The sequence below is a fragment of the Microcoleus sp. AT8-B5 genome, assembly GCF_036705565.1.
Lineage (GTDB): Bacteria > Cyanobacteriota > Cyanobacteriia > Cyanobacteriales > Microcoleaceae > Microcoleus.
The window spans coordinates 1-52,221 of record NZ_JAUBUY010000044.1; the positions used below are offsets into that span (position 1 = coordinate 1).

Consider the following 52,221-nt stretch of genomic DNA (forward strand, 5'->3'; position numbering starts at 1 on the left):
TAGAAGTGCAAGCCGATCGCGTTAGATGAAGGAACAACAGCACCTGTGATGATGTTGTTACCGTACATCAAGGAACCTGCTACTGGTTCGCGGATGCCGTCGATGTCCACTGGAGGGGCAGCGATGAAGGCGATGATGTAGCAAATGGTGGCGCTTAAGAGGGTAGGAATCATCAAGACTCCGAACCAACCTACATAAATGCGGTTGTCGGTGCTTGTGACCCACTCACAAAAGCGTTCCCAGACGTTGGCGCTTTCGCGCTGCTGTAAGGTTGTTGTCATGGTTTTATGATTGCTGTATTTGGTTGTCAATGTTCGGATGATGTTTATATTATTACGCCTATCGTTAAGGTTTGTAAAGGGGTTTAGCGACAGTTAAACTGATGAGGGTCATCAGGAAAGCTGATGAAAGGAGAGACAGGGGCGAAAAAAGTCGATCGCTAGACCGATCGAGATGACAGCTTAATTATGCGCGCACCAACTCCAACCGATATCGGTACAAAGCCACAGGATGCCCCCCAGCAGCAAAATAATCCGGGTCTTGCGGCGACAAATAAATCGCTGTCACCTGATCGGCCTCAATTCTTTTACTCGCAGAATCGCCATTTTTCCCGCCTCCAACAACTCGATAAGCCGTTGTTGTTTCCACCTCGTTTAAATAAATATCAGACTCTCCCCGAAAAATCTGCTGAGAAATCTCTGTAGACACAAACTCGCGAGGATTCGGCGTCTCAGTTCCCCGACTGGTAACAATCGAAATTAATTGGCGTTCCCCTTTCAAAACAGTAATTTGGCGGTTGGGATTGGTCGGATCGACTTTCACCGAAAGTACGCCACCATCGCCTAAATAAGCCTTAGCAATATTCAAACCGTTAAAAGTGCGATCGGCTACAATCTTTTGAGCCTTTTTCAATGTATAATTAGAAATTAACCCAAGATTTTTTTCAGGTTGAAATCGCACTTTAAATAATACCGGCTGCTGCAAATACTGGCGGTTGCTTTCAAACCCTGGCGTGACAATATTTGGCGCTAAAGGAGCGGCTAAATCTACCAAAGTGCTAGAAACATTCCAATTCCCCGCCATCCAGTCGGAATATACCAAATCTCCCTTAGCTACAGCGATAGAAGGCTTGCTTTCCCAATTGGGAAAACTTGATATGCGATCGCCCAAAACCCCTGCCCTCGCACCACCACCCCACAGCAACACCAGCAAAACCAAACAAAAACTCCAAAATACCTTCATACCTAATTACATTCAAAAAACTAACCTTCTGTCTCTCTTTCTCTTCTTTATCTCTTCTCTGCGTTCTCTGCGCCCTCTGCGGTTCATTAATTCACAAATTAGACAACAAACGACTTAAACATCATATTTTCTACCATTCTTAGAAACACGCATCCTGCCTGTTGCACAAAAATAAATGTTCGGCTTGTGGGAGTAGAGGGTGGGCATCCTACCCGCCCCCAATATGCAATTCAAAGGTGGAAAAGCCGATTTTTTAAAGCGCCTCAACAGGTGCAGGTTCCCAAACCTCCCCGTATTTTTCCTTCAACTCGTGCCAATTTTCCACCTGTCCTGGTTCGTATTCCCCCGGCTTTCCCCACTGCAAAAACGCGCTCAAAGCAGCCTCATTTTGTTCGTCCAGAAAACGGATTGCATAAGTAGTGAAATTGCCTCTTTTTGCCTCACCAGTTTCAAACTTCACCTGTTTTATTTTGTCCATATTTAGGTGAAACTCAAATATTTCGGCGTGCATATTGGCATACTTTCCCTTCGGCAACTCCGCATAAAACAGCTTGTGAATTGAACCGCGCACTTCCAGCACAGCCGCGCTGCTAGTCACGATTAAACGCAGCGTGCCCAATTGTTCGCAAGCTTCCAAGAATTCTTTCAGATTAGGCATAATTTAATTGGGGAATTGGGTATTGGGAATTGGGCATTGGGCCGAAGAGCCTTGGGCATTGATTATTGGTAATTAAAAACAACAATAACTAACAACCAACAACTACTGACTAATGACTAATGACTATGTTTCGTGCAGTTCGTAAGCAGCGACAATCCGCTGCACTAGAGGATGTCGCACCACATCCGCCTGAGAGAATTCGCAGAAAGCAATGCCCTCAACGTTGCGTAGAATGTTTTGGGCGACTGACAATCCCGACTGTTGGTTTGGCGGCAAATCTGTTTGAGTGATATCCCCCGTTACTACCATTCTCGATCGAAAGCCCAGACGAGTCAACACCATTTTCATCTGAGCCGGCGTCGTATTTTGAGCTTCGTCCAAAATTACGAAAGCATTGCTGAGAGTGCGCCCCCGCATATAAGCTAAAGGAGCTACTTCGATCAAGCCTCTTTCCATTAAATCGGCCATTTTTTCAGGGTCGATCATTTCTTGCAGGGCGTCGTAAAGCGGGCGCAAATATGGATCGACTTTTTGCTGCAAATCTCCGGGCAAAAACCCTAATTTTTCGCCAGCTTCCACCGCTGGCCTGGTTAAAATCAGCCGTTCGTACTGCTTGCTCAACAGCGCTTGCACGGCGAAAATAGCAGCTAGAAATGTTTTGCCAGTACCAGCGGGGCCAATGCAAAATGTCAGGTCGTGCGTGCGTACTGCTTGGACGTATTGCCGCTGCTTGAAGGTTTTGGCTCTAATTTCTTCGCCGCGACGGGTTCTGGCGAGAACGTCTCGCTGCAAGTCTTGTAAATCGCCTTGGCGGTTGCTATCCAAAGCTTGGCGCGCCGTCTGGATTTCAACTCCGGTAATATTTTTGCCGGATTTCCAATAGTCGGAGAGCGATCGCACTAATTTATGACACAATTCTACTTGACTTTTTGTGCCAGAAATCAGCAGTTCTTGCCCTCGCATTACCAGGGTAGCACCGGTTTGCTTAGAGATCATTTTCAGGTTTTCTTCTTGATTACCGGCCAGCGACATTGCACTTTGGGTGCTCGGTAACTCTATTGTTAGTTTTTCATTCATGCCAACATAATCTCCTCCAAATAAGCAATTAAAAGTTAACAACTAAACGTTCAACCAGTCACTATTTGCGAACAAAAAGACGCCCCTTACTAGATTTTACCTAGTATCTAAGGCGTCTTTTAGATTTAGCTCCCAAATGAGTTTGGTGCTTGAGGCACAAATCAAATCTCCCTTCTATTAAGTCAGGCAATTTTAGATTTTAGATTTGAAATTTTAGATTTTAGATTAACCTGATGCCGCTGACATTTGAAATTTAAAATTTTACATTTGTTTCCGATCGCAAAACCGGCAATTTCCAACCAAACGGGGCTTGTAATACAAACTCTACAACAGGCAATCTAAAATCTAAAATTCTTTCTGGGTTCTGCAGTTAGTTAATAACCGGGAGTATTTCTGCTCGTTCTAAACGTAGGTGTGTTAGTACGGCGAGGTTGTTCTCTCGGAGTTCTGCTAGCCAAGGGACTCGGCGACGGAGGTGGCGTCCGGGGTCGGAAGTCGCCTCGCGGCTCCCGCGAGCCACGATCTGGGCGGTCGCGATCTGGGCGATCGCGATCCGGGCGATCCCGATCGCCCCTAGGCGGGCCAGATCCACGATCGCCCGCTTCGCCATCGTATATATCTAAGTAGAGGGACTGACCAGCCGTCTGCGCCACCGCTTCGAGCGTAGTTCTAATCGCCTGAATATTGCGTCCGCCCCTACCGTAAACCCGGCCTTTGTCGGGATCTTCAAAAGCCAGCCTAACCCAGACCCGCGATTGGCGCGGGTGCAGTTCGCAATCAACCCGCAAAGAGCCGGGGGTCTCTAAAAAAGGCCCAATTAAAAACTTAACCAGTCCAGCATAGTTGGGACTAGCTGACTGTTGCTGTGCTGGATTCAACGTTAGCTCCGGCTCCGACTTGTTCAAATACATGGGCTTTTCTCAGGATGTCACGCACGGTGTCAGTTGGCTGAGCGCCTTCTTGCAGGCGCTTGACAATCGCTGGAACATCCAGCCTGGTTTCGTTATTTCTGGGGTTGTAATAGCCGAGCTCTTCTAGGGGACGGCCGTCGCGGCGAGTAGAACTGTTCATCGCTACAATTCGGTAGCTGGTCTCGCGTTTTTTCCCGTATCTCTTCAATCGCAGTTTGATCATCTTCTTGCACAATAGTCTTGTTCCAATTCTAAGCTATTTTGTCAGTGCTCCTTCCCCGAACCCCAACTCAACCCCTATTTCTTAACCTCCGACCAAAATATCGCTACGATTTGCTGCCCCCAAGGCAGGTCTGGCGCCGTCAATGTGCGGTGTAATTGCTACTGGCAAAATCGATGCAGTTCCCCACTGCTGCACCAATTTTTGCAAAAATATATCTTGCTGTGCTCTCAAAGAGTCCCAATCGGTGCCGCGATTAATAATTGCAAACCAAACTAAACCTCGATCGCGCGTGGGTATGGCTCCCGCCAAAGCAATCACCGTGTCCAAAGTACCAGTTTTCACCACAGCCGATCGCGGAATGTGTCGGTATTCCAAAGTTCCTTTATCGCGCCCGGACACCGGAAACAAGTCAGCAACTGTCAGCCCAGTCGTCTGAAGGTTGCGCGCGATCGCCTGCATCATCCCACAAGCCGCCCTCGGAGACATCTGATTTTCCACTCCCAATCCCGAACCGTTAACTAATTGAAGTTCCTCCTCCGGCACCCCCGCGGCCCAAGTCGCTTGCTGCTGCACTATTTTTGCCCCGCCCAAATCGTCGGCCAGCATCTGAGCTATTTCATTATCGCTGTGGACGTTCATCTGCTTGAGAATTTCGGCTAAAGGAAGCGATCGGCGCTTCAGCAGCAAACGCCCCGAAGTCACAAATTTCTCAGCAATGACGCTGCCGGCAACCGTTACTTGCGGCTTTCTAGTTCCCGGAGCCATCTTAGAATACATTGCCACCACGTCCGCAGGCCAATTACTACCCTCAAGAGCTTGCCGCAGTATCTCCCCCGCCACCAAAGGATCGGACTGATAATTCATGCGGAAATTGCCTGTCACCACCAAATTCCCCGCCACACGATTGATACCCATTTGATTGAGAGCATTGCCCACGGCGATCGCCTCCTCCCACACAAACAGCGGATCGCCCCCGCCGCTGACCACCAAATCCCCCTGCAACACCCCATTCCTAATCGGCCCCGTTCCCCGGAACCGCGTTTCAAACTGATAATCCGGGCCCCAAGTCTCCAGCGACGCTAGAGAAGTCGCAATCTTAGTCAGCGAAGCCCCAGGCATCAGCGTCTTGCCCTGCTGACTTACCAGCGGCATCATTCCCGCTTGCACCCAAATTCCCTGATTGCCCTCAATCAAGTTCTTGTCTTTCAACTCTTTCAAATATTCCCGCACCGTCGCTTCTGCTGGCAAGTCGGGATTTGCCGCATTTATTCGCCCAAAAGCCAAATCTTCGGCCACCACTAACCCGGGTATCCCTCCCCGCCAAGCCAGCACTGACGCAGCATTAGGCGCGGCACTGCCTACTCCAGCCATGTCCAGCCACAGAGACATCATCCCTGAGCTAAATAAATCCAGCATTTTTTACTCCTAAAGTCAATCGATATTAGATTTTAGATTTGAGATTAAAGAATTGAAGAAAGCGCTCCCACTGATAAATCCGGGGGCAAGTGATGAGGATGGGGAGCTTTTTTTTCGCTCCACGGATGAATCCGGGGTTTCCGGACTAAAGTGCTTGCGGTCATGTAAACTATTTCATTGATTTTTTCAATTTGCAGTCAAAAATAGTAAAGTAGTGACAAAACAAGTTCTATCAGAGTCGGACTTAAGTGCCAAATAGTTTGCTAAACTTATCTACAGTTGATTGCCGAGAAGAAGTTCCATGTTTGCCGTCAAGCGAGCGCTCAAATTGAATAACAGCGAAGCGACCTTGATGGCAAAACACGCAGGATTTAGGCGAGTTGTTTTCAATTTAGGATTGAGCCTGCGAGTCCAAATGTACGGTGAGGGCAATTTTTCTGACTCAAAGGTTATCGGCGAAGTCAAGAAAGTTCTTACCAACCACGTCAAGAAACAACCTGAATGCGCTTGGATGAACCAGTTGTCTTCTCGTGTTTACCAAAACGCTTTGATTGACTTGAAAGAAGCGTTCAGTCGGTATCGTTTGGGGAAAGCCGGCCATCCGAAATTTGCCAGCCGCCGAGACGGGCAATCATTCACGGTTGATTCTTCTAATGGCAAAGTTTTGCTAAGTGCTGGTAACACCATCAAGATTCCTACTTTGGGGACTTTTCGGCCGCGCGTGCCACTCCCGTGTGGATTTGCATCTCAAACTTTTACCATTTCAAAAGAAGGAAATCGCTGGTTCGTCTCTTTCTGTGTTGATGCCCAACGCCTGCCAATTCAACAGCCTGATAGTTCTGTAGGAATTGATGTAGGTGTCAAATATGCGGCCACCCTGTCAAACAGTCAAGTGTTTGATGCGCCAAAACCGCTCAAGCAAGCGAAAACCAAGCTTGCTACTTTACAGCGCAAGGCGTCAAGACAAATAAAAGGTTCTCGCAACCAACGCAAAACTTACAACAAGATCGGCAGACTCCACGCACGGATAGCCTGCATTCGTAAAGACTTCCTTCACAAGTTGACGACTTATTTAGCGAAAACTTTCAAGTTAATTAAGATAGAAGACTTGAATGTTAAAGGATTGCTGGCAAATCACAAGTTGGCAGGGGCAATATCCGACTTAGGGTTTTACGAATTCAGGCGACAGCTAGAGTATAAGTGCAAAATGTATGGAGCAAGCTTAGTGCTGGTAGATCGATGGTTCCCCAGTTCTAAGATTTGTGCCAATTGCGGGCATAAAAAAGATATGCCTTTGCAAGTGAGGACTTATGATTGTCCTGCTTGCGGCGTGTCAATAGATCGCGATTTGAATGCTAGCTTGAATATTTTGAATTGGGAACCCAAGGCTATTGGGGGATAGCCTGCTTATCTTGGGATGGCCGACCACCCAACAGCGCAGGAAGTGAGTTCTGAATTGCGACTAAAGATGGCTTTAGTCAAGTTTGGGTAAGTTTTACGAAGCAGCGCATTGAAGTACCCTAGTATGGAGCAATCCCAGCAACGGACAGATCCAACTTGATTTGGAATAGTTAAAGGGCAAATAATGGCAGGGTATGGAGCGTTCAAACTTAAACATAGGAAGGACTCAGAAAGTATACGCAATCTCAGCTTTAAGCTGTTTGAGTGAGTAGAGGGATACTTGAATGTCCCGTTGTCGCCTTGATTGGTGGGCAAGAATCCCCCGGCTTTAGACGTGGGGAGGTTCAATTCCTGGTAGAATTTTTAGTGTTTCTCAAACATTGGTCAATGGGATCGACACGCGCAAGAATTGCAATAGACGCTATGGGTGGGGATCATGCCCCCGCCGAAGTTGTAGCTGGAGCGCTTAAGGCACAAGAAGAATTAGGCGTAGAGATTTTGCTTGTGGGCGACCCACAGCAAATAGAAGACTCGCTCCGGCAACAAGACGCGATCGGCCGCGTCTGTACAGGTCAGCTAGAAATCGTTCCTTCTGAAGGAGCGGTGGAAATGCACGAAGAACCTTTGAGTGCCCTCAAACGCAAGCCCAACGCTTCGATTAACGTAGCGATGAACTTGGTAAAGCAGCAGCAAGCTGATGCTGTGGTGTCCGCCGGTCACTCCGGCGCGGCAATGGCTGCTGCCCTGCTCAGATTGGGCCGGCTCCCCGGAATCGATCGCCCTGCGATCGGTGCGGTTTTGCCGACAATGATACCGGGCAGCTCTGTACTTATTCTCGATGTTGGCGCTAATGTGGACTGCCGCCCCAAATTTTTGGAGCAGTTCGCTCTTATGGGAACTATTTACAGCCAGTGCGTTCTCGGCGTCGCCGAACCTAAAATCGGCCTGCTCAACATTGGCGAAGAACCTTCTAAAGGCAACGACGCCGCAGTGCGAACTCACCAGTTATTGGTGGACAACCCGAACATTCCTTTTGTGGGCAATGCCGAAGGCCGCGACGTGCTGTCGGGGAAATTCGACGTGATTGTCTGCGACGGGTTTGTCGGCAACGTGTTGTTGAAGTTTGCGGAAGCAGTGGGCGAAGTCGTAGTCCAGGTGCTTAAGGAAGAGTTGGTCAAAGGACTCCAACATCAAATTAACGACCCTATGCTGCAAAAAAGCTTGCAAGGATTCAAGCAGCGGGTAGACCACGTTGAACACGGCGGCGGTTTGCTGTTGGGCGTTGCTGGAGTTTGCATTATCAGCCACGGTTCGTCTCAAGCTGCTTCAATTTTCAATGCCATTCGTTTGGCGAAGGAGGCTGTTGACAACCAAGTGCTGGAGCGAATTCGATCGTCCAATAACCAAAGCGCTCTGGAACAAGAAGCTGTGAACTAGAGGCAGTAAGTAGGAATTAAAAATTAAAAATGTAAAATTAAAAATGTCAGCTTAAACCAACTGTTTTGCTTAAAAAAAAGTAATTTCAGCAGTTTAAAAAATAATTTTAATTGGTAGTTTTTAATTTTTAATTTCTCTATCGAACAGCGAGTAAATGGAGAGGAATGTTGCAGCAATCAGGGTTCGGAATTGCCGTCACGGGTAGCGGTTCTTGTACACCGCAGGTTTCGCTGGATAATAACGGTTTGAGTCAGATAGTAGAAACGAATGACGAGTGGATTGGCGCGCGGACGGGTATTCGCTCCCGCAGGCTGGCGGACGATCGCACTTCTTTGTGCGATTTAGCCACAGAGGCATCTCAAAAGGCGATCGCCATGGCAGAAATTTCGCCGACAGATATCGATTTAATTATTTTGGCAACTTCCAGTCCTGACGATTTGTTTGGCACTGCCAGTAAAATTCAATATCAGTTGGGCGCGACAAAAGCTGTGGCTTTTGATTTGACAGCAGCTTGTTCGGGCTTTGTTTTTGGTTTAGTGACAGCCTCGCAGTTCATTCGCACAGGGGTGTATCAAAATGTTTTGCTAATCGGAGCAGATATTTTGTCTCGCTGGGTGAATTGGTCGGATCGGGGTACTTGCATTCTATTTGGAGACGGTGCAGGTGCGGTGGTATTACAAGCTTCAGAAGTCGATCGCTTTTTGGGATTTGAAATTCGCAGCGACGGCACACAAAATTCGTCTCTCAATTTGGCTTACAAAGCCGAGTCAAAAGAATTAATTGAGGGCGTCAGCGTCGGAGTTGGCGGATTTGAACCCATCACAATGAATGGTCAAGAAATCTATCGCTTTGCCGTGAGAAAAGTGCCGGAAGTCATAGAAAAAGCTATGTTTCGGGCAAATGTCAACGTCGCCGAAATTGACTGGCTGTTGTTGCACCAAGCCAATCAGCGGATTCTTGATGCAGTTGCCCAAAGGCTAAAGATTCCCCCCGAAAAAGTAATCAGCAATTTGGCGAATTACGGCAATACCTCAGCGGCTTCAATTCCCCTTGCCTTAGACGAAGCCGTGCGTATGGGTAAAGTTAAAGCGGGCGATACTATTGCTGCTGCTGGTTTCGGTGCAGGTTTGACTTGGGGGGCTGCGATTTTTCAATGGGGAAGGTAAAGCGATTTTCGATTTTCGATTGGCGATTTTCGATTGGGGAATCATGGTAATACCATTTTTGATTTTCGATTGGCGATTTTCGATTTTAGATGGGGAATTACTGAGGAACTATGGGTTTGGAGCTGGTAAAGCAGTTTCATTCTTTTTGGGAACTGGTATAATGTTTGGCGGCTTTAAACTTTGGCTAATGATTGTGGGGAGTGCGACCGTTGCATAATACAAATCCTTTAACAAGCCATACATAGGGCAAGGGGCGCAGCCGTACTCCCTCGGGACAGGAGTTCTTGACAAGCCCGCCCTGAGATTGAAAATCCTCTATTCTTCGATCGACTTTCCCCGGCTTGAAGGTTAAAAATTTTGTTACGGCTATTAATTAAATTAAAGTAGCAAAAAAAATATAAACCTGGTTAAAATCGCAATTATATGTTATAGTTGTGAGTCGCGAGTAGATAGTTCGTTAACCGAAAGATAGCGGATACCAGCGAGCGAAGTTAGAAGCGGGAAAGAAATAATTTTTGCAATCACCAATTAGCAACCACCAATTAGCAGATTACCGGAAAAATGACTAAAACAGCATGGGTATTTCCCGGACAAGGTTCCCAGGCGATCGGGATGGGTGCAGACTTATTAAACTTGCCAACAGCCAAAGCCAAATTTGAGCTCGCTAAAGAAATTTTAGGCTGGTCTGTCCCGGAAGTTTGCCAAAAAGAAGAAGCAAAACTATCTCGGACGCTCTACACTCAGCCTTGCTTGTTCGTAGTAGAAAGTATTTTGGCCGACTTAGTGCGAGAAAAAAGCGATCGACCAGCGGTAGTTGCCGGTCACAGTTTAGGAGAATACGTTGCCCTCTACGCAGCAGGCGTCTTTGACTTTGAAACCGGATTGCGCTTAGTCAAACGCCGCGCCGAACTCATGGACACTGCCTCCGGCGGTCAAATGGTGGCTTTGATCGGGTTCGACAGGCAGGAACTAGAACTGCAAATTCAATACAGCCGAGACGTAGTGCTGGCAAACGACAACAGCGAAGCACAAGTCGTGATTTCTGGAACGCCCGCAGCAGTAGAAGATTTGCTTGCCAAAATCAAAGTCAAACGCGCCGTTAAATTGAATGTTTCCGGTGCATTTCACTCTCCCCTGATGGCCGGAGTGGCAGCAGAGTTTCAACTAGCCTTAAAGTCTGCAAGGTTTTCCGATGCTAAAATGCTGGTGCTCTCGAACTCAGAACCGTCAGCCACTACCAGCGCAGCCACTTTAAAGCAGCGGTTGACTCAGCAGATGACCAAAGGCGTGCGCTGGCGAGAAATTTCCATGCAATTGCCCCAACAAGGAATCGATCGCGTAGTAGAAATTGGCCCCGGCAAAGTTCTCACAGGTTTGATCAAACGGACTTGTCCCGATTTAGCGCTGGTAAATGTGAGCAGTTTTGCAGATTTGCCCGCTTAATCTATTTTTAGCTAAACAGACGGGAATCCCCACACTATACCGAGCGAAGGTTAGTGTGGGATGAAAGGCGCGCAAGACTCCTGATTGCACCCGTTCATAACCTCAAAGCTATGCTTGCGATCTCATTTCCGGTAACACTCATACATGATGTTGACGGTTGACGGTTGACGGTTGACAGTCAACGCTGTCAACCGTCAACCGTCAAAGCCGTGAACTCGAATTTACTATTCCGATGCTAACGGATTTGATATGAGGTTATGAACGGGTGGATGACGACATCAAAGCACAAGAAGTCTCTTTATTCAGCAGGTCTATCTTGCTCATTAATGTATTTTTTCAATTGTTCAACAGTCACGCCACCACATGATATAATTTCCCGTAACACTCATACATGATATTGACTGTTGACCACGAATTTCAAAGGTGGTATCCGCCACGTGATTTATCCGTGGAATCAATCCCAAATCGCAAATCGAAAATCCTCAAGCCCCCCGCATTTATCTCGCGCAAGTCAATTCTTTAATCTAAAATCTAAAATCTAAAATCGATTGACGGTTGACAGTCAACGCCGTGAACAGTGAACTCGAATTTACTATTCCGATGCTAAAGGATTTGATATGAAGCGATGAAATAGCCATTTGTCCATAACACATCCTTCCAATAAAATTGGTTGATTTCAGGAGCGAAATATGTTCTCAAGTACCGACTAGACAAGGTTTTTAAATTGTTAATCAATTTACTTGGTTCGGTCTGTGCAGTGTACTGTAACAACAAATGAACACGATCGCTTTCCCCATTGAATTCTACCAGCCTTCCCTGTCATTTTTCCATCAAATCCCTAAATATCGCCTCAAGTCTTGTCAGCATTGGGTCTGGAAGCTTACAAAACCGATATGCAAAATATGAAAGATATGGCCGAGATTAACGAAGCCCTCTGAGCCATATCCAAAGTCAACAACGACCTCAGTATCGATTCAGCTCGATCGCAATTTGAGCAAGCCAAAAACGCCGTCCACGGCCGCAACCTCAAACAGCAAGCTTTAGCAGAAATATCTGAGAACCCCCAAGAAAGACTTCAGGCAGAATTAGAAAATATGACCTTAGACGATGAAGTTAATCGCAGGCTACAAATGTTAGACGACTCCAACAACAAAGAACTTCCCAGCTAAGGACAATTTTATGGCTAAGAGCGGGCCTCCCCCCATAGTTTTTATCCTGTTATTTCTCTTGCTAGCCGGTGGCGGCTGGTTCTTTTTTCTCAACAAACCAGCGTCGCAAGATGTTAGTAACAATCCCCCCACTCCCACACCCGCAGGCGATGTCGTCCCACTTCCCGTCGCGCCAGTAGTCGGCGGTGCTTCTTCGCCTGTTGCAGCTAGTTCCTTTGCACTTCCAGCTTCTGTTCCTGCGGGTACGACTGTCAGGATTCAAGGTTCTACCAGTATGGTGACAATCAACCTCAATCTTAAGAATGGCTTTCAAGCCAAGTTTCCTGGCACTAGAGTTGATTCCAAAGCTAACGGTTCTGCAAAGGGAATTCAAGATTTGGTGGCAGGAACAGCCGATATTGCTGCGGTATCGCAGCCTTTGACGGCTCAACAACAAGGTCAGGGTTTGGCAGCGGTGCCTGTTGCCCTAGATACGATCGCCCTTGTAGTCGGCATTAACAACCCCTTCAAAGGAGGTTTAACCTCGGCTCAAGTTCAAGATATTTTTAAGGGAAATACTCAAGACTGGTCGAAAGTCGGCGGCCCGGCGGGCCCGATGAAAGTAATTAACAGACCCGCAGTTAGTGGCACTCACCAAACGTTTAAAGAACAAGTGCTCGGAGGTGGCGAGTTTGGCACGACGGCAAATATTACCACGCTCGATCGAGATGCGACAACTCCTCTGCTGCAAGCTTTAGGCAATAACGGTATTGGCTATGCGACTTTCGCTCAAGTAGCCAATCAGAGAACAGTGCGCGTTGTTCCCGTCAACGGTGCGACGCCGGATGCGGGTAACTATCCTTACAAGCGGCAGTTATACTACGCCTACAAAAATCCTCCTAGCCAAACAGTTAAGGATTTCTTGGGCTACGCGACTGCTTCGGAAGGACAAAAAGCTATGCTGGCCGGAAATTGAGCCTTTGCAAAGAATTCGCCAGAATAAATTCGGGCGCTACAGAAGCTTGCAAAGCGGTTTCAACCGCCAAACCATCTAACAGCACGACACGCATAAACACGGATACAGTGATGATAGTCAACTTAGCCAATTAGCTAAACAGTCCGATCGCTCGACCTATCCGTGTATCCGTGTCAAAATCCGTGTAGTGCTACTTTTTTGATTGCTGAACTGATAGGCTAATATTCGATGTAATTTAAAATTTAAGGTTTTTCTGTGAGCAAAAGTCGCGAACCAGTCGAAAGTTTACTTCTCTACTATTTATTCAAATGGTCAATTGTCAGCCCGATGCTGCACCTTTACTTTCGGGGCCGCATCTACGGTGCAGAAAATGTTCCGACAGAAGGGCCTGTGGTAGTAGTCAGCAATCACGCCAGCGATTTTGACCCGCCGATTTTGTCTAATTGCATGAGGCGACCGGTCGCATTTATGGCAAAGGAAGAGTTATTTAAAGTTCCTATTTTGAAGCAGGCAATTACGCTTTACGGTGCTTATCCAGTCAAGCGGGAAAGTGCCGATCGCAGTGCAATTCGCTCGGCGATCAACTCTTTGGAAAATGGCTGGGCGACGGGTGTATTTTTGCAGGGAACTCGCACGCCAGACGGCAGAATTACTGAACCGAAATTAGGTGCGGCGCTGATAGCTGCTAAGGCAAAAGCGCCGCTCTTACCTGTTAGTTTGTGGGGAACTCACGCGATTTCGTCGAAAGGTTCGGCAGTGCCGCGTCCGGTGCCGCTGACGGTGCGAATTGGCAAGCTAATTGAAGCGCCCGGTTCCTCGGATCGCGAGGAGTTGCAAGCGCTGACTCAAAGATGTGCGATCGAGATCAATGCGATGCACGATTTGGGGCGCTGATTTGCTTGGAGGATGTTTTGTATAACTTACGAAGAAAGCTGGTTTGATAGATAAAAAACATCGTTACAGGTTTGTAGTGAGAACGAAGACTCCTCGTTACAAACCTATTTTATTGCGATTGTACGATGCCTCTGACATAAGCAACAGCTAAGGGGGAAATTTTTTCTGTAACCGCTGCGATAACTTGGCGATCGAAGTCAGTCCAAACTCTGGGGCGATCGAACATACAAGGCTGCAAAACCCCCCACAATAAGCCGTCAGCACAAAGGTGAGCGTGGATCAAAGCTCGATGTCCGAACTCTTTGGCTTCAAAATCTTTGTTGACAACTTCAGGATTCGCTGTTTCAACATCCTCAACAAAAATCGACGGTTCAGTTCGCAAAGCTGCTGCAAACAAAGGGTCTTCTTCCCCTAAAGATTCGGGTTCTTTTTTCCATTCCGCGTCGCCAATCTCAGGAAAGTTCGAGTTACGACGCCAGCAGTAAGGTACTCTGCCTCTTTGCGTTTCAGGATTGCGGAGGTAGAGAAAGACCCGATCGCAATTTAACACCTCGCCTAAAGCCGGCACCAAAGCCGAAAAAACAGCATCCGGCGTTTTGCTGTCACTCAAAATTTGCTCCAGAACTTGCGGCAGAATTTGGTCGGTCATTAACTTTAGCTTTTGAATTTCATCTATTAATTTTAAACTACTCCTTCTCTTCTCTTCTCTTCTTTTACGCATTTGTCATCAGTGTCTTCGCGTTTCGTTAAATCGCTAGAGGAGACAAGTTTTAAAACCAGAGGGAATGGAAAAAATTTAAAACTTGCTCAATGCTTTCCTTTGTTTATTCCATTCTGGCTGGGCTGAAGTTAGCACCCGTATAACCGGTTGTCAGCCAAAGAATAGCCCTAGCGCCGTCGCGAACAGCTTTTTGCATCGGTTCGGGGGTTCGCCCAGACGGAACTGCCACAGGCTTAAAGGTAATGCCTCGACTACCGAGTACGATTTCGCCGATAATCTGAGCTCGCCGCATATGATCGTCAGAAGTGATCAGATACACGCTCTCAATCCCTCTAGCTTTCAATTCATCTACCAGGGTGGTAAAATTTGTTACCGTATCCACCGCTCTGTAGTCTAAGTGCAGGCGATCGGACTCAATTCCCGCTTCTGAAAATACCCATTCCGCGAACTCAGGATTGCTCCCAGACGACACCCAAATCGGCAATTCAGGGTGATCCTGAGCAAATTTGGCGGCAAACACCTCTCGCTCAGTAGCCCCACCTAGAACTAACAAAGCTTGGGGTCTCTGAAATTCGCTCTTAACCTGCTGATAGCCCAACCAACACGCCATCAAAAGTCCTACTAGGAACCAAAAACTGCGTGAAGTGTTCAAACGCTTGTAACGCTGCGTGTTTGAATTGATTCTTAACCACATCTAAACCTATAAAAATTTTATGTAACTGACAAAGGAACCATAACAAAAAATACCGCACCTATAGCCCACTAACAGGAATTAAAAATTAAAAATTAAAAAAGGGTCGGCGGATCATAGGATTTTAGATTTTAGATTTTAGATTTTAGATTTTAGATTTTAGATTTTAGATTTTAGATTGACTCTACGCTTGTGGTGCGGCTTCAATGGGGGATTTTAGATTTTAGCTTTCAGATTTTATACCAATCGCCTTGGCGGTTGGTATAAAATCTGGGAGCCAATTCCTTAGCGGATATGCAAAAAAGAGGGGCAAAACTTAAGCTTTCCCCTCCTGCTGTTAATTTTTCTTGATTTTTAACGGGACTGGCCGGGTTCGAACCGGCGACCTAGCGCTTCAGATTTGTGTGAGTTTCCCCACTCTCTGGACTATACCTTCACCATATGCTTGCAGCTTTTAGGTGGTGACCGTCTAGTCTCTAAACCTTCCTGATTTCCATATAGGCGATTGTTTAATCGCCCTGAACTCAGGCTTGGCTTGGTATTGCCTTAGAGTCATAGGAACCCATAAACTCTTTAGGTTTCACCAAATTTGACCACATTCACTCCTAGAGTTTCCTCGCAGGGTGCCCGATTCTTCAGGAGGCGCTTGCTCTATCCATCTGAGCCACAGCCCCAGTTGCTAAACCGTTTTGATTATAGCAGTTAATGTCGATTTTGATTTTTTTTTTCATGATTGCCGATCGCCAGTTGCGAGTTTCGCAGCGATGCGGGCCAAGTTTTCTGCTGCGGTGAGTTTACCAGCACCGTAACAGGCGCGCTGTCTCCATGCGGTGACAGGGAGATGTCCGGGGGGAGCATCTTCGTTGAAGGAGAGCTCGCTGTAATATTTCCAATTTTCCTTGACTCGCCAGCCGACTCGATCGCAAAATTCAGTATAGTTAGCCCCGGTACTTTCCCAAATCTGCTGCTGCACGCTCAACCCGAACCGCCCGCTGCTGTATTGTTGCCAAAGTCGGTCGATCGTGCGAAGGTCTGTAGGAGGAAAACTGTCAATATCGGCTGCACTCAGCCAACCTTCGTCTTCCCTGACAGCGATTTGCAGCAAGATTTCCCAAGTGTGTTCATCAGCTTTGCGCCATTTTCCAGTTTCTAATAGCTTTGTCAGTTGGCGGTAGTCCATCCCCACTTCCGAGATAGCCGCAGTTGACTCAGGTATGGCGCCGATTTTGTCTTCTAGTCGCAGTAGAGTGCTGACAATCAATTCGGGGTTTAGTTGTTCTAGGCGGTACAGAACCCATTCTAACTGAGATTGAATGTGTGTGCGGGCGATCGCACCTTGCTGCACTTCCCCCTGCAACTCATCAAATTTAGCTAACCAATTTTGTTGATTGCGGGCCAATTCCCACATTTGTTTGGCCCACTGCAATCTAACTTGTTCTTTTTTTAAATAAGTTTTGGAAGGCTTAGCACGTTGCGGGTAGGGAGTCAAATCCCAGCCGCAAATCGAGCAAAACTCTGCTTTTTCTTCTATGTATTCAGCACCGCACACTGGACAGTTAGACATATTGCCATCAATTCGGTTGCCAAGTCATTATATGACATCTGGTAAATTAACCATAATTCGATTAGGTACGCACTTCGCACCCTACAATTACAGTTTATCTGTACTAATGTTCGCTTTTCACACCCCAAAGTTAGACTTACAGCATATTCCATGTATATGCGGTACACACAATCTTGTCGTAAGCATCGGTGCGTCGCCACCAGTCAATCTGCAAGTTTCATTAAACATGAGCAGATCCGCACCCTACATAAAAATGTACCAACAATTAAGGCGGATACTGTACTTCATGAATCACCGAATCTGCTGTATTTATAAGCTGTTGCGGCCTTTAAATTGTATGTCAAAAAAAATCAAAGTCTTGTGGGGAGTAGGGGCCCTAGCGTCCCGCCCGCCCTGAATATACAATTTAAATGCGCGACAGCTTACCGCTCTAACAAGGCAAGCGAATAGTAAACAAACTGCCTTTGCCCAACTCGGATTTTACCTCGATCGTGCCGCGGTGAGCTTCGACTATTTGGCGGCAGAGGTGTAGTCCCAAACCTGTACTGGACTTCTTATGAGTTCCCGAGCTAAACCTTTCAAATAACTTTGCTTGTTCGGTGGGAGAAATGCCGGCACCGGTGTCTTTGATGTCTATAATTACCCATGCCAGCGGTTGGTTTTTGAAGCTAGTATAAGCAGGGGAATTAGCAGCTTTTAAGCTGACATCTATTGAGCCGTTGTCGGTGAATTTAATTGCATTTCCGATTAAATTTGTCAGCAAACGGTGTAGCTCCAGACGATCGCCCGGATACTTCGCAATCGGTGCACTTTCTGCACTTTCTGTCAAGTCTAAATTTACCGACAAACCTTTAGCATCCGCTAGGGGAGCTAGTTCTTCAGCTACCTCAGTAATAAGCTGGCGCAAGTCCACGGCCGCGAAACTTAGGGATTTGCGGCCTGCTTCGTACCGATATACTTCCAGCAACATATTTACCATCGCGATCAGGTTTTTGTTGCTGCGAACCATCGTCCCGAAAGCGTCGCGCATGGGAAGGGAAATTTCTCCCAAAGCTCCCTGCTGCATTAAAGTTAGCATTCGATCGGCTGCTACCAGGGGTGTTCGCAAGTCGTGAGCCAGTCGGGAGACAAAATCTTCGCGCTGGAGGGCGATCGAATTGCGCTCGTCTACGCTGTGTTTTAGCCGCAGGAGCGATCGAACCCTCGCCAGCAGTTCGTCCATTTCGACTGGTTTGCGGATGAAATCGTCTGCTCCCATGTCCAATCCCTGCACTACGCTGGCACTGTCGTGAGCAGTGATCAGCAAAATCGGCATAAAGGGCAATTCCTTATTTTCTCGGATTCGTTTAGTGACTTCGTAACCATCCATTCCCGGCATCATCACGTCTAGCAGTACCAAATCCGGGGGTGACTTGTCAATTTGACTCAAGGCCGAAAAGCCGTTTTCTGCCGTGCTAATTTCGTAACCTTCTTCTTCCAGGATTGTCTGCACCAACAAAACATTATCTGGTGCGTCATCTACAACCAGAATCCGATCGGCTTTTGTGGCATTGGGAACAGATAAATAACTCATTTAATTGCTAGCCTGGAAATATTTTTTCAACTTTAATATGGTATCCAACCTATGATTTCACATTTTTACACTTGTTAACTCTGTCATAAGGAATATCTCACAACTTTATCAAATCTTTTTACTTTTTATCAGTCGGATGTAATATAATCTACTACTTAGTTGTCATCGTATGCACACCGTCCCAATCATCGGGCGGGGGTACTTCCAAATAGCTCAGGGATCGGTCGAGGTGAACTTCCACAGGTCGATCGCTGGGTCGCATTGCTAAAGCCGCTTCAAAATAACTAATAGCTTTCTGAAAATTTCTAGCAATATAAGCATCCCTACCGTTACTATAAAGTTCCAAAAACCGAACGGTTTCCCCATCAATGGGTTCAGAACTATTTTGCAGCAACTCGTAAATACCAACTGGTTGATTTTTGCCCTTAACCCGCACCTTGTCTAACTCTCGCACCCAAATTCCTTCGCGACACAAACTGTATGTAAATTCGCTCAAAATTATATCGCATCCGTACTCCTTTGTAAGCTGTTCCAATCGCGAACTCAAATTCACCGCATCCCCAATTACCGTGTAATCCATGCGCTTTTGGGAACCAATATTTCCCGAAACCACCTCTCCGGAACTAATTCCAATTCCGAAGCGAAATGGATCTTCGCCGGGGCGAGAATCATTAAACTCTTTCAAACGCCGGCGCATATCTAAAGCCGACTGCACCGCCATCCAACCGTGGCTTTCCGGGGGATTCAGCGGCAGGGGCGCGCCGAACACGGCCATTAAAGCATCGCCGATAAACTTGTCTAAAGTGCCTTCGTAGTGGAAAACGGCCTCCACCATCGTCTCAAAATATTCGTTCAGCAGGGATACCACATCGGAGGCTCCCAAATTTTCGGTCAGCGTGGTGTAGCCGCGAATGTCGGAAAATAAAATAGTCACTTCTTTGCGTTCGCCCACCATCAGGGCGCCTTCACCCAAGGCCATCACTTTATCTACGACTCCAGGAGTCAGATAGCGGTACATCGTATTTTTCATCCGCTTTTCGCGGCTGATGTCTTCGAGTACCACTAAACCGCCGCGCACGCCGCCCTCTGGATTGATCAGCGGGTTGACAGTCAAATTCAAACTACGTTCAATTAGTTTAATTCGAGAGGCGGGGATGGGTAGCGGACAATAAGGGTGATACAGGGCAGAATTTCGCAGCGCAAATAGAGATTGGGCATTAGCTAATTCTGCCAGCGCTACTTCCTCAGTCCACGCGCGGTTTTCTCCCCAAGCGTAATATAAATTAGGGTCAGTGCGATCGGGTACGGCCAGAATATAACTTTCTTCTTGTTCTTCTTCTTGTTCTTCTTCTTGTTCTTCTTCTTGTTCTTTTTGGGAATTTAACGTTTTTTCCACCAACAGTCCCACCGTTAAACTTTGTTCGGGAACGTAATGTCTGGCAGCATGGTTGAGACTGTCTTCGAGTCGAAATTGCAAATTTTCGATCGGCACAACTTCCCAAACATAGCGATTCACCAGTTTATCTTCCCAAATCTGGGGATTGTGTTTGCTTTTAGCTTGATTTACCGGACAGCCCAACAATTCTAGGGCTGCTTCGTTGATAGTTACAACTCGCCCCTGTAAATCGGTGGAAATTACTGCATCTGAAAGACTTTGCAGCATATCTTTTTGATACTGCTTTTCCACCATCACGTTTTGAAACAGTTGAGAATTTTGCAGCGCCATTCCCGCTTGGGAATTAAACGCTCGCAAAAACTCTTCGTCGGAAGGGGTGAAACTACCTTGGTTCTTATTAATTAGCTGAGTCACCCCGATCAGCTCACCTTTAGCGTTATGCACCGGCATACACAAGACAGTCCGAGTGCGGTATCCCGTTTGCCCGTCTGTAGAGGGGTCAAAGCGGGGATCGTCGTAAGCATCTGTAATATTTAGAGGTTGACCGGTCGAAGCCACGTAGCCAGCAATTCCCTTATTAGCAGGAATGCGGAGATCTACCATCGTTTTGCCGTCAGCCTTGGCGACTTTTGTCCAAAGTTCGTTGGTTTCCCGATTTAACAAAAATAGCGTGCTGCGATCGGCCTGCATCAAGTCGCGAGCTTGATCCATGACAGAGCGCAAAGTTGTTTCCAAGTCAAGACTTTGACCCAAAGTAGTGGTGGCTCTCAACAGTGCGGCAACCCCTCGCTGGTTGCGGGCGACGACGTAGAAAGACTGACAGCTTTCGAGAATAATCCCGATCGAATCTGCAAAAGCCTGGAACTGCTGTTCGTCTTCCTCGCTAAAGGGGGCATCTCCAGCTTTATTTAACAGTCTGACCACCGCCACGGGTTCCTGTTGGCTCTTGCTGCTAAAAATCGGCATACAGAGGATGGTCTCGATGTGGTAGCCCGGTGGTTCGTCTACTTCGGTATTAAAATACTCGTGGGATCGAGCTTCGGCGACATTGATCGATTTTCCGGTTGTTGCTACGTAGCCTAAAATGCCTGCATCCATCGGCAATCGCACTTCTACATCTTCGCCCGTAAGTGGATCGACTGTTTTGTGCCACAGTTGATTTTTGTTCGAGTCCACCAAAAAAATTGTTGTCCGGTCTGCTTGCAAAATTTGACCAATTTTCACAGTGAAGGCATCTAAAAGTTGCTCTAAGAGACTTTCGAGTGCTTCATTGTTAATCAGGTCCATCGCCCGGATAAATTGCTGAAATTCAGCCGTGATAAAGTCCAGCAGGCACACTAATTCAGGAACTGGCAAGCTCTTAACACGGGAGGTCAATGCCCCCATAAAATTGACTTGAGTCAGTGTAGCCAGAACGCTACCAGTATTGGAGAATGTCATGATTAACTGCTTGCTCAGAGGGGTAGACTGACCGCAGGTCGATCTGCGCGAGATTCGGCGGCGGTGCAAACTCTTGAATTTGTTTGCAAGCGCATCGGCACTCGCTTGTCGCTTTGATGAATCGTGAGTTCAAAAGTGGCGCACGCAACTTCAGTTTGCTTGTTATGTATGCTCGATCGATCTTTTTTCCAACCTCGATACTGATGAGGGTTCGTCAATTCAAGCTGAACTTGAGTTCGCAAAACAGAAGGCCTGAAAATTAGGTTACAGGCTTTAGTTCGATCGACAGTGCAATGTAGATTTGACGTTCTGTGCTCGGCCCCAGCGCGCGGTGTTACTGTTTTAGCGCACTCGGCGACCGTATCCGGTCAGGTAAAGGGCGCTATGAAAGCAGCGCGCAAGGCATTCCTACAGAGCTTACTCATAGTTTAATGGTAAACGCAACAGCAGGATAGCGACGGTAATTTATGCAGCAAAAAAGTTCGATCGGTCTTTGAAAACATCCCTATTCAATACCAACTGACGATCGAACAGGGAAGCTAAGCTGGCGGTGATGTTTAAAGGTGCTACAGATCCTGACATTTAGGCCGCTCTGGGCACAGACTGGGCAAACACCACTGATTGATAGTAGCGCTGCAGTTGTGCGGCAGCAGCGGCCCAACCCCAGCGTTCAGCTTCTCGGCGAGCGTTGTGGCGCAAGGTTTCCCGTTCTTCGGGATTCGCCAACAGACGCTTGGTGGCGGCGAGTGCTCCTTCTTCGTCGGCGGGGTCAAATAAATATCCGTTAACACCGTCGGTGACGATATCGGGAATTCCGCCGCTGCGCGCCGCCACTACGGGCGTCCCCGCAGCCATTGCTTCTAGGAGCACTAAGCCCAGGGTTTCGGTGCGGGAGGGAAAAATGAAGGCGTCGGCAGATGCGTAAGCTCTTGCGAGTTCTTGCCCCTTGAGGTAGCCGACAAAATTGGTGGGTGTACCGGCAAAATATTGTTCGAGGGTTTGCCGATGCGGGCCGTCTCCCACTAAGGCGAGGCGGGCATCGGGAATCGCTGCGAGGACTGGTTTGATGCGTTCGATTTCTTTTTCTGCACCGAGGCGGCCGACGTACAGCAGCAGGGGACTGTCTGGGTTATTTGCAGAAAGGCGCGATCGCATTTCTCGACTTGCCAATTCCGGGACAAACATTTCAGTATCTACGCCCCGCTGCCACAAATCTACTCGCTCAATGCCGTGGGTTCTCAATTCTTCCACCATTGCTGTAGAAGTACACAGATTCAATTCTGCTTGGTTGTGGGCACCTTTGAGCAATTCCCACAATAAAGGTTCGAGGACTCCAAAACCGTAATGGTGCAAATATTTCGGCAAATGCGTGTGGTAAGAAGCCAAAATCGGAATGTTGAACTTTTTCCCGTAATATATACCCCCCAATCCCAAAATAGCGGGATTGACAACGTGAATAATATCCGGTTTAAACTGCTCTAATTGGCGACCGACAGCCGGAGAAGGAAGTGCCATTTTCAGTTCCGGGTACATCGGCAAAGGCAAGCCCTCCACACCGTAAACTCGTGCGCCTTTGTATTCTTTAATCCCGTAATCTGGAGAAAATATCAGAACTTGTTCGCCCGATCGCTGCAAGTGATCTACAGTGTGAATCAGGCGCGTCACAATGCCGTCTATTTTCGGCAAAAATGTTTCAGTGAACAGAGCAATTTTCATAAAAATAAGTTACTTAGGGAGCCGATAATCATAGCCAGAGGCCAAGGTCATCGGTAACAGGATACACTGTGTCGGGGGGCGTAAGTCATGGCGTGCGATCGGCTGCTTTTCTACACTTCTTCTGTCAGTTGCACTACCGCTAATTCCGAGCGAGAGGTTTTTGGGGTAAGATCCAAATTCCCTGAATGCGAATAGATAAAATTATCCCACCTAAAAGCAATCCCACACCTTTGGCAAAGCAATTAATTCTGTGAATTTCCTGTGCAGTTTTAGCAATTAACATTTCTTTTTCCGCAGCATAAGGCGCTTCGCTAACAGGCGCGGTAATTTTGATAACTCGCGGTTAGTGCAGCCCATTCCGGTATTAAATAATAATAACGAACTGCACTGGCTGAAAATCTCGGCAGAACAACGAAAAGCAACAGAATAATATTGCGAATTTCTACGACATTTTTTTCCAAAAAGCCAGCATTAAAAACCTTATGGATTTTTTTTAATTAACCGCAGAGGACACAGAGGACACAGAGAAAGAGATAAAAAAGATAGATTATCGTAATATACAGCAAACTCCATTCAGAACTTGCGAACCCTTCTCCTCTCTTCCCTTCTTTTCTCTTACTTCGCGCCCTTCGCGCCTTCGCGGTTCGTTAAAAAGCTCTTTCCCCGCAGGTAGAGGTCTGAACTTACTTCCAAGAAACCTTCGGCAAAATCTGGTTTTTATCGACACGGTGCTGATATTTTGTAGCAAAATTCAGCAGAGAATCGAGCAGGGAATCTGAGAGATAGTGCGGTTGCAAACCGAGGTCTAGCAAATTGGTGTTTTTGGCATTGAAATAATGTTCTTCTTTCTCGACTCTGGGATTTTCGATGTTGTTGATTTCTACTTTTAATCCCATTGCCATGCCTGCTTTTTGCACCAAGGAGGCTAAGTCGCCGACGCTGAATTGTTCGGTGAATTGGTTGAAGACGCGGAATTGTCCGGCTTCGGCGGGGTTGGCTAGAGCCAATTCCACGCACCGCACGGTATCCCGAATGTCTAAGAAGCTGCGGGTTTGTCCGCCACTGCCATAAACTGTCAGAGGATGACCGATCGCAGCTTGGATGCAAAATCTGTTCAATGCTGTCCCGAATACTCCGTCGTAGTCCAAACGGTTGATCAACAGTTCGTCCATGCCGGTTTCATCTGTGAGCACGCCGTAGACTACGCCCTGATTTAAGTCGGTGGCTCTTAAACCCCAGATTTTGCAAGCAAAATGGATGTTGTGGGAGTCGTGGACTTTTGACAGGTGGTAGAAACTGCCTGGTTGTTTGGGATAGGGTAGTGTATCCTTGCGACCGTTGTGTTCGATCGTGATGTAGCCTTCTTCAATGTCAATATTCGGCGTGCCGTATTCGCCCATTGTCCCTAATTTCACTAGGTGACAATCGGGGAAGTCTTCGCGGATGGCGTACAGCAGGTTGAGTGTCCCGACGACGTTATTGACTTGGGTGAGGACTGCGTGTTCGCGATCAATCATTGAGAAAGGTGCCGAACGCTGTTCGCCGAAATGGACGATCGCCTCTGGTGCAAATTTTCTCATGCTTTTGCTGAGAAAATCGTAGTTGGTGATGTCACCGACGAACAAGTCGATCGACTTGCCCGTTAAATCTTGCCATCGCTGGAGTCGTTGCTGAATCGGTGCGATGGGAGTGAGGGTGTCGCTGCACAGTTCCAGATCCCAGTGCCGCCTCACGAAGCTGTCGAGGATGCCAACTTCGTAACCTTTGTTAGAAAGGTAGAGTGCGGTTGCCCAACCGCAATAGCCATCGCCACCAATAACCAGGACTTTCATAAATCAACGGTGAATCTTGCTTGCCAATACTGGGTTAATGTACCAGGTATTGGTGCATTCTGAACCTTTAATAAGCGCGTGTTCGCCCAGGAAGGACTCTGTTTTTTTGGATTAACCCGGAATTTCGTCGGCGAAACTGGCCCGGCGGGTGAATTCAAAGGGGCCAGCCTGGGCTCCCCAGACGTGGGCGTCGGTTTCTGGGTCGCGCCCGCGATCGTGGCTAATAAATTTGTCTTGGTCAATCTCGAATTCGCTGTCTAGATAGGTTTTTTTGCCCTTTCTGACCACCATGCAGCCTTTTCCGGGTTCGACAGACCCTTTGAAGCTGTTGCCCGTCCACTGCGTAATAAAGGTGCAGCCAGGAAGTAGAGTCAGTTGTTCTTTTTTGATTTCTTGCAGCCGTTGCGGGTCGCGGGCCGCGCCGTAGAATTGTTCTTCGTTTTCTATGGCATAATTTTCGATGTCGATTCGATCGCCCACTGGGACTAATTTCAAAACTCGGACTCGGTACGGTACGTGCAGTTCAATATCGTAGGCTTGTTCTAGGTACAAGCTGATCCCATCCAGAACTTCGATCGGCAAAGGCCTCATGCAGACGCGGATGTGGGCGAAGAATGGCGGGTTTTCAAAGGCTTGGGCTTGGTTGCTGAAGTCGGCGGCCATCCAGCGGGCGAGGGTGACGATATCGGTGGAATGAGACATATCGATTTTCGATTTTAGATTTTAGATTTTGGATTGAGGGAGTAGAAGTTATTTTAGGGGATAGCGGGCGATCGGCTATTACTCTCAAGATATTGTTGATAAGCTGCCCTCACTCCTCCAAACAACTTGATCGAAATAAGTCTTGGAGCGTCCAACCCCTCTTCTGGGCTAGTTCTCGAATCCGCAGTCTCACGTATCTGATCGCCCTTATCGAAAAACTGGGTCTAAAGCCCCGTCCTTCTAGGACGGCTTTTCCTCTTTAAGTTTATCAATCCAGCCCTCTATAAGTTGGGTCATTGTTTTTTCTTTCTGTTTGGCAATTCTCCGCAACTTCTCTAGCCGACTCACGGCAATGCGAATACTTAATCTTTCTCTGGTCATTTGGCTACCCAATTGCTACCCTATTATGTGATCATGGTAAGCATGAAAGCAAGATATCAGTACCGTTTCTATCCAACAAGCCAACAGCAGCAGAGCTTAGCTCAGTTGTTCGGTTGCGTTCGTGTTGTTTATAACGATGCTCTTGCAATCTGCAAACAATCTCAAAAGAAGCCTAAATCGGCCCAACTCCAAAAGATTGTTATCACTCAGGCAAAAAAGACTCAGCAAAGAGCTTGGCTTAGTGAAGTGTCGGCAATTCCTTTGCAGCAGTCGGTAGCTGATTTAGAGGCAGCCTTCAAGAATTTTTTCGATTCCTGTAAAGGTAAGAGAAAGGGGCAAAAAGTTGGCTACCCTAAATTCAAAAAACGCACCTCTAGTCAGTCAGCTAGACTAACTCGCGGTGGGTTTTCAGTCAAGGGGCAGGGTGTTTATTTAGCAAAGATGGGTATTGTCAAGCCGATTTGGTCTAGAGAGCTACCGTCAGAGCCTAGCTCAGTTACGATAATTAAAGACTGCGCTAACCGCTATTTTTTGAGCTTTGTAGTAGAAGTAGAACCCGTTCAACTCGACGCCAAAAACCAAAGTGTCGGGATTGACTTGGGTATTAAAACTTTTGCTGTGATGAGCAACGGTGAAAAAGCTGTAAGCCCCTGCTATAAAGCGGTAGACCGCAAGGTTCGCCAACTTCAGCGTAAGTTAGCGCGTCAACAGAAAGACTCTAAACGAAGAAGAAAAACCCGTATTCAAATTGCCAAACAGCACAACAAGATTGCTGATACTCGCAAAGATTTCTTGCACAAACTATCAACCAAAGTAGTTAGCGAAAACCAAACTATCGTTTTGGAAGAGTTGAATGTATCAGGAATGGTTAAAAACCGTAAACTGTCTAGAGCAATTAGCCAGCAAGGTTGGAGAGAGTTTAGGGTCTTAGTTGAGGCAAAGTCGGAAAAGTATGGACGTGAGTTCGTAATTATTAGTCGATGGGAACCTACAAGCCAAACTTGCTCTGATTGCGGATATAAATGGGGAAAAATTGATTTGTCTGTGCGTTCTATACTTTGCCTAAATTGCGGTACAGAACACGACCGAGATGAAAACGCTTCGGTAAATATAGAAAAAGTCGGCCTGGGGCATCGGCACGACTCTAAATGTACGTCGAGACAGAGTAAGACTACCGGGCGTAGCGTCCGTCAATGAAGCGTAAAGAATCCCCACGCCTTCAGGCTGGGGAGTATGTCAACCTATGATACCAACATCCAAGCCCAAATTAAACACTCATCCCTGGTGTATCGTGCGACAATTGCCAAATATGCAGCGATTGGTGGTTGCTCGGTTCCACCGTCGGGGCGATGCGGAGGGATATATCCAGATTTTACAGCGGTTGTTGCCGACGGCTAAACACGCGATCGTTTTTGATACGACTGGGGCTGAGAAATTGCCACAAGTGCGATCGACTCAATTAGAACGAATCTTGTAATTAATCAGGAGCGATCGTGTTTTATAGCAAGTGCGATCGCTCCTTCATTAAATCCACTTGACAACTGATAAGCTACAATATTTCAAGAGTATCTGAGAGCTTCGATCCCTATGAATACTCAATTAATGGTAAAACCTTCTTCTTTGATGCCCCAAGGCATCAAAATGGTAGAATTTGGGAATATTTACTTATTCAGATTTACCGACGATCTCCAATCTCGCATGGAAGAACTGCTAGAGAGAAAAAGACTAGATTTGTTAACTGTCGATGAAATTCCAGAATTAGCTGGCATCATCGAACTATCCCGAATTTTTACCTTGATTAACGCCCAACTTTCCACTCAAGCTAAATGGTGTCCGATCGCACTCGACAATTTATACGACAACGAGCTAAATATCTCTGCGAATACTGCCACTCTCCAGAATATCTAAGCCCAGATCGCTTTACCATAGATCATCTCATGCCCAAATCTCTAGGCGGATCTGATGACAGTGAAAATTTAGCATTAGCTTGCCGTCGCTGCAACGAACGCCACTACAATTTTACCAACGGAATTGACCAGGAAACTCAGCAAGAATGTTTATTATTTAATCCTCGTCAGCAGCAGTGGTCAGAACATTTTATCTGGACAGCAGATGGTCTAAATATTGTCCCTAAAACTCCCATAGGTCGAGCAACTTGCAATCGGCTTGACCTTAATGATGAACGTTATGATGAAGAGGATTCGATTCGGCGATCGCGCAGGTTTTGGGTAGAAGGTGGTTGGCATCCACCTGCTGAAGATGCTCGTCAATTAGAATAAGCACGATCGTTCAATCCAAAAGTTTTATGAAATGAAGCATTTGCGCCGTCAATCTACAGATAAACCTAGAGATTTTTGGCGCAAATACGTTGTCGAACTGATACTTTTGCCAGAGATTAAATCCTCTGGTTGAAACATCTAAATTAGCAAATTAGATGAGTTTGACAGCCCGCAGACCAAACATCAGCACTGTCGCCAAGCCGATCATGCCGCCAAAGATCCCAAAATAAGTTATTGCTCCGCTAAGAGTCATGGCAATTTCTCCAAAACAATCAATAAAAAGACATATAAGAACTATAATCTAAAATCTAATATCTAAATTAGATAAATATGCAATCCATAATTAAAGTTGACTTGGGGCCACAATCTTACAATGTTTGCGTGCGATCGGGCGGTTTAGACGAACTCGGCAGTCTGATGGGCGATTTAAGTTTGGGCAAAAAAGTGCTGCTGGTGTCGAATCAGTCGATTTTTCGGCAGTACGGCGAAAGAGCAACAGCAGCCCTCGAATCAGCCGGTCTGGAAGTCAGTAGCTGCATTTTACCACCGGGAGAACAGTACAAAACTTTAAATTCGGTACAGAAAATTTACGGTGCGGCTTTGGAAAACCGCTTAGAACGTTCCTCGACAATGGTGGCTTTGGGCGGCGGGGTGGTTGGCGATATGACGGGTTTTGCGGCGGCGACTTGGCTGCGGGGAATTAATGTCGTGCAGGTTCCGACTTCGCTGCTGGCGATGGTTGATGCTTCTATCGGCGGCAAAACGGGGGTAAATCATCCTTTAGGGAAGAATTTAATCGGGGCTTTTCACCAGCCACGTTTGGTTTTGATTGACCCGGATGTACTCAAAACTCTGCCGGCGAGGGAGTTTCGGTCGGCGATGGCGGAAGTCATAAAGTACGGGGTGATTTGGGATGCTGAACTTTTCGGGAAGTTGGAGAATTGCAAGCGTTTGGATCAAATGCGCTATGTGAAGGCGGATTTGTTGGCAGAAATTTTGAGCAGGTCTTGCCAAGCTAAGGCTGAGGTGGTCAGCAAAGACGAGAAGGAATCGGGTTTGCGGGCGATTTTGAATTACGGACACACCATCGGTCATGCTGTGGAAAGTTTGACCAATTACAAGGTGATCAATCACGGGGAAGGAGTGGCTATCGGTATGGCTGCGTCAAGCCGGTTGGCTGTGGAGTTGGGAATGTGGGATGCTGAGTACGATCGCCGCCAGTCTGCTTTAATTGAAAAAGCGGGTTTACCTGCCAAATTGCCGGCGGGTGTGGATGTTGAGGAAATTTTGCATACTTTGCAACTGGACAAGAAGGTGCAGGATGGCAAGGTGCGGTTTGTGCTGCCGGTGCGCTTGGGTGAGGCTGCTGTGAGCGATCGGGTGGATGGGGATTTGATTATACAAGTTTTGAAGGAAATGCTTTAGATTCTCGTTTTTGGGGGTGTTTAACCGCCGCTGAACGCTGATTCACGCCGATCGCCCAAGATTTTTTTTCTTTCAATCGGCGATCGGCGGTTGAGTTTAGGATTCGCTGGATCGCGAATTAATTTCCTCCAAGATTTTCTCTACTCTGTTAGCAGCTTGAGTTCTACCTTGCTTGATAAATAACTCCTTAGCTTTTTTGAGGCTGGCTACCGCCTCCGCTTGGTTTTCCTTGTCTCCTTGCTGGTACAAACCGACTCCTAAATTGTTTAAAGCATCGGGATATCGATCGTTAATTTTAACGGCTTGTCTCCACTGAACAATTGCCTCGGGCAACTGCCCCTGACTTGCCATCGCCACGCCTAAATCGTTGTGAGCTTTGGCGTGCTTCGGGTTGACTTCAATTGCTTTTTGGAATAGAACTATCGCCTCGCTCATTTTACCTTGCCCCGACAGCATAGTTCCCAACTTGTAATAAGCATCCGCTTCTTTGGGATAGCGAGCGATTAGTTGTCGGTACAAAGCTTCGGCATTGACAGCGTTTCCTTGACCGTAAAGGTCGTTGGCAGTTCTCAAACCCACGGTGTAGCCTTTACCTACAACTTGGCACTTTTTCTCGGAGTTGCCTTCCTGCTTGCAAATCCTGAGTTCGTCTCCCTTCATCTCGTAGGACATAACTTCCCGAACAGCAGGGCCGCGGCGCGGGGGCTGCAAGTTCTGCGACTGCAAGTTTTGCGAGAGTTGCAGGGCGATTGTCTCAGCCCCGGCCGGTTGGGCCGCTGCGACACTCCAGATTCCTGCACCCACCAAAATGCTTGGGGCAATCCACCTCAAAGGTTTTAACCAGGGAAACTCTCGATCGTTTTTCATGTCTTTTGTCGAAACGTGTTGTTGATATCCTGGGTTTCACTAGGGCCGTAAGAGTCGGAGCCGATGGGGCCCACCCGATGAAATAGTTAGTTATTAACAGATACATTTAACCCGGCAATTCCCGGAAGTCCGAGATTGCTGAGTATGGTAAGACTTGGAAATCAGCAAGAATTCCAGTCAAAGAGGTATCTCTCAAAGCTTTCAACAAAATGTTAAAAGCGCCATTGGTATCCCGGTCTAGTTTGTGACCGCAGGAGGGGCAAGCAAAATGCTTTTTGCCTCCTAGTTTTGTATGAATGTGACCGCACTTTGAACAGGTCTTAGATGTATACTCTTCTGTTACGTCTACTACAACACAACCATGTTTGGCTGCTTGATGCTTCAACGTTTGTTTGAATTTATAGTGACTCAAAGTCACCATCGCTCTAGCTGTTTTCGCAGTCAGGCGACGCTTGCCTTTCTTCACCATCTGCTGAGTCTCGAAAGTCGGCAGAAAGATTACCTTGTATTTGTCACACAGATATTTCGCCGTTTTTTTGTGCAATTCAGAAACCAAATTTTTAATTTGGTTTCTGATTTTAGATGCAGCTTTTCTCAAGCAATAGCGAAGTCGTTTAAAACTTCTCCCCTTGCTGTTGCCGATTCGACTCATTATTTTATCTAGATGCCTAGCAAGACGGTAGATTCTGCCAATATCATACTTGCCCACCTCTAGTACCTCCTGCCCGTCGAAACCCGTCATAAAAGTTCTTACACCGGGGTCGAGTGCCACAGCCAGTCTTGAGTCTGTCGCAGCAGGCTTGCTTTGCTTGACTGCATAACTTACAAACCACTGACCGTTAATTAAGCTTAGGCTTGGCTCGTGCTGCATGACATCCAAAATTGGTTCTGCTGACTTAAAGCTTAAGCCTTTGGTCCCTTGAGGGTAAAACGTACTTGATTTCCAGTTGTCAGTTTGAAATCTAATGGTTTGAGACGTATCTCGACAGGTTCTGAATTTAGCTGAACCTCCCGACTTTTTAGCAGCTTTGTGGGCTTCAAATGCTTGAAATACTGCTAGCTGTCTGGGATTGTAAGGTTGTAGTTTTACCCAATCTGGCGCGCTATCCATAATCTGCTTTCGCAGAGCGTATTTACCAATTTTCTGGGTTTTGAGGATAGCAATTGCTTGGTTGTAACACCACCGACTAGCAGCTATCCAAGTTCTCCAGGTTGCTGCTAATTTCGTTTCCGGGTAAACTCGGATCTTCTTTGATAGTAGATTTGTACTTGCGGAGTCCGTACAATCGGCAACTGAATACGTGGATGATGGCAAGGATATCTTCAATGATTTCTCTTTCTGGAGATAGTTCTGTGCGACCGAGAACCACGAGTTTGCAATCGTTTTGTTCGCACACCCCTCTGATGAGGTCACAACCAAACCTTGCGAGTCGGTCAAGGTGGAAGACCACAATTGGGCTGATAGTTCCTGACATGACTTGTCCCAAAAGGGCAAGAAGACTTTTTCTTTTGAAATTGAGTCCCCCTCCGATATCTTGGAAGACTTGGCCTTGCGGGTAGATTCCTTGGAGGTAGCTGATTTGTCGGTTGAGGTCTTCTTTTTGTGTGGCCCTGCTAACTCGGCAGTAGAGGGCGGTGATTCTTGGATGGAGTCCGTCACTGAACACTGAGTCAATGTCGTAACGTCGCTGGTTGGTAGGAGTTCTAATTGTCTTGATTTTTCCTGCTTCGTCCCAGTTTCTAAGGGTCTTTTGGGAAACCGAGAGGAGTTTACAGGCTTCTCGGGGGGTGACTCAAGCGAGTCATGATGGTTGTTTTTTGCTGGCATCTCCTATGGTATCCTGTTTGGTCGGGTTGTTCCGGGAATTTACAAAAAATAATTTACCTTGTCGCAACAGTCGAGATATTTTAGCACTGCGGGGCCGAGTTTGAGTTAAATTAGAGTAGAATTCCGATCGATTCTCAGTCAACCTTAGCAGGAAAATAGAAATGGGGCAGTCTATTCTTACCATGCTCTTTGCGCTCATCCTCGGCTACGCTGTTAACTCAAGCGTCAAAATAGTCAGCGGTGGCGACGAAGCTTTAGTGGAACGTTTGGGTCAATACAAGCGCACCCTCAAGCCAGGATTCCACTTTATCAGTCCCCTGGTCGAAAAAGTCGTCTGCGTGGACACAACCCGTGAAAGAGTTTTAGATATTAAACCTCAGTCAGCAATCACGGGAGATAATGTGGCTCTAGAAGTCGATGCCGTGGTGTATTGGCGGGTTGTGACTTTAGAGAAAGCTTATTATGGAATAGATCAAATTGAAAATGCGATCGCCAACTTAGTTTTAACCACGTTTCGCGCTGAAATTGGTCGATTGCCAATGCAAGACATCTTGGGTTCCCGAGATGACATGAATAAAAAGTTACTCAAGAAGTTAGACGAAGCTACTCAACCTTGGGGCGTCAAAGTAATTCGCGTAGAAATTCAAAGCATTACACCTCCGAAAAGGGTGCAAGAAGCTATGGAATTGGAGCGCGCCACTAAGAGCGAGTGGCAAGCAATGGTCAATAAGGCGATCGGCACTAAGGAGTATATGAGGCTCTTAGTTGAAGCTTTAGACTCCCATCCCAATAGCAAGCAAGTTTTGAATTACTTAGTAACAGAAAAATACTTGGATGCTCAACAAAAATTGGGCGAAAGCGACAATGCCAAAATTCTGTTTATGGACCCCAGGAGCATGACAGAAGCTTTGGGCGAGCTGATGGGTTCTATGCCCGATGTGATTCATTCTGAGGGCGGGGAAATGAAAGTTATTGATACTCCCACTTCTCAAGACTGATTTCTGAAGATAGCGTCGGCAACCAGACAAACATCGTGCATTTCTCTGACATCGTGAACTCGCAAGATATCTGCCAAATTTGCGATCGCACCTGTACAAGCCGCCGCTGTCCCCCAAACTCTTTGTTTCGCTTCTGGCTGATTCAAAATGTGACCGATGAAGCTTTTTCGCGATACTCCGACTAAAATCGGACAGTTTAAAACACGGAATTTTCGCAACTCTCGCAGAATTTCTAAGTTTTGACTGTAATTCTTAGCAAAGCCAATACCAGGGTCGAGAATTATTTGAGATTTGTCAATCCCCGCCGCAACTGCTGCCGCAATTCTACTCTCGAAAAATTCCCCAATTTCCCCCATTAAATCCCGATAATCTGTCAGTTGTTGCATCGTCTGGGGAGTTCCCCGAATGTGCATCAAAATTATTGGCACTTTTAACTGAGCAACCGTTGACAGCATTTCCGAGTCAAAAGTCGCTCCCGAAATATCATTGATGATATCAGCTCCCGCCTCTACCGCAGCTTTCGCAACCTGCGCTCTGGTAGTATCGACTGAAATAGGAACTGAGCCAAAAATATCGGCTTTTTGTCGCAGTGTTTGTACTACAGGTATAACGCGATCGATCTCATCTCCTAATGATATTTCCACTGCACCGGGCCGAGTAGATTGACCGCCAATATCAATAATATCAACTCCACATTTTACCATGTTTTCCGCTTGCGCCAAAGCAGATTCTATGGTATAGAAATCTCCGCCGTCACTAAAACTGTCAGGGGTTACGTTCAAAACGCCCATTAAATAAGTGCGTTTTCCCCAATCAAAAACTTTATTTCTAATGGTAATTTTTTCTGGGTTATTTGTCATGGCGATCGTGGGATTTGATATCTGACTGAACGCACGGGTAGCCAGAAACCGGGTTTTTTCACGACAATATTTCGTTTCCACCCACAGATTCTGTAAAAAACCCGGTTTCTTTGAGTCTTAATGCGTCCAAGACTGTTCAACCAAAACTCAACCAGCTAAAAACAGTATCAACTGTCAATTCTAATTCAATTTTATCAATTATTGGCAACCGAGCTGCACCTTTGTACAGTTCTACTTTTTGTCCTGGAAATACTGCCAAAATACTCTCTTCTTCTGGATCTAGTAACCACCCCAACTCAGTGCCGTTTCGCGAACAGTGGAGTAAGTTACTCAGCACTTTTGTTTGGCTTTGGTTTGGAGACAGAATTTCTATCGACCAGTCAGGATTAATGTCAAAGCGGTTAGCAATTCTACCCGACGGCAAAAAAGGAATTCTTTCCCATAGGAATACTGCTACATCTGGCACGATTGATGCCTCGCCAAAAGTGCAGCGCAACTCGGGAAAAGCATTGGCAATTTTCCGAGTTTTCGCTACTTGATTGATAGTCTTGCAGAGTTCACCTTGAAGTACGCTGTGTTCACCTTGAGGCATCGGCTTCTGAATGATTTCTCCCTCAAGAAATTCTGAGGCCGGTTCAGTTTCAGGAAGTTTGAGGAACTCGTCTAAGGCGGGTTTGGGTTTAACGATCGCAGTCATAGGTTAATTCTCCCGATCCGAGAAACACTGAACGGCACATCACAATTGTAGGCGATCGCTGTTTAATTCCCGCTGCCTTGTTCCAATTACCAATTAACAATTACCAATTAGCAATTAGCAATTACCTAATTACTGATAATTGACAATTCGAGCAAAACTCGCAGCTTCCAAACTCGCACCGCCTACCAGAACCCCGTCAATCTCAGGCATCGCCATAACTTCATCAATATTCTCCGGTTTAACAGAGCCACCGTACTGAATTGGCACGTCAGGATTAGTCAATTTACTGCGAATCAAACCAATAACTCGGTTAGCTTCCTTCGTTTCGCAAGTATCGCCAGTGCCAATGGCCCAAATCGGTTCGTAAGCAATTACCAATTTCTGCTGGTCAACACCAACCAAATCTTTTGCCAACTGAGAAAAAATGTGAGATTCAGTTTCCCCTGCATCTCGCTGCTGCTTGGTTTCCCCAACGCACAGAATCGGAATTAAATCGTATTTCTGAGCAGCTTTCAGCCGCAAATTCACCGTTTCGTCAGTTTCCCCAAAATATTGGCGCCGTTCGCTGTGGCCGATGATGACATAACGGACACCAAGTTCACTAAGCATTGGCCCGGAAATTTCCCCAGTAAAAGCTCCAGACTCTTGCCAGTGAACGTTCTGAGCACCGAGTCTAATCCGGCTGCCGTGCAAATTTTTCGAGAGGACAGCCAAGGAAGTGAAGGGAACGCAAAGCACGACTTCCCGTTCCTCTGGGGTTTCCGTCAGGCAGGACATGAATCCTTGAAGAAATTCTAGGGATTCAGTCCTAGTTTTGTACATTTTCCAGTTGCCAGCAATAACTATTTTCCGCACGGGTGACTCAGTAGCTCTGTGAACATCAAAATCAGGCAAATTATAGTGTAAAGCTTTAGGGTACATTTCGAGCCCTTATTGCCCAAACTCAATACGAGCTTGCTCAACTAAGTCAACGGTGACGACTTCGGTTTCGGCTTCGCGGGCCAACTGCTCGATGCGGACGCGAGCTTGTCCCCGGACAAAATAGGGAATATTTTTCAGCTTCGCCTTGGCTTCTGGCGTCCATTTTAAATCATCGGAAAATTCGGAATCGGGCATGGCGTTTTGAGCGATCGACTACAAGCCTTCATGGATCTGGCTTTGATGGAAAGCCTGGATGTATTAAATTTACCATAAGTGCGATCGGCCCACACCTTCTCACTCGGCCTTAAATTTGTTGCCTAAAATAGCCGACGCTTCTTGTAAAAGCTGATTCTGCTCTTCTCGAATTGCCTCCAACCTTGTCAAAATATTAGCAAGTCGTTCTTGAGACTCCAAACTGTTTGATGCAACTCCCCTCAATTGTAAACCTGAATTATTTTTGTATTCGGGATTCTGTGAAACTAATGAGTTTACAGCCACTCCACCGACATTACTTACAGATTTAGAGCCGACACTCAAAACCCCTTGCATAAATTTTCCAGGGCTTTGCAGAACAAATAACCATCCTCCAGCAAAAAATCTACTTAAAGCCTGAAAAAGACCCAATATAATGAATACAAATAACAGTATCACTGCTAAAGATATCAGCGGATGACTCACCAACCAGAAGACTACAGGGTGAGAGTCAATCCAATCTTTAACAGTACCATTGATAGCATTTTTGATGGCATCTGAAGCGGCATCGCTCATATTTCCCGCCTTGTTAATGCTATCTTCTAATGAAGCCTTAGCCTTTTCTGTAGCTTGATTTACACTCTCTACAGCTTGGCTAGTGCTTTGATTCAGAGTATTGAGCGCAGAGTTAGTAGTTTGATTAATAGTTTCTTTAGCAGTTGCCGCGGACTGAGAAACAGCATTAACAGCTTTGTTGGTACTTTCACTGACGCGACTAACTGCTTGATTCGCAATTTCCGATATAGAAAGTCTCGCTTTTTCGGTTTTCTCCGCTACATTACCTAAAGCATTGTTCGTAGCTTGATTAACAGTATTAACGGCAGAATTTGTAGTTTGAGTAAGAGCTTCTTTTGCCTGAGACGCAGTTTCGGAGAGAGAATATTTAGCTTGTGCTGTTGCTTCTGAAGTAGAATTCACTGCTTTTTCGACTTGCTCAGTCCAAACTTCTTTCGTTTTTTGAAAGCTTTGAGAAAAATCAGGCAGTGCTACTTCCATAGTCAGTGATCTCCATTAAGTTAATTTACTGTTTCCAGTGATTATAGTATAGCTTCTATTTTTAATAGTGGGACTTTAGCCCAAAATAGAGTGAGAAATAGAGCTAAGATATATAGAGTCAACTTTTGAGGTTAGTGTCTTTCCTGATGGAATCTGATGAGATCAACACTTGGGACATCCATGATCCCATGCTTTGAAAGATAGTGTCAACGCTTTGACGATGTGTTTCCTACTCAAGCCCAAAGACAGGAGTTTAGACACTATTTGGGGCGATTATTGGGAGAAAGCAGAGAAACAACCTATCCGAGAGCGCGCAAAACGCTATAAATGTTTCTTAACAAAGCTTACGCCTTTTTGCAGTCAGAGCTGCCTGGTGCGAACAAACGCTCAACCAAGGGCGAATCTATACGGGATCGTGTGACCATCAGATGTATTCCCCAAAAATAGCTCGGACGATCGCTCAAAGATGAGGTAAGAATTTGATGCACCTGAAAAAGGCTGAATTAAGTTGAGAAATATAGCATATTATTCCACGGGCGATCGCGGGATAACTGGCGATCGTTCGTCAAAGATCGCTCGACTTTGTAAAAAGTGTTTAATGCTCCCAAAAATAATTACATATTTACAAAAATTAGCGCAAGTTACCAGACTTTATATCCCCAAAAAAAGCGATAAATTTTAAGTAGACTGTGGCTGTTGGTTTAACAAACCCGACGCTGCCTAGGATTTTGTTGATGCAGCTTAGCTAGTGTATAATTTATGACATATTGGTCAATTTTTCACTTTCCATCCCAAGCTCAAAATATGCTAGGCTAGAATGTTTCCAAAGCTTGAGATACACCATGACGTATGTATCAATCATTAGAAGAGTCAGCCATTTCAACTAACCCATCTACGGAACAGTCCTCTCTAATTCTGATTGTGGATGACGATGCCTTGATGCGTTTACAACTTCGACTGTATTTACAGAAGGAAAAATACCGAGTGGCCGAAGCTACGGATGGGTTGACAGGGCTAGCAGCTTATGAGGAAGTACATCCAGACTTGATCCTGCTAGATGCAGTGATGCCTACTATGGATGGTTTTGCTTGTTGTCAAAAATTATCTGAAGTGCCTGAGAGCGATCGCCCACCTATTTTGATGATTACTAGCTTAGAAGACAAAGAATCTGTCGATCGAGCGTTTGCAGCGGGAGCTGCTGACTATATCACTAAGCCCATTCACTGGGCTGTTCTGCGACAGAGAGTACGACGGTTGATTCAGCAATTCCATTTGCAACAGCAACAAACCCTACTTTACAAACAGCTAGAAGCCGCCAATCGACAATTAAAATACCTCGCGTCAATTGACGGTTTGACTCAGATTGCCAATCGCCGTCAGTTTGACCAACAGCTAGAGGAGGAGTGGCGACGCATGACGAGGCAGCAAACTCCTTTGTCACTGATTTTGTGTGATATAGATTTGTTCAAGCCTTACAACGATACTTATGGACACCAAGCAGGGGATCTATGTTTAAAGCAAGTTGCGGCAACTCTCAATCGCAGTATTAATCGAGCTGGAGATTTAGTAGCACGTTATGGAGGTGAAGAATTTGTAGTGATTTTATCCGACACCGAGCTTGAGGGAGCCGTCCAAATCGTTAAGCAAATGCAGGATCGCATCCAAGCTTTAGCAATAGTCCATAAGAGTTCTCCGCATCATTGCATTACGCTCAGCTTCGGTATTACCAGTGTAATTCCTACCCAAGAGAGTCGGCCTGAAACTTTAATTGCTGCTGCCGATGCAGCACTTTATCAAGCCAAAGACAAAGGTCGTAATACTTTTTGCACCAAGATTCATACAGTCAATGAATTCACCCGTTAAATCATCAGGGTAAAAACTATGCCTCTCGTCATTTGGAAGGATTGCTTAATAATTGTTATTCCAAAAATTGGCCACCACCATAAACAATTGATTGAGCAACTCAATAGCTTAGTGAATGCCATGTTGGCAAACCGTGGCCAGGAAGAAATAAAAGGTATTGTAGATTTTTTAGACTTGTACATAGCACAAAAATTAGAGTTTGAAGATTTTTTTAGGCAAAGATACAAATGCCCGGTTGCATCTAACAATGCAGCGGCGCATACCAAATTTATTAAAGCACTGAGTGAAGTTAAACAAGAGCTGAAAATCAAAGGATCGAGCCTTTCGTTAGTCATTAAGCTTAATGAACAATTGCTATAGCAATCCTCGCATCATTTGTAAAAATATGTAGGGGTAGTGCTACCCCTACTCCCCGTGCCTACCCCAACCTGCATCGGGGCAACCACGGGGGGTTTGCCCCTACAAGAATTACACGAATCATTTAGGATTGCTATAGATTGGTTCGTGAACCATATTAAAAAAAGTCGATCGAGAACTCAACTCCTACATGAGTAAGCCTTGATTTTAGTCTTAAAGCCTAAATAAGCGGTTCTGCGACCTTCATGGAAACTGTCAGGGAAATAACGAGAGTGCCTCTACGAAGATTTTTTATCAGAATCAGTTCATATTCAGCAAGTAGCAATTCTAGAAGTTTATGGGAGGGTCGATCTGAGTGCGTGATCAAAGATGGTTTGGTGCGATCGCCCTTCTGACTGCTGCCGGTTTTCTGGGCAACCATTGCAATTTGTCTCTTTTCTTTGGGGTTGATTTCCTCTTTGGCAGTATTCCCATACTAATTATTACTTATTACTTCGGCTGGGGCTGGGGAGGCTTGGCTGGTCTAATTGCAGGCAGCTATACTTATATCCTTTGGCATCATCCATACGCCACGATTATTTTGGTGATGGAGACTCTGTTTGTAGGGTTTCTTTGCAAGAAGTGCAAACAGCCAAATATCCTGTTATTCGATGGAATTTACTGGTTCTTAATTGGAATGCCCCTCGTTTGGCTTTTCTACGGTCAAATGATGCAGATGGATGCGAATCAGGCTATCCTCGTTATGTGCAAACAAGCAGTAAACGGCATTTTCAATGCCTTAGTTGCCAGTTTAATCATTTCCTATGCGCCGATTTATCGGTGGATTAGTGCTTCAAAATATATCGCCCTTTCTTTACAACAAACAATTTTTCATTTGTTGGTAGCTTTTGTATTTATTCCAGGAGTGATACTATTAGTTTTTGATGGTAGGTACTTTGTTAGTCAAATCCAAACCACGGTGCAAACGGAGTTACAAACCAACGCAAAAACTATCACTAGCGCCATATCTAGATGGCATCAGCGACATCTCTTAGCTTTGAATACATTAGCTGAAGAATCGCTCATACCTGAAGCCACCACTGCTGCTAATACAGGGATTCAATCATCCGAACAGCTACAACAACAAATTAGCCTGATCGAGCAGTTGTTGCCAGATTTCGACAAAATTTATGCTACCGATGAATCGGGAACAATTTTAGCGGCTTCTTCTCCTTTTAATCCAACCCGTCGGCGGTTGCTCGAAGAAAGCAGAGAACATAAATATCTGATTACCCTGGCTCAAGAGCGATCGAGACCTTGGATGACTTCTATCCACAAAGATTTATTAATGGATGAACCTCATGTAGGATTAAATGTTCCCCTGCAAGTTCAAGGTCGTTTTATTGGAGTTATCCACGGTTCATTAGGATTGAGCAAGATAAAATCTCTCTACATTTTCCAGAGAAACAATCAGAAAGTTCGCATTACATTGCTAGATCAAAACAACAAAGTCATTGCGAGTAATCAATCCGACCAAAAGCTTTGGACCAGTCTTGAGGAGTCAAAGAACGGCAGCACTCGCACCTTAGAGGGAACCTTGCAGCAGTGGCTTCCTAGCAATGGCAACAATCCGATGATCCGTTGGAAAAACTCTCTGTATATAGAGGAATTTACAATTAGCTCCGAGCTGGACTGGAGAGTACGCTTAGAAATTCCAGCCGCTCCCTATGTCAAAAAATTACAAAATCGTTACAAGGCTGACTTTAGCATTCTACTCGTCATCACAATGTTGGCATTTTTGTTTGCCACGCTGGTAAGCGAACGACTGGTAAAGCCATTATCCTATTTAGCTATTGCGACAACTGACTTACCCAACAAGCTTTCAGAAGAAACATTTGAATGGAAACATAGCTCTGTTACAGAAATCAATGAGCTTGCTAGAAATTTTCAATTGATGGGAATCGTGCTTAATCAAAAATTTAGGGAGATTAAACACGCCAACGCTACATTAGAACAGCGGGTTCAAGAACGAACACAAACATTATCCAAAATCAATCTCTCCCTGAAAGCTGAAATTAAGAGACGTAAACAAGCCGAAGCTGAACTAAGAACAAGAGAGGCGGCGATACGAGCTTTATATGAAGTCACTGCTACCCAAAATCTCAATTTTGAGCAGCGCATCCAAGCGTTGATTGAGATGGGATGTCAGAATTTTGGGCTAGAAAGTGGCATCTTGGCTCGTGTGCAAGATAATACTTATGAGGTGATGGTGGCGCGATCGCCCGATCGAGTCCTGAAACCAGGTGATGTCTTTGATATTAAGGAAACTTTGTGCTGTGAAGCTTTAGACACAAATGAACCCCTAAACATCGAACATATAGGAATCTCCAAATGGCATTACCATCCTGCCTATCTTGCCCTTGGCATAGAAGCTTATATTGGAACACGAGTGTTAGTTGCAGGCAAAGTCTACAGTACCCTCAGCTTTTCTAGTAAATCTCCCCGTGCAGACAGCTTTAAATCTGCCCATGTGGAATTATTGAAGCTGATGGCTCAATGGATTGGTAGTGAAATTGAACGGCATCAGGCAGAAGTCGCTCTGCAAGCGAGTGAAGAGCGGTGGGAACTCGCCCTACGCGGTAGTAATGATGGGGTATGGGATTGGAACGTCAACACCAATGAAGTATTCTTCTCGGCTCGCTGGAAAGAGATGTTGGGCTACGAGGATCATGAAATTCCCAATCAATTAGAGGAATGGAGCAAGCGAGTTCATCCCGACGATATCGGATGGGTGATGCAAGCAATTCAAGATCACTTTCAGCGCCAAACTCCCTTTTATATTACAGAACATCGAGTGCTTTGCAAGGATGGGAGCTACAAATGGATTTTGGCTCGAGGGCAAGCGCTTTCGGATGAAGCGGGCAGAGTTGTCCGCATGACTGGTTCTCAAAGCGATATTACGAACCGCAAACAGTTAGAGCAGGAAATTCAAGCCAGAGAGCAATTATTGAATGCTTTCTTTAAAGGAGCTTCCCTAGCAGGGGTGGGGCTGTGTATATACGATCGGCAGTTTCGATTTTTACAAATCAATGAGGCACTAGCTGAAATTAATGGCCTCTCTGTGGAGGCTCACTTAGGTAAGACAACCGATGAGATATTGGGGCAATTTGCTCCTGGTGTAAATGCACTGTTACAACAGGTTTTAACGACAGGAAAACCTTCCATAAACTTGGAAATTAGCACAGAAGTAACCAGTCGAACAGGTGCCCAGCGCTACTGGCTCGTTTCTCAGTTTCCCATTTTCAAGGATGCAGAGCATCCTATAGCAGTGGGTTGCATTCTAATTGAAATTAGCGATCGCAAACGAGCCGAAGCGGAACTGCAACAAATGAGTGCGGCGCTAGAAAATGCCGTGGCAGGGATTTCTCGGCTGAACCCTCAAGGACGCTATATCTCTGTCAATGTGACTTATGCTGCCATCTGTGGATATCAGCCCGAGGAAATGCTAGGGATGGAGTGGCAAAGAACCGTTCATCCTGAAGATGTTGAGAAGATGGGGGCTGCTTATGAGCAAATGTTGAGAGAGGGCAGAGTCGAAGCCGAAGCTAGGGGAATGCGAAAAAATGGCTCTAGCTTCTATAAACAAGTGGTGATGGTCTCTGCTTATGACGAGCAAAATGTGTTTGTTGGACATCATTGCTTCATGAAGGATATTAGCGATCGCAAGCAGGCAGAAGAAGCACTACAACGACAGTTGCAAAAAGCCCTACTGCTGAAGCAAATTACCCAAGAAATTCGTCAAAGCCTTAATGCTGAGCAGATATTTGCAACGGCTGCTATTCAGATTGGGCAAACTTTTGGGGTGAGTCGCTGTTTAATTAGCACATACCAGGACAATCCACTGCCTCAGTTTCCTGTCGTTGCAGAGTATCTAGCAGTGGGATGTGCCCCCAGCGGGGAGCATGACATTCTGGTGGCCAGTCCTGCTTATACAAAACGGTTGATGGCTCAAGATGAAGCGATCGCCTCCCCGGATGTCTACTGCGAATCATTGCTCACCTGTGCTCATTCAATTTGTACCAGTCTCAAATTGAGATCGACATTAGCAGTGCGAACCTCTTACCAAGGAGAACCGAATGGTGCCATTTGTTTGCACCAGTGCGATCGCTACCGTCATTGGACTACCGATCAAATCGAGTTGCTAGAATCAGTCGCGGCTCAAGTAGGAATTGCCCTAGCTCAAGCCCAATTACTAGAGCAAGAAACTCGACAACGAGAAGAATTAACTCTCAAAAACTTTGCCCTGGAGCAAACTAGACGGGAAGCAGAAGCTGCGAACCGAGCCAAAAGTGAGTTTCTGGCGATGATGAGCCATGAAATTCGCACTCCCATGAATGCGGTTATTGGTATGACGGGACTACTGCTGGATACAGAACTCAAGGCTCAACAGCGAGACTTTATCGAGACGATTCGCAATAGTGGGGATACGCTTCTGAGTATCATCAACGACATCCTGGACTTCTCCAAAATTGAGTCGGGCAAACTGGAGCTAGAAAAGCATCCCTTGAGCTTGAGAGATTGCATAGAAGGTGCGATCGACCAACTTGCAGTTAAAGCAGATGAGAAGGATATTGAGTTGGGCTACTTCATCCAGCCCCAGACTCCTAAGTTGATTTTGGGTGATGTCACCCGTCTGCGTCAGATTCTAGTTAACTTGCTCAACAATGCGATTAAGTTTACTGAAACTGGGGAAGTTACCATTTCCGTAGAAGCCTCTCTAGTTGATTCTGACAAAACAATTTCTGAGCCAGGAAACTTGTCAGAAAGCTTGTATGAAATCCAGTTTGCCATTCAAGATACAGGCATTGGTATTCCAGCCAATCGGCTCGATCGACTGTTCAAGTCTTTTAGTCAAGTAGATGCTTCGACGACTCGGCAGTATGGAGGGACTGGTTTAGGTTTGGCGATTAGTAAGCGACTTAGTGAAACTATGAACGGCACGATCTGGGTTGAAAGCCGAGGCAACATCGGAGGAACCCCTTCACAAAAATGGCAAGCCACTAACCTTAATCGAGTCACAATGGGTTCTACGTTCTACTTCACGATTGTGGCATCCTCTGTGGCTACTGAGTTAGCGGAACCGATGGAAATGGTACCAGAACTATCTGGCAAGCGTTTATTAATCGTGGATGACCAGCCCACTAACCGACAAATTCTGACGTTGCAAGCAGAGACTTGGGGGATGCAGAGTCTAGCTGCCCAATCGGCTGTCGAAGCGCTCAACTGGCTTGAGAGTGGAGAAACCTTTGATGTGGCTATTTTAGATATGCAAATGCCACAAATCGACGGTCTCACACTCGCCTCAGCCATCCACCAGCATCCTAAGTGCCACCGTTTACCCCTAGTGTTGCTGACTTCAATGGGCTACCCAGAAGCGAGTTCTTCAGCGCTTTCCACCCACTTTGCCGCTTTTTTAAGCAAACCTATCAAACAATCCCAGCTCTATCAAATACTGATCCATGTGCTACAAGCTCAACCGAAAAAAGTTCAACAACAACTTCCTATATCTGTTCAGGATGATATGAAACTGGCCCAGAGACTCCCACTGCGAATTCTTTTAGCAGAAGATCATCTGGTAAATCAGAAGGTGGCACTGCTGCTGTTAGAGCGTTTGGGATACCGGGCCGATGTTGCGGCCAATGGATTGGAAGTTTTGGAAGCCCTGAATCGCCAGCCTTATGATGTCGTGCTGATGGATGTACAAATGCCAGAGATGGATGGACTAGAAGCCACCCGTCGTATTTGCCAGGAGTGGCCGGCTCATACTCGTCCCAGGATTATTGCCATGACGGCGAATGCCATGCAGGGCGATCGCCAGGTTTGTCTTGATGCTGGCATGAATGACTATATCAGTAAACCAATTCGAGTAGAGGTTCTTCACCAAGCGCTGAGTCAGTGTCCACCCAGCCCGGAACCGCAGCAGGAGGCCCAAAAGGAGGAATCAGATAGCAACAAGCCAGAAATTGAGATGCCAGCGGTTAACCTCACAGAACTGCAAGCCTTCTGTAGCAGCATCGATCAAGATTCAAGCCAGATTTTGAGCTTGCTGGCGAATTGCTACTTTGAGGAATCTCTAAAGTTGCTACAAGCTATGAAATTAGCGATCGCTCAAGCGGATACTCAAACCCTAAAGCGAGTGGCTCATACCCTCAAAGGCAGTAGTGCAAATCTAAGCGCAGCTCCTCTCGCCGAGCTTTGTAGCAGGTTAGAAGTTATGAGTACCTCTGGTGAACTAGATCGAGCCTCAACCCTATTGGCTGAAATCGAGGATGAGTACGATCGTGTCAAGAATACTCTCCAACAAGAACTACAAAAGAGGGAAACTAATCTATGAAAGTCAATTAAATAGGCATCTTTTTGTACCAGGACTTAGGCAACTGTCATCCGCGATGCCGCAACCGGGCTATGCGATCGCATACGCACGATCGAGCCTGATTCCAAATCTTTTAGCATCGGAATTATTCATATCATTTTTGGTAACACTCATACATGATGTTGACTGTTGACGGTTGACAGTCAACGCCGTTAACAGTCAACGCCGTGAACAGTGAACTCGAATTTACTATTTCAATGCTAACGGATTGGATATCATATATCTCTTCTCTGCATCTGCGTGAATCAGCGTGCATCCCTTGTCCGGGGCGGTTCATAAATTCTCTTTTTTTTACCGCAGATGAGGGCAGATAAACACAGATGCACCCAGATGAATTATATCAATTCCGGCTGCACCCTGCGTGATTGTTGAGTGTTGACTGTTTGCTGGATTTTACAACAATAATGACTAATGACTAATGACTAATGACTAATGACTGCTGTCGAAGCGGAATCTCGATCGCAAACTCAGTACCTTTCCCCAATTCCGAATTGCATTTTAAAACACCGCCGTGTTTCTCTACCACAATTTGGTAACTAATTGACAGTCCCAATCCAGTACCTTTTCCCACTGCCTTAGTCGTGAAAAAAGGGTCAAATATGCGTTGTCTCATAGATTCCGAAATTCCCGTACCGTTATCAGAAATCCGAATCAGCGCGCTAGGAATAGTACCATTAAGTTGACCGACAGCAGTCGAGATTTTAATTTGAGGAGCTACAGATTGACCAGCGCGCAACTTGTGCGATTCCAAAGCATCGATCGCATTCCCAATTACATTCATGAATACCTGATTCAACTGTCCCGCATAACACTCAACTCGAGGCAAAATGCCGTATTCTTTCACTAGCACAATGTTTGAACTGTCCGCATTAGATTTCAGCCTGTGCTGTAAAATTAACAGCGTGCTGTCAATGCCCTCGTGAATATCAACCGCCTTCATTTGACTTTCGTCAAGACGAGAGAAATTCCTTAAAGACAGAACTATTTGACGGATGCGATCGGCTCCCACCTTCATTGACAATAGCAATTTTGGCAAATCTTCTAGCAGAAATTCCAAGTCAATATCTTCACTCAATTTGTCTATTTCAGGACTATAATCTGGATATTGCTGCTGGTAAAGTTCCAGCAAGCTCAGTAAGCTAGCAGTATATTCACTAGCGTGATTGAGATTGCCGTAAATAAAATTAACCGGATTGTTAATTTCGTGAGCAATCCCGGCTACCAGTTGCCCCAAACCAGACATTTTTTCAGTTTGAATCAATTGAGCTTGAGTCTGCTGCAAATCCTTTAAACTTTGAGCGATTTGTTCTGCTTGGCGTCGGGTTTGAGCGAGCAAATCGGCTTGTTGGATAGCTACGCCTAACTGATTGGCAATCTGAGCTAAAAAGTTAACTTCTGAACTTTCCCAACAGCGGGGCCCAGAATGTTGATATGCTGTCAATAAACCCCAAAGTTCTTGTCCTACAAAAATCGGCGCGATCGCATAAGCCTTCACCTGAAATTGCTCTAAAATACGGACATTACACTCGGAGTGACAAGCTTGATAGATATCGTCAACGGCTATAGTTTCATTATTCAGATACTTGCCGCCTTGGTTTGACTGCAAATAAGTATCTTGCCAAGCCGTATTGATACCTTCCCCTACCCATTTCATCCAGCCATTTTTTACAAACTCGGCAATATATTGACCGCTAAAATCAGGATTTAAGCGATAAACCGCTATTCTATCGACTTGCATAAACTGACAAACTTCTTGAGTAGCAGTCTTAAAAATCGCGTTGATATCGAGAGATTCTCGAATCTTAGCCACCACTTCAAACAGTATCCGCTGTTGCTCGGATGCCCACTGCAAATCAACTGATTGCTGCCGCGTTTTAGCCAACAAATCTGCTTGTTCTAATCCTACACTCAACTGAATTCCAACTTGCGTAGCAAACTGAATTTCCGAAGTGTTCCAATGGCGCAAACCGCTGCACTGGTGCACGCACAGCAAACCCCAAAGTTCGCTGCCATTCATCAGCGGCATAATCACCTGAGCTCTAATTTGAAATTGAGCTAAAAGAGCAACATGGCAGTCTGAAAGTCCAGAATTTTCGATATCTTGTAGCACTTGTATCTGTCCCTGACTATATTTTTTGGCATATTTTTCGCTAAAAAAATGATCGCGAACTTTTACATTCATTGCCGAAGAAAAACCAGGCAAAACATCTTCGGTAATAAATTCGCCTTCATTAAAATTTAAACTAGGATCGAAGCGATAAATGCCAACTCTATCGGCCTTTAATACCCGTCGCAATTCTGTAGTTGTAGTACGAAAAATTGTATTTAAATCGAGAGATTGTCGAATCTTAGCAACTACCTCAAACAGTATTCGCTCCTGCTCTGCTACCCGCTGCAATTCAACTGCTTGCTGCTGAGTTTGAGCGAGCAAATCTGCTTGTTCTATGGCGATACTGAGCTGAGCGGCAATTTGGGTAGCAAACTTAATTTCGGAAGATTCCCAGTTGCGGGGAGCCGAACATTGGTGTACGCACAGCAACCCCCAAAGGTCGTTGCCTTTCATAATCGGTGCAACTAAAGTAGCTTTGATCTGAAATTGCTCCAAGACTTTGTGAAAGCAATCTTGCAGTCCGGCCTGTCTGATGTCAGACATGGCGTGAACTCGCCCCTGAGAATAGAGATTGGCGTAGTTTTCTCCAAAGCAGCGATCGTCCACTTTGACTGCCATTGCTGACACAAAATTTGGCAAAACATCTTCGGCAACGAATTCGCCGTCCTTAAATTCTGATGCGGAATCGAAGCGGTAAACTGCCACTCGATCGGCATTTAAAGCCCGTCGCACTTCCTGGGACATCGTGCTAAAAATCTTGTTCAAGTCGAGGGATTTCCGCATTTTAGCCACCACTTCAAACAGCACTTGCTGCTGTTGGGTCAACTGCTGTAGTTGAGCGGTGCGCTTTTGAACTTGATTTTCTAAGTTTGTGTTAAGTTCCTCTATTTGTTGATCGAGTTGGTAGTGGTTAATAGCATTAGAAAAGTGCGTGCCCAAAATTTGGAGCAATTCAATTTCTTCACCCTTCCATTCGCGAATTTGGGCAGTTTTTGATTCTTTCCACGCTTCAAAAGATATCCGAGATTGGGCGAGCCGCGCGTCGCTATCAAACTGTCTAGCCCAGAGAGTTTCGGTGTCAAATTCTTCTCGAAAAATGGTCAAGTAACCGAATATTTGCTGGCGGGCTCTGAGCGGTACGATTAAAATGCTGCGAATTTTGGTCGATCGAAATGCAGGTTGCAGGCTTCTCAAACTGCTAATTTGGTACAAGTCGGGAATTGCCCAAACCTGTTGCTGGCCGGATTTAAAATATTCGTGCCAGACGCTGTATTGCTCAACCTGCGGGTATTTTGCCGAAATTGGCATCTTCGGCCCTGAGCCGCAAGTGTAGACTGTGAGTTCGCCAGTGGAGTTATCCGAATAGGGAACTAGATTCGTAACCGGGCTGCTGTCGGAAACGAATGGTGTGGCGAAAATGCACAGCCTGCCGCCGGCTGCATCTAGTGCTGCTACCGATTCTGCCAAAGCTGTTTGGAGTTCAATCGCTGGCTGGGAGTTAAGGGCTGCGGCGACGCGGTTGACGGCAGCTTCCCGTTGAGCTTTCGCCATCGCTCGGGCCAGGAGGGTTGATTGGGTTATGGCGACGCCAAGCTGATCTGCTACCATCTGAACGCCTTGGAGTTCGTTTTCTGCCACACTCCGGGACTCGGAGTGGTGAGATACCAACAACCCCCAGAATTCTTCGCCGTGAAAAATTGGTACTACTAAGCAAGCCTTGACGCCCAGTGCAGTCAAGTATTCAGCGTGGCAGGGGTCAACTGCACGAAAGTACATTTCGTCGGGCAGTAGTTGGCCGGAAACCGCCTCGCGGCGCGGACTTTGGCCTAGCTGCCCGGAATCTATATCGACGATCGATCGCACCTGTAGTTGGGCGAACAGTTCGCGGGCGTGAGGGGGAATATCGTCTGCTGGAAAATGCAAACCCAATAGGGAGGGCAAGCGGTTGCCGTTAATTGATTCGGCAATCACTTCACCGCTACCGTCGCTATGAAATTTGTAGATTTTTACTCTGTCTGTTCCCAAGAAGGATTGAACTTCGGCTGCTGTTGCGCTGAGAATTTCGGGTAGTTCTAGAGAGTGGCGAATGCGGTTGGCGATGCGTTCGAGCAAATTTGCTCGATCGAACCTCACCTTGACATTTTCGATCTTTAATGAGTCCATTATTAATTTTTTGCTTTCCTAGCAATAATAGTAAGCGGCCCAAAAGTTTTGTGCCTGTTAAAAAATTCGGCAAGCACAGCCATTTAATAAAATATAAATATCCTGATGGCGATCGTCGATTAGTTTTGCACCTGTAGCGATCTGCCTTAAAATTGCAACTTTTCAGTGCAACTTTCCATTTGTGTGGGATTACAACTTTTCTACTTTAAATATAAACTTTGTAGAGCCTGCGTTGCAAGCTCTATACCCCAAAAGATTAAAATTGTCAAGTTTCAAGACTTGTAGAGTTATTCACCGCCAGCGATGAAAGTCGCACCGAAATATCTCAGTTCTGGATGCAAAACCTGGCTGAGGAACGAGCTGACGGAAAGAAACAGCATGGAATTCAACAGGTTAACTCAGAAACCGGGTTTGTAGGTCTAGGATTGTATCTGCAGCTAGCGGGTTCGGAGAACAGTCGATCGACAATCCGCAGCTTTTTGAGATATTTTTAGATCAAAAAAAAGCTCCTGCCGTTAAGCAGGAGCCTTTTTCAACTAGACAATCAAATCAGAAATAAATTCGATCGATTAGTCTAAGTCTGGCATAGCCAGCACTGGTTCATTTTCGCGATCGATACCCTTCTCAAAGCCAGCGACAGCCGCGCGAGCGCGACCAGCGTGCCACAAGTGGCCGACCAAGAAGAAGAAACCCATCACAAAGTGGAAACAGGCCAGCCAAGAACGAGGAGAAGTGAAGTTAAACGAGTTAACTTCAGTCGCCACACCGCCCACAGAGTTCAAAGAACCCAAAGGAGCGTGAGTCATGTACTCAGCAGCGCGGCGAGCTTGCCAAGGCTGAATGTCATTCTTGATTTTGTTCAAGTCCAAACCGTTAGTACCGCGCAAGGGTTCCAACCAAGGGCCTTGGAAATCCCAGAAACGCATCGTTTCACCGCCGAAAATGATTTCGCCAGTAGGAGAGCGCATCAGGTATTTACCCAGACCGGTGGGGCCTTGTGCAGAACCGACGTTAGCACCCAAGCGTTGGTCGCGGATCAGGAAGGTCAAAGCTTGCGCTTGAGAAGCTTCCGGGCCCGTCGGGCCGTAGAATTCGCTGGGGTAAGCAGTGTTGTTGAACCAGACAAAGCAGCAAGCGATGAAGCCCATCAGGGACAAAGCACCCAAGCTGTAAGACAGGTAAGCTTCGCCAGACCAGATTAAGGCACGGCGAGCCCAGCCGAAAGGCTTGGTCAAAATGTGCCAAACACCGCCAGCGATACAAATCAGGCCCAGCCAGATGTGACCGCCGATGATGTCTTCCATGTTGTTGACGCTGACAATCCAGCCTTCGCCACCAAAAGGAGAGCGAACCAAGTAGCCAAAAATCACAGCCGGGTTCAGAGTGGGGTTCGTGATAATACGCACGTCCCCGCCGCCTGGAGCCCAAGTGTCATAGACACCGCCGAAGAACATGGCCTTAGCAACCAGCAGCAAGCAACCGCCACCCAACAAAATTAGGTGATAGCCGATGATGTTGGTCATCTGGTTCTTATCTTTCCAGTCGTAGCCGAAGAACGAAGAGTATTCTTCGAGAACTTCCGGGCCGCGAACGGCGTGATAAATGCCGCCCAAACCGAGAACAGCAGATGAAATCAAGTGAAGAACGCCGACTACGAAGAACGGGAAGATATCAGTGACTTCACCGCCGGGGCCTACGCCCCAACCCAAAGTAGCGACGTGGGGCATCAAAATTAAGCCCTGTTCGTACATGGGCTTTTCTGGGATAAAGTGAGCGACTTCAAACAAAGTCATTGCACCGGCCCAGAACACGATCAAGCCAGCGTGAGCGACGTGGGCGCCCAGCAGTTTGCCGGAGAGATTGATCAAACGAGCGTTGCCAGACCACCAAGCGAACCCGGAGGATTCTTGGTCGCGACCGCTTGCGTAGGAATTAGAGAGCGTTACCACCCGGTAGAACCTCCAACGATTTTAGATTTTGGATTTTGGGTTTTTTGTTCCCTAGTAGGGCACGGGAGTACCGCGCCTGCGCCAGGGAGTAGGGATTTGGATTTCAGATTAATTTAAAAAAACTAAATGAATATGAAATCCAAATCCTGATTTTTTTAAAGTGCGTTACCGCGAGGCAGAACTTCTTCAGGGAAGATGAAGTTTTCGTGGGGTTGGTCAGTCGGAGCCATCCAAGC

43 protein-coding genes and 3 pseudogenes are annotated in these 52,221 nt (G+C 46.3%); 16 read left to right on the forward strand and 30 right to left on the reverse strand.

Going from position 1 to position 52,221, the window contains the following annotated elements; all coding sequences use genetic code 11:
• The 7 genes and pseudogenes from QUB39_RS23605 to QUB39_RS23635 form a co-directional block, all read right to left on the reverse strand.
• A pseudogene (locus QUB39_RS23605) lies at nucleotides 1-281 on the reverse strand (photosystem II q(b) protein); the annotation flags it as partial.
• Between the two features lie 184 nt (nucleotides 282-465).
• Nucleotides 466-1,242: a DUF6816 family protein gene (locus QUB39_RS23610; protein ID WP_333211473.1), complete on the reverse strand. Its 777-nt coding sequence runs from the start codon at nucleotides 1,240-1,242 to the stop codon at nucleotides 466-468.
• Nucleotides 1,243-1,495: 253 nt separating this feature from the next.
• Nucleotides 1,496-1,900, reverse strand: coding sequence for a ChuX/HutX family heme-like substrate-binding protein (locus tag QUB39_RS23615; RefSeq protein WP_333057403.1), 405 nt, complete (start codon nucleotides 1,898-1,900; stop codon nucleotides 1,496-1,498).
• 123 nt (nucleotides 1,901-2,023) lie between these two features.
• Nucleotides 2,024-2,977 carry a PhoH family protein gene (locus QUB39_RS23620; protein WP_333057402.1) on the reverse strand — a complete coding sequence of 318 codons (954 nt, stop codon included), beginning with the start codon at nucleotides 2,975-2,977 and terminating at the stop codon, nucleotides 2,024-2,026.
• A 374-nt stretch (nucleotides 2,978-3,351) separates the two neighbouring features.
• Nucleotides 3,352-3,855, reverse strand: a complete 504-nt coding sequence (locus QUB39_RS23625; RefSeq protein ID WP_333057401.1) for a KH domain-containing protein — start codon at nucleotides 3,853-3,855, stop codon at nucleotides 3,352-3,354.
• Nucleotides 3,827-4,111, reverse strand: a complete 285-nt coding sequence (rpsP, locus tag QUB39_RS23630) for a 30S ribosomal protein S16 (RefSeq protein WP_006633724.1) — start codon at nucleotides 4,109-4,111, stop codon at nucleotides 3,827-3,829. The genes QUB39_RS23625 and rpsP overlap by 29 nt, the downstream gene beginning before the upstream one ends.
• An 81-nt stretch (nucleotides 4,112-4,192) precedes the next feature.
• The gene (locus QUB39_RS23635; RefSeq protein WP_333211471.1) at nucleotides 4,193-5,527 is read right to left on the reverse strand and encodes a D-alanyl-D-alanine carboxypeptidase; all 1,335 of its coding nucleotides are present in this window, start codon (nucleotides 5,525-5,527) and stop codon (nucleotides 4,193-4,195) included.
• A gap of 301 nt (nucleotides 5,528-5,828) precedes the next feature.
• On the opposite strand from QUB39_RS23635, the gene QUB39_RS23640 reads away from it, so the two are divergent.
• The 4 genes from QUB39_RS23640 (at nucleotide 5,829) to fabD (ending at nucleotide 10,974) form a co-directional block, all read left to right on the forward strand.
• Nucleotides 5,829-6,929 (forward strand): RNA-guided endonuclease TnpB family protein, encoded by a 1,101-nt coding sequence (locus QUB39_RS23640; RefSeq protein ID WP_333211469.1) that lies wholly within the window; start codon nucleotides 5,829-5,831, stop codon nucleotides 6,927-6,929.
• 386 nt (nucleotides 6,930-7,315) lie between these two features.
• The gene (plsX, locus tag QUB39_RS23645; protein ID WP_333057397.1) at nucleotides 7,316-8,365 is read left to right on the forward strand and encodes a phosphate acyltransferase PlsX; all 1,050 of its coding nucleotides are present in this window, start codon (nucleotides 7,316-7,318) and stop codon (nucleotides 8,363-8,365) included.
• Between the two features lie 164 nt (nucleotides 8,366-8,529).
• On the forward strand, nucleotides 8,530-9,531 hold the full coding sequence (locus tag QUB39_RS23650; RefSeq protein WP_333263537.1) for a beta-ketoacyl-ACP synthase III: 1,002 nt from the start codon (nucleotides 8,530-8,532) through the stop codon (nucleotides 9,529-9,531).
• 561 nt (nucleotides 9,532-10,092) lie between these two features.
• Entirely contained in the window at nucleotides 10,093-10,974 is an 882-nt protein-coding gene (fabD, locus tag QUB39_RS23655) for an ACP S-malonyltransferase (protein ID WP_333057395.1), read from the forward strand.
• Between the two features lie 603 nt (nucleotides 10,975-11,577).
• Here the strand turns inward: fabD and QUB39_RS23660 are convergent.
• Nucleotides 11,578-11,784: a transposase gene (locus QUB39_RS23660; protein ID WP_445243118.1), complete on the reverse strand. Its 207-nt coding sequence runs from the start codon at nucleotides 11,782-11,784 to the stop codon at nucleotides 11,578-11,580.
• Nucleotides 11,785-12,153: 369 nt separating this feature from the next.
• Here QUB39_RS23660 and QUB39_RS23665 point away from each other — a divergent pair, with 369 nt between their 5' ends.
• Nucleotides 12,154-13,098 (forward strand): phosphate ABC transporter substrate-binding protein, encoded by a 945-nt coding sequence (locus tag QUB39_RS23665; RefSeq protein WP_333057394.1) that lies wholly within the window; start codon nucleotides 12,154-12,156, stop codon nucleotides 13,096-13,098.
• Here the strand turns inward: QUB39_RS23665 and QUB39_RS23670 are convergent.
• The gene (locus QUB39_RS23670) at nucleotides 13,079-13,219 is read right to left on the reverse strand and encodes a hypothetical protein (protein WP_333057392.1); all 141 of its coding nucleotides are present in this window, start codon (nucleotides 13,217-13,219) and stop codon (nucleotides 13,079-13,081) included. The two genes, QUB39_RS23665 and QUB39_RS23670, sit on opposite strands and share 20 nt — an antisense overlap.
• Nucleotides 13,220-13,353: 134 nt before the next feature.
• Between QUB39_RS23670 and QUB39_RS23675 the strand changes: the two genes are divergently transcribed.
• The gene (locus QUB39_RS23675) at nucleotides 13,354-13,992 is read left to right on the forward strand and encodes a lysophospholipid acyltransferase family protein (protein ID WP_333039474.1); all 639 of its coding nucleotides are present in this window, start codon (nucleotides 13,354-13,356) and stop codon (nucleotides 13,990-13,992) included.
• Nucleotides 13,993-14,101: 109 nt separating this feature from the next.
• On the opposite strand, the gene QUB39_RS23680 is transcribed toward QUB39_RS23675, so the two are convergent.
• The 10 genes from QUB39_RS23680 to QUB39_RS23725 form a co-directional block, all read right to left on the reverse strand.
• Nucleotides 14,102-14,641 (reverse strand): GAF domain-containing protein, encoded by a 540-nt coding sequence (locus tag QUB39_RS23680; RefSeq protein ID WP_333057391.1) that lies wholly within the window; start codon nucleotides 14,639-14,641, stop codon nucleotides 14,102-14,104.
• A 175-nt stretch (nucleotides 14,642-14,816) separates the two neighbouring features.
• The gene (locus QUB39_RS23685; RefSeq protein ID WP_333057390.1) at nucleotides 14,817-15,407 is read right to left on the reverse strand and encodes a YdcF family protein; all 591 of its coding nucleotides are present in this window, start codon (nucleotides 15,405-15,407) and stop codon (nucleotides 14,817-14,819) included.
• Between the two features lie 724 nt (nucleotides 15,408-16,131).
• The gene (locus QUB39_RS23690; protein ID WP_333057389.1) at nucleotides 16,132-16,968 is read right to left on the reverse strand and encodes a GUN4 domain-containing protein; all 837 of its coding nucleotides are present in this window, start codon (nucleotides 16,966-16,968) and stop codon (nucleotides 16,132-16,134) included.
• Between the two features lie 430 nt (nucleotides 16,969-17,398).
• Entirely contained in the window at nucleotides 17,399-18,541 is a 1,143-nt protein-coding gene (locus QUB39_RS23695) for a hybrid sensor histidine kinase/response regulator (protein ID WP_333057388.1), read from the reverse strand.
• A 151-nt stretch (nucleotides 18,542-18,692) separates the two neighbouring features.
• Entirely contained in the window at nucleotides 18,693-21,377 is a 2,685-nt protein-coding gene (locus tag QUB39_RS23700; RefSeq protein WP_333057387.1) for a GAF domain-containing protein, read from the reverse strand.
• Between the two features lie 14 nt (nucleotides 21,378-21,391).
• Nucleotides 21,392-21,619 (reverse strand): hypothetical protein, encoded by a 228-nt coding sequence (locus tag QUB39_RS23705; RefSeq protein ID WP_333279275.1) that lies wholly within the window; start codon nucleotides 21,617-21,619, stop codon nucleotides 21,392-21,394.
• Between the two features lie 340 nt (nucleotides 21,620-21,959).
• Nucleotides 21,960-23,093, reverse strand: a complete 1,134-nt coding sequence (locus tag QUB39_RS23710; RefSeq protein ID WP_333211462.1) for a glycosyltransferase — start codon at nucleotides 23,091-23,093, stop codon at nucleotides 21,960-21,962.
• A gap of 683 nt (nucleotides 23,094-23,776) precedes the next feature.
• Nucleotides 23,777-24,925, reverse strand: coding sequence for an NAD-dependent epimerase/dehydratase family protein (locus QUB39_RS23715; RefSeq protein WP_333057384.1), 1,149 nt, complete (start codon nucleotides 24,923-24,925; stop codon nucleotides 23,777-23,779).
• Nucleotides 24,926-25,036: 111 nt separating this feature from the next.
• Nucleotides 25,037-25,627, reverse strand: coding sequence for a chromophore lyase CpcT/CpeT (locus QUB39_RS23720; RefSeq protein ID WP_333057383.1), 591 nt, complete (start codon nucleotides 25,625-25,627; stop codon nucleotides 25,037-25,039).
• Between the two features lie 240 nt (nucleotides 25,628-25,867).
• Complete coding sequence (locus QUB39_RS23725) at nucleotides 25,868-26,008, reverse strand: hypothetical protein (protein WP_333211460.1); 141 nt, start codon at nucleotides 26,006-26,008, stop codon at nucleotides 25,868-25,870.
• A 42-nt stretch (nucleotides 26,009-26,050) separates the two neighbouring features.
• Here QUB39_RS23725 and QUB39_RS23730 point away from each other — a divergent pair, with 42 nt between their 5' ends.
• The 4 genes from QUB39_RS23730 (at nucleotide 26,051) to QUB39_RS23745 (ending at nucleotide 28,287) form a co-directional block, all read left to right on the forward strand.
• Entirely contained in the window at nucleotides 26,051-27,205 is a 1,155-nt protein-coding gene (locus QUB39_RS23730; RefSeq protein WP_333057382.1) for a transposase, read from the forward strand.
• A 46-nt stretch (nucleotides 27,206-27,251) separates the two neighbouring features.
• Nucleotides 27,252-27,485, forward strand: coding sequence for a hypothetical protein (locus tag QUB39_RS23735; RefSeq protein ID WP_333057381.1), 234 nt, complete (start codon nucleotides 27,252-27,254; stop codon nucleotides 27,483-27,485).
• A 110-nt stretch (nucleotides 27,486-27,595) separates the two neighbouring features.
• A complete protein-coding gene (locus QUB39_RS23740) occupies nucleotides 27,596-27,916 on the forward strand; it encodes a hypothetical protein (RefSeq protein ID WP_333211457.1) in 321 nt (106 codons plus the stop codon).
• Between the two features lie 29 nt (nucleotides 27,917-27,945).
• Nucleotides 27,946-28,287, forward strand: a complete 342-nt coding sequence (locus QUB39_RS23745) for an HNH endonuclease (protein ID WP_333057379.1) — start codon at nucleotides 27,946-27,948, stop codon at nucleotides 28,285-28,287.
• Nucleotides 28,288-28,438: 151 nt separating this feature from the next.
• Here the strand turns inward: QUB39_RS23745 and petL are convergent, their stop codons facing one another.
• Nucleotides 28,439-28,540, reverse strand: a complete 102-nt coding sequence (gene petL / locus QUB39_RS23750; RefSeq protein WP_006633742.1) for a cytochrome b6-f complex subunit PetL — start codon at nucleotides 28,538-28,540, stop codon at nucleotides 28,439-28,441.
• A 77-nt stretch (nucleotides 28,541-28,617) separates the two neighbouring features.
• Between petL and aroB the strand changes: the two genes are divergently transcribed.
• Complete coding sequence (gene aroB / locus QUB39_RS23755; protein WP_333057378.1) at nucleotides 28,618-29,712, forward strand: 3-dehydroquinate synthase; 1,095 nt, start codon at nucleotides 28,618-28,620, stop codon at nucleotides 29,710-29,712.
• 96 nt (nucleotides 29,713-29,808) lie between these two features.
• Here the strand turns inward: aroB and QUB39_RS23760 are convergent, their stop codons facing one another.
• From QUB39_RS23760 to QUB39_RS23770, 3 genes and pseudogenes are all read right to left on the reverse strand, one after another.
• Complete coding sequence (locus QUB39_RS23760; RefSeq protein ID WP_333211455.1) at nucleotides 29,809-30,579, reverse strand: tetratricopeptide repeat protein; 771 nt, start codon at nucleotides 30,577-30,579, stop codon at nucleotides 29,809-29,811.
• Between the two features lie 106 nt (nucleotides 30,580-30,685).
• Nucleotides 30,686-31,825, reverse strand: a complete 1,140-nt coding sequence (locus QUB39_RS23765; protein ID WP_333211475.1) for a transposase — start codon at nucleotides 31,823-31,825, stop codon at nucleotides 30,686-30,688.
• Nucleotides 31,767-32,372, reverse strand: a pseudogene (locus QUB39_RS23770) (IS607 family transposase); the annotation flags it as partial. The gene QUB39_RS23765 and the pseudogene QUB39_RS23770, both read right to left, overlap by 59 nt.
• Nucleotides 32,373-32,568: 196 nt before the next feature.
• Here QUB39_RS23770 and QUB39_RS23775 point away from each other — a divergent pair.
• Complete coding sequence (locus QUB39_RS23775; protein ID WP_333057376.1) at nucleotides 32,569-33,405, forward strand: stomatin-like protein; 837 nt, start codon at nucleotides 32,569-32,571, stop codon at nucleotides 33,403-33,405.
• On the opposite strand, the gene folP is transcribed toward QUB39_RS23775, so the two are convergent.
• From folP to QUB39_RS23800, 5 genes are all read right to left on the reverse strand, one after another.
• Complete coding sequence (gene folP, locus QUB39_RS23780) at nucleotides 33,396-34,265, reverse strand: dihydropteroate synthase (RefSeq protein ID WP_333211453.1); 870 nt, start codon at nucleotides 34,263-34,265, stop codon at nucleotides 33,396-33,398. The two genes, QUB39_RS23775 and folP, sit on opposite strands and share 10 nt — an antisense overlap.
• A gap of 136 nt (nucleotides 34,266-34,401) precedes the next feature.
• Nucleotides 34,402-34,962, reverse strand: a complete 561-nt coding sequence (locus QUB39_RS23785; RefSeq protein ID WP_333057375.1) for a Uma2 family endonuclease — start codon at nucleotides 34,960-34,962, stop codon at nucleotides 34,402-34,404.
• A 129-nt stretch (nucleotides 34,963-35,091) separates the two neighbouring features.
• Entirely contained in the window at nucleotides 35,092-35,817 is a 726-nt protein-coding gene (gene tpiA, locus QUB39_RS23790) for a triose-phosphate isomerase (protein ID WP_333057405.1), read from the reverse strand.
• A 75-nt stretch (nucleotides 35,818-35,892) separates the two neighbouring features.
• Nucleotides 35,893-36,078, reverse strand: coding sequence for a PCP reductase family protein (locus QUB39_RS23795; RefSeq protein WP_006633749.1), 186 nt, complete (start codon nucleotides 36,076-36,078; stop codon nucleotides 35,893-35,895).
• A 99-nt stretch (nucleotides 36,079-36,177) separates the two neighbouring features.
• Nucleotides 36,178-37,131, reverse strand: a complete 954-nt coding sequence (locus tag QUB39_RS23800) for a hypothetical protein (protein ID WP_333211450.1) — start codon at nucleotides 37,129-37,131, stop codon at nucleotides 36,178-36,180.
• A 156-nt stretch (nucleotides 37,132-37,287) separates the two neighbouring features.
• Between QUB39_RS23800 and QUB39_RS30685 the strand changes: the two are divergent.
• The 4 genes and pseudogenes from QUB39_RS30685 to QUB39_RS23815 all read left to right on the forward strand — a co-directional run.
• Nucleotides 37,288-37,464 (forward strand): annotated as a pseudogene (locus QUB39_RS30685) (IS701 family transposase); the annotation flags it as partial.
• 516 nt (nucleotides 37,465-37,980) lie between these two features.
• Nucleotides 37,981-38,994 (forward strand): diguanylate cyclase, encoded by a 1,014-nt coding sequence (locus tag QUB39_RS23805; RefSeq protein WP_333057373.1) that lies wholly within the window; start codon nucleotides 37,981-37,983, stop codon nucleotides 38,992-38,994.
• Nucleotides 38,995-39,012: 18 nt separating this feature from the next.
• The gene (locus QUB39_RS23810; protein WP_333057372.1) at nucleotides 39,013-39,354 is read left to right on the forward strand and encodes a hemerythrin domain-containing protein; all 342 of its coding nucleotides are present in this window, start codon (nucleotides 39,013-39,015) and stop codon (nucleotides 39,352-39,354) included.
• A gap of 352 nt (nucleotides 39,355-39,706) precedes the next feature.
• Entirely contained in the window at nucleotides 39,707-45,724 is a 6,018-nt protein-coding gene (locus tag QUB39_RS23815; RefSeq protein ID WP_333211448.1) for a response regulator, read from the forward strand.
• Between the two features lie 454 nt (nucleotides 45,725-46,178).
• Here QUB39_RS23815 and QUB39_RS23820 read toward each other — a convergent pair whose 3' ends face one another.
• Together QUB39_RS23820 and psbC are read right to left on the reverse strand one after the other, a co-directional pair.
• Entirely contained in the window at nucleotides 46,179-50,036 is a 3,858-nt protein-coding gene (locus QUB39_RS23820) for a GAF domain-containing protein (protein ID WP_333211446.1), read from the reverse strand.
• Nucleotides 50,037-50,605: 569 nt separating this feature from the next.
• Nucleotides 50,606-51,985: a photosystem II reaction center protein CP43 gene (gene psbC, locus QUB39_RS23825; protein WP_333057369.1), complete on the reverse strand. Its 1,380-nt coding sequence runs from the start codon at nucleotides 51,983-51,985 to the stop codon at nucleotides 50,606-50,608.
• Nucleotides 51,986-52,221 lie beyond the last annotated feature (236 nt).

Bases quoted from the DNA above. Each gene is read 5' to 3' on its own strand.
- QUB39_RS23685 (WP_333057390.1), bottom strand. From the start codon at position 15,407: ATGTGGTTAAGAATCAATTCAAACACGCAGCGTTACAAGCGTTTGAAC.
- fabD (WP_333057395.1), top strand. From the start codon at position 10,093: ATGACTAAAACAGCATGGGTATTTCCCGGACAAGGTTCCCAGGCGATC.
- QUB39_RS23775 (WP_333057376.1), top strand. From the start codon at position 32,569: ATGGGGCAGTCTATTCTTACCATGCTCTTTGCGCTCATCCTCGGCTAC.
- QUB39_RS23610 (WP_333211473.1), bottom strand. From the start codon at position 1,242: ATGAAGGTATTTTGGAGTTTTTGTTTGGTTTTGCTGGTGTTGCTGTGG.
- aroB (WP_333057378.1), top strand. From the start codon at position 28,618: ATGCAATCCATAATTAAAGTTGACTTGGGGCCACAATCTTACAATGTT.
- petL (WP_006633742.1), bottom strand. From the start codon at position 28,540: ATGACTCTTAGCGGAGCAATAACTTATTTTGGGATCTTTGGCGGCATG.
- QUB39_RS23640 (WP_333211469.1), top strand. From the start codon at position 5,829: ATGTTTGCCGTCAAGCGAGCGCTCAAATTGAATAACAGCGAAGCGACC.
- QUB39_RS23720 (WP_333057383.1), bottom strand. From the start codon at position 25,627: ATGTCTCATTCCACCGATATCGTCACCCTCGCCCGCTGGATGGCCGCC.
- QUB39_RS23805 (WP_333057373.1), top strand. From the start codon at position 37,981: ATGTATCAATCATTAGAAGAGTCAGCCATTTCAACTAACCCATCTACG.
- QUB39_RS23680 (WP_333057391.1), bottom strand. From the start codon at position 14,641: ATGACCGACCAAATTCTGCCGCAAGTTCTGGAGCAAATTTTGAGTGAC.
- QUB39_RS23665 (WP_333057394.1), top strand. From the start codon at position 12,154: ATGGCTAAGAGCGGGCCTCCCCCCATAGTTTTTATCCTGTTATTTCTC.
- QUB39_RS23700 (WP_333057387.1), bottom strand. From the start codon at position 21,377: ATGACATTCTCCAATACTGGTAGCGTTCTGGCTACACTGACTCAAGTC.
- QUB39_RS23690 (WP_333057389.1), bottom strand. From the start codon at position 16,968: ATGTCTAACTGTCCAGTGTGCGGTGCTGAATACATAGAAGAAAAAGCA.
- folP (WP_333211453.1), bottom strand. From the start codon at position 34,265: ATGACAAATAACCCAGAAAAAATTACCATTAGAAATAAAGTTTTTGAT.
- plsX (WP_333057397.1), top strand. From the start codon at position 7,316: ATGGGATCGACACGCGCAAGAATTGCAATAGACGCTATGGGTGGGGAT.
- QUB39_RS23650 (WP_333263537.1), top strand. From the start codon at position 8,530: ATGTTGCAGCAATCAGGGTTCGGAATTGCCGTCACGGGTAGCGGTTCT.
- QUB39_RS23745 (WP_333057379.1), top strand. From the start codon at position 27,946: ATGCCCAAATCTCTAGGCGGATCTGATGACAGTGAAAATTTAGCATTA.
- QUB39_RS23635 (WP_333211471.1), bottom strand. From the start codon at position 5,527: ATGCTGGATTTATTTAGCTCAGGGATGATGTCTCTGTGGCTGGACATG.
- QUB39_RS23710 (WP_333211462.1), bottom strand. From the start codon at position 23,093: ATGAAAATTGCTCTGTTCACTGAAACATTTTTGCCGAAAATAGACGGC.
- QUB39_RS23615 (WP_333057403.1), bottom strand. From the start codon at position 1,900: ATGCCTAATCTGAAAGAATTCTTGGAAGCTTGCGAACAATTGGGCACG.
- QUB39_RS23740 (WP_333211457.1), top strand. From the start codon at position 27,596: ATGAATACTCAATTAATGGTAAAACCTTCTTCTTTGATGCCCCAAGGC.
- QUB39_RS23715 (WP_333057384.1), bottom strand. From the start codon at position 24,925: ATGAAAGTCCTGGTTATTGGTGGCGATGGCTATTGCGGTTGGGCAACC.
- QUB39_RS23620 (WP_333057402.1), bottom strand. From the start codon at position 2,977: ATGAATGAAAAACTAACAATAGAGTTACCGAGCACCCAAAGTGCAATG.
- QUB39_RS23695 (WP_333057388.1), bottom strand. From the start codon at position 18,541: ATGAGTTATTTATCTGTTCCCAATGCCACAAAAGCCGATCGGATTCTG.
- QUB39_RS23800 (WP_333211450.1), bottom strand. From the start codon at position 37,131: ATGGAAGTAGCACTGCCTGATTTTTCTCAAAGCTTTCAAAAAACGAAA.
- QUB39_RS23735 (WP_333057381.1), top strand. From the start codon at position 27,252: ATGATACCAACATCCAAGCCCAAATTAAACACTCATCCCTGGTGTATC.
- QUB39_RS23730 (WP_333057382.1), top strand. From the start codon at position 26,051: ATGAAAGCAAGATATCAGTACCGTTTCTATCCAACAAGCCAACAGCAG.
- QUB39_RS23810 (WP_333057372.1), top strand. From the start codon at position 39,013: ATGCCTCTCGTCATTTGGAAGGATTGCTTAATAATTGTTATTCCAAAA.
- rpsP (WP_006633724.1), bottom strand. From the start codon at position 4,111: ATGATCAAACTGCGATTGAAGAGATACGGGAAAAAACGCGAGACCAGC.
- QUB39_RS23785 (WP_333057375.1), bottom strand. From the start codon at position 34,962: ATGACTGCGATCGTTAAACCCAAACCCGCCTTAGACGAGTTCCTCAAA.
- QUB39_RS23820 (WP_333211446.1), bottom strand. From the start codon at position 50,036: ATGGACTCATTAAAGATCGAAAATGTCAAGGTGAGGTTCGATCGAGCA.
- QUB39_RS23725 (WP_333211460.1), bottom strand. From the start codon at position 26,008: ATGACCAGAGAAAGATTAAGTATTCGCATTGCCGTGAGTCGGCTAGAG.
- QUB39_RS23760 (WP_333211455.1), bottom strand. From the start codon at position 30,579: ATGAAAAACGATCGAGAGTTTCCCTGGTTAAAACCTTTGAGGTGGATT.
- QUB39_RS23795 (WP_006633749.1), bottom strand. From the start codon at position 36,078: ATGCCCGATTCCGAATTTTCCGATGATTTAAAATGGACGCCAGAAGCC.